Origin of the sequence: Shewanella sp. SACH (genome assembly GCF_001887095.2) — a bacterium.
GTDB classification, from domain to species: Bacteria; Pseudomonadota; Gammaproteobacteria; order Enterobacterales; family Shewanellaceae; genus Shewanella; species Shewanella baltica.
In genome coordinates this window covers 674188-731858 of sequence record NZ_MPDG02000002.1, presented here as the reverse complement: position 1 = coordinate 731858, position 57671 = coordinate 674188, and the positions used below count along the sequence as shown (strand labels likewise).

The following is a 57671-nucleotide window of genomic DNA, read 5'->3' as shown; positions in this document are numbered from 1 at the left end:
GTTGACTCTCCACCAATGTCTATCATCCCCGCGCCTTGAGCCACCATGTCATCGGCATGCTGACAGGCAAGTTCATAGGAAGAATATTGACCACCGTCGGAAAAGGAATCGGGAGTGACATTCAGAATGCCCATCACTATGGGCGAAGATAACGCGAGGCGTTTAGTGCCAGCAATCAGTTCAAACACGCATTTACTCCAATAATACGAACACTTACGATTTTACCTATAGGTATAACTAGCGTCATTAGTTTTAGCCTTCACTTTCTATCTGAGGTGACTGATGTCAGAGGCGAAATTTCAGTAATGGCAAAGTGGATAAATGACAGCGCAGTCAAATTGCTAACAAGATAAAACAAGAAAACCCCTTTACGGGGTTTTCTTTTATTTCACAACAAATTACTTAGCAGGTGATTCATCAGGCTCTTTCAAGTCTGGTTCAGCAGACGCTGTAGTCACAGTATCTTCAGCTTTCTCAGCTGGTTCACCATGACCGCTGCCTTTGTCGTTAGAACCATGGTCATCCACTTGCCAATCGGCGGGTTGACGCACTTCGCGACGCTTCATTAAATCGTCAATTTGAAGTGAATCAATGGTTTCATACTTCATTAGAGCTTCTTTCATCGAGTGCAGAATATCGAGGTTATCGGTCAATATCTGTCTCGCTCTCGCGTAGTTCTTGTCGATAAAGACTTTCACTTCCGCGTCGATGATAGTTGCAGTTTCATCGGACATGGCTTTGGCTTTACCCATGCTGCGGCCTAAGAACACTTCACCGTCTTCTTCGGCATACAGTAATGGACCTAGCTTGTCCGAGAAGCCCCACTGAGTCACCATGTTACGCGCAATAGAGGTCGCGTATTTGATGTCCTGTGATGCACCAGTCGACACTTTTTCAGTACCGTAGATAAGCTCTTCAGCTAAACGACCACCGTAAGCGACTGAAATTTGGCTTTCTAACTTACGACGGCTCTGACTCACTGAGTCCGCTTCGGGTAAGAAGAAAGTGACACCCAGCGCACGGCCGCGAGGAATGATAGTGACCTTATGCACAGGATCGTGCTCTGGTACTAAACAACCTACAATTGCATGGCCCGCTTCGTGGTATGCAGTCATTTCTTTTTCGGCTTCAGACATCACCATAGAACGGCGCTCAGCACCCATCATGATTTTATCTTTTGCACGCTCAAATTCTTCCATGCCCACTACTCGGCGATTTCCACGAGCCGCAAACAGGGCCGCTTCGTTCACTAAGTTAGCTAAGTCAGCACCAGAGAAACCTGGGGTACCACGGGCAATTACACTCGCCTTCACATCTTCAGAAAGCGGTACTTTACGCATATGCACTTTCAAAATCTGCTCACGACCACGCACGTCTGGTAAGCCAACGACCACTTGACGGTCAAAACGACCTGGACGCAGCAGTGCAGAATCGAGTACGTCTGGACGGTTAGTTGCCGCGATAACGATAACGCCTTCATTACCTTCGAAGCCGTCCATCTCAACCAGCATTTGGTTCAGTGTTTGCTCACGTTCATCATGACCACCACCTAAACCCGCGCCGCGTTGACGACCGACCGCATCGATTTCATCGATAAAGATGATACAGGGCGCAGACTTTTTCGCTTGTTCGAACATGTCACGCACACGGGATGCACCAACACCAACGAACATTTCAACGAAATCAGAACCCGAGATAGTGAAGAAAGGTACTTTAGATTCACCCGCAATGGCTTTGGCCAGCAAGGTTTTACCTGTACCTGGAGGACCCACCATCAGTACGCCCGTTGGAATACGGCCGCCCAATTTTTGGAATTTAGTTGGGTCACGCAGATAATCAACTAACTCTTTGACTTCTTCTTTTGCTTCGTCACAACCAGCAACATCGGCAAACGTCGTTTTAATCTGATCTTCGCTCATCAGCTTGGCTTTGCTCTTACCAAAGGACATAGCGCCTTTGCCACCGCCGCCTTGCATCTGGCGCATGAAGAAAATCCATACCCCGATAAGCAATAACATAGGGAACCAAGAGATGAAGATTTGGGTTAGGAACCCAGATTCTTCGGCTTCTTGGCCCTTCATGGTGATGCCTTTACGATCAAGATCATTAATTAAATCTTGGTCATATAACGGCATGATAGTCGTGAACTTTTCACCCGTTCGCTTAGCACCTTCAATAGTACGTTGGTCGCTTTTAACTTCAACAGTTGCGACCTGCCCATCACGGACATTATCTAAGAAGGTAGAATAATCCATCTTCTGCGATGACGAAGAAGAGGGGGAGTAACCCTGAAACACTGACATCAGCACAACGGCGATGACAACCCAGAGTATTAGATTTTTTGCCATGTCACTCAAATTACTAGACCTCATTAAGTCTTGCGATTATTAACGCTAGGTTACTACAACTTGTACCCAGTCGCCACAAGATAGACTTCACGGGAACGCGCTCGTGAAGAGTCTGGTTTACGTGTTTTAACGACTTTAAACACTGCTTTTACCGCTTTCATGTATTCGTCAAAGCCCTCCCCCTGAAAGACTTTTACCGCAAAACAGCCATTAGGAGCCAATACTTGATGGCACATATCTAACGCCAACTCCACTAAATACATGGCACGGGGTTGATCAACACTATCTGAACCACTCATGTTGGGCGCCATATCAGACAACACAACGTCAACCTTAGCATCACCGACGCGAGTAAGTAATGCTTGAAGGACTTTATCTTCACGAAAATCCCCTTGCAAAAAATCTACCCCGACGATGGGATCCATAGGCAAAATGTCACAGGCGATGACTTTACCTCTATCTCCCGCTAATTTAACTGCCACTTGAGACCAACCTCCTGGAGCAGCACCGAGATCAACCACAGTCATGCCTGGGCGAATCAGTTGATCCTTTTGCTGGATCTCCTCAAGCTTAAACGCAGCGCGAGATCGCAAGCCCATTTTTTGGGCGAGTTTGACATAGTGATCATCAAAGTGTTCTAGCATCCAGCGATTAGAACTGGCCGTACGTTTTATACCTGACATTTAAAATCCGCAACAATTGAGAGTTACACAAAGGCTATATAAGGGTAGAATAGCCGTTTTTCAACAGTAACTCAGCAAAAGTTGGTAGAAATGAACTTAACAACCAAACAAAAACAGCATTTAAAAGGTCTAGCGCATCCGCTAAAGCCAGTGGTGCTGCTTGGTGCCAATGGATTGACTGAAGGTGTACTCGCTGAAATTGAAAGCGCACTCGCTTATCATGAATTGATTAAAGTGAAAGTAGCCTCTGCCGACAGAGAGCTAAAAAATGCCATCGTTGATGCCATAGTACGTGAAACTCAATCCGCAAAAGTGCAACTTATTGGTCATATTCTGGTGATTTATCGTCAATCACCAGAAATGAAGATTGCTTTGCCAAAGGCAAAGTAATTTTTCTTGATTTTTATTGTGTTAACAAAGAGGCCACTCAATTGAGTGGCCTCTTTGTTTTTACTACAAATTAAAATAAAGCACTAAGGCGTATCAGAAATCACTTGTTCCTTATAATGCTCAGGCGTTAAACCTAATAATTCAGGCAATGAGGTGCCAACAGAAATCGATGAGAATGTCCCGGTTAAAATACCGATAAACATCGCTATCGAGAATCCTTCCAGCGGCCCACCACCCATGATCCACAGCGCACCGACCGTCATTAAGGTTGTCCCTGACGTCACCATAGTACGGGAGAATGTCGCCACAATCGCTTGGTTATTAATTTCTTGAATCGCAAGCTTTGGTTTAGCAATCAATAATTCACGGATACGGTCAGCAATGATAATCGAGTCATTTAACGAATAGCCTAAAATCGCCAGCACAGCCGCCAGTACCGTTAAATTAAACTCCATCTGCGTCAGCGCAAAAAACGCCAGTACGAAGACGACGTCGTGCACTAGCGCAAACAAAGCACCCGATGCGAGTCGCCACTCGAAGCGATAACTTAAATAGCCTAAAATACACAGCATAGCGACTAACAGCGCTAACCCGCCCTGCTCCGCCAGTTCTTGACCAATCTGCGGCCCAACAACGCTGCTGTTAAGGACTTGCACTTCAGAGTTAAGTGGCGCTAATGCCTGCTGAATATCGACATTGCTTTGCTCAGTATCAGCACTCTTTATATCACCATAGCGTAATACCCAACGGCCCGGCTCACTGGCCGAGATCACAGAGACCTCCTGCTGATAGGCAGCGTTAAGCAAAGGTTGTAACTCACTGCTGGTGATTTTTCTATCGAGCTGAACTTCAGTCACCACACCACCGGTAAAGTCTAATCCCCAGTTAAAACCCTTTACACCTATGATGGCTAATGACGTTATCATCAATAAAATTGAGATAGCACTGGAAACATAACGCCATTTTGTTAGATTGATATTTTTCATGGTTATACCCTCACATGACGACTAACATCACGTCCGTAAACTAAGTTAATCAAGGCTCTTGAAGCAAAGATACCGGTAAACATGCTGGTCAACAGACCTAGACCTAAGGTCAAGGCGAAACCTTGAATTGGGCCATTACCGATGGAATACAGCACGACAGCCGTGATCATAGTGGTGAAGTTAGCGTCGAAAATGGTCGAAAACGCACTATCAAACCCCGTATCAATTGCCAGCGCAAAACTGCGACCTTCTTTTAACTTGTCTTTTATTCGCTCAAAAATCAGCACGTTGGTATCGACGGCCATACCCACGGTTAACACTAGGCCAGCAATACCGGGTAAGGTCAGCACAGCACCAGGGATAAGCGCCAGTAGGCCAAACAAGATCACCATGTTAGAGATCAGCGCGATATTCGCCACCCAACCGAGACGACGATACCAAAGCGCCATAAACAACAAGGTAATCCCCATACCTAGACCAAGCGCAGCAAAACCGTTTTCAATGTTTTCAGCGCCTAACGTCGGGCCAATGGTACGCTCTTCCACAATCGTCACTGGCGCCGTCATAGAGCCAGCTCTCAGTAACAGGGCTAATTGCTGCGCTTCTTGATAGGTGCCAGCGCCAGTGATGCGGAAGCGGTCTCCAAGCTGGGATTGAATGGTCGCGACGCTGATAATCTCTTGAGTTTGCTTAGCCTTACCTTGTTCATCACGGCTGTATTCGCTGTAAGACGTCGCCATAGGTTTGCCAATATTGGTACGGGAAAACTCAGACATTTTCTGCCCGCCGACACGGTCGAGGTTAATGTTCACCTCGGCCATGCCCATCTCACCTAAACTCGCTCTGGCATCGACAATGTGATCGCCGCCCAGTACTGGCGTGCGGCCCACATAAATAGGCTTACCCGACTTGTCGTTAAGCACCATGGCATTCACAGAACCTGACTCTTTCACCTCAAAGAAAGCCAGACTCGCTGTAGCACCAATGACGTTTTTCGCGGCTGCAGGATCTTGCACGCCAGGCAACTCAATCCGAATTCGATGATCGCCTTGGCGCTGTACTAAGGCTTCTGTGATGCCAAGTTCTTCAATACGACTGCGCATAACTTGCAAGTTTTGCTGCACAGTCAAATTACGCAGTTTAGTTTGTTCCTCTTGACTCAACTTAATCTGTAAACCCGCGCCATCGGTATTGGATAATTGCCAATTTGGATAGGACTGTTTCATCATCTGACGCACGGCGGCGCGGGCGTCATTATCGGGCAGCGTCAGGTTTAACTGGTTAGTTTGGTCCAAATAGACGCTGGCACCACGGATCTTCTGCTCACGGATGAATTGACGTAGCGAATCAACTAACGCCTCACCCTGAGTTTGATACACAGGGTCAACATCCACATCGAGTAGAAACTGCACCCCACCACGTAAGTCGAGCCCTAGTTTAATCGGCTGAAAACCTAAGTTTTGCAACCAACTCGGCGCGGCACTGGCAAGGGATAAGGTCAACTCTTTGGGCTCTGTCACCATAGAAGAAACCAAGGTTTTGACTAAGGTTTGTTGGTTATCCGCATCGAGGACAATCAGGGTTTCGCCATTCTTTTGGTCGATGCGTTTTACCGTCACGCCTTCGGCTTGCAGCTTATCTCTAAGGGCTACGGGCGTGAGTGTTAACCCAGCCTTAGCGCCCACTTGCACCGCGGCATCCTCACCATAAAATGTCGGCAAGGCACTGAATAACATCACTATGATGGTGACGATAAGAACTATATATTTCCAAGCTGAATAGTGATTTAGCAGCCGTTTATTAGGTTTTCTTTCCATGGGATTAACTCGCTATTTATCACCTAACTTTTAAGTCAAAAGCTAAGCGAACATATTGATATCAGTCCAAAACCTATCATTGAGCACCAGCAAATCTAGCCAGTTAGACTCAAGTCATCACAGCGAATGTAGCCGCGATAGAGATGGTTTCGGTGAGAACAAAAATGCAATGGCATGCAAGTTCAACGGGAGCAGACTCCAGTAGATAGCACACCTAAATAAGTGGGGTTAAGCGGCTTGTTGGCTAAATCGATATTGAAGATTTGAGACTTTCCAACCCGAAATTCGAGCGGGGGAAGATACAGCTGAAAGGGTCCAATCTGATGCGATATCCAGATCGGTCGGTTCAACGACATTGAGTGTCGGTTCGGCGGTGAAGTCTAACGCGAGTACATATACCGGCTTCACCTCACGCACATCGTGCTGGGCAAGACTGATAAAGCGCGGCGAATTTATTGGGGCAAAATTTAAGTCGTCCGAATGACTCACGTAATCTGAGCTTGGACAAGGTATTGGCTGGGATGCTGAGTCTGAATTGATGCGATTGGCATCATGAGTATGTAATGAGCCGCAACTTTCAGCGGTTTGCGCATCAGACTGTATATTAGATTGGGCATTGAGCTGTGCATTGTCTTGGGTGATAGCTGCGGCATCGGGCAAGCTTTGAGGCTCAGCGCTTGGCATTGCATGGTGAGTCGAGCTATCAAGTCCCACAGTGTGCATCTGAACCGTTTGTTTCTGAGCCGTTTGCTTTAGAGCTGTGTGTTTCTGAACATAATGACGAGCGGTATCACTGCGTTGTACTGAGGTTTTTGGCGTATAGCTAGCCGAGTGCGCGATCAACATGATCGCCACGCAGACTAACATCAATCCTGTACGCCAATGTTTTACCAAAGCGTGCCCTCTTATAAAACGAAAGATAAACCCAGTCATACTTAGTTTTTGCTACATAACTGTGGGTTTATAAAGCGAAACTCGCGCTAAATCAATTACACAATACTGAGTTAATTCTGATAAAACTTTCTGATGAAGCTCTAGAGTTGCAGCTTAAGTAAAAGTGCACCAAGAGACAAATTAATCTTTATCCATCTTTCGAGTTCAACCCTGAAGCGCCTTCTCCATCCTTGGCTAAACCTTAAATTCGAAAGCAAAACACAAATCCTAAACACGTATACAAACTCAATTAGCAAATAACAAAAAACCGCCCTAGGGCGGTTTTAGAACGAGCGAGAATCACAGTCTCGGTACGATTTAGCAGACTCGATAGCTAAATCGATTCGCTGATTATAAATACTGTACTGAGATGATTTCGTAATCAGTCATGCCACCTGGCGTGGTAATCGACACTTCATCACCTTCATTTTTACCCACTAAGCCACGGGCTATCGGTGAGTTCACTGAAATCAGGTTTTCTTTAATATTCGCTTCATCATCGCCGACTATGCGATAAGTCACTTCAACGTCAGTATCGAGATTTAAAATAGTCACAGTGGCACCAAAAATAATACGACCGTTGTTCACCATCTTAGTGACGTCGATAATTTGCGCGTTAGATAACTTACCTTCAATATCACGGATACGTGCTTCACAAATACCTTGGTCTTCACGAGCCGCATGGTATTCCGCGTTTTCTTTCAGGTCGCCTAGCTCTCTCGCAGAGGCAATCGCTTCAGTGATCTTAGGGCGACGGTCAAACTTGAGAATATCTAACTCTTTACGCAGCTGTTCTGCACCGACAACTGTCATAGGAACCTTAGTCATAACTTCTTTCGTCTCCTTTAAAACAAAAGCAACCCGTGCCAACGCTAAGGTCAACACAGTCAAATGAGGGTGGAATTGCGCTATTCTAATCGTTATGCGCCTTTGATGCATCAAGAACAATGCATTGACGCAGCTTACCCAACCTTAAGCAGAGTTACCAGCAATGAAATCTAAATCCGCGAGCCAAATAGAATCATAGTGGCTGCATTGATTAATAGCCGTATAGATAAAGGGTTTTGAATATAAAAATGCCCACTCGCCGTAGAGGTTGTGGGCATTTAACGGTGAACGTTACGTCATTTATAACGCTAAATCATTTATAACGAGTCACTTATAACGCTTACTCACTTGAGCGGAAGACTGAATCCTATTCAAGTCCAGCTTCAAACGTAAGGAAAATTTCACTGACGGTTTTATCGGCAAGGGATGTGTCTGCATTCGGACGCTCAATAGATGCATGTAAAAGATAACGTCCCGCCGCAGGCAAGGTCATGGCCACTTTACCGTCTTTATCTGAGGTTAAAGCGATTTCTTCAGGCTTGTTTCGGTATAGGCTGCCGTCTTTCATAATCGCAACACTCACACCTGCAACGGGTTTGCCGTCATAAACAAACTGCAGTGTTGCAGGTTCGTTTTCAACGATATCCGCAGGATGGGTCACTGGGACTAGTTCCAAGTACTCGCCCTTAGGAGCCAAAACCTTATCCGTTGGCTTATTTCGGGTTACGTAGGTTTCCACCCGCGACACATTTAAAGAACCTTCTAATTCAGAGGCGCCCTTTGGCATGACAGCTGCGGTCACTTTTTTATCTAAACGACTGCGGACAAAGCCTTCTTTGCCTTTCACTTTATAGCGGGAGAAATAACGCGGCGTGACTTCTTTCTCGAACTTATAGGTGCCATCTTGCATTAACTGCACATCAAATACCGATTTACGGCCGCCGGTATAACTTGAGCTTGGAGAACTTAAGTCGCCATTAGGCAGTAACACACGTACGTCACTGGCGCTGAAAGGTTTATCCATCATAAACACTTGATTGCTGGCAGACACATCAGAGGTTATCCACACAGCTTCTTGGCTTTCGGCCGAAACGTTAAAGTGGCTAGGTAAAATCCATCTGTCATGGCTGCTTGCCAACGGACTAATACAAAGTGTGCTAAGTAATGCAATAAGACGTAATTTCATGCCTTTTCCTTAAGTTTAACGAGTAATGTACGGGCAATATATTCAGTAGCAGGCTCAGCGAGCCATGCCGCTTAAGCGTATGTCGATAACGCCAGTTTCAGTGGTGGCGGGTAACTGCACTGAGAAGTCCCCCGCAGCTAAATCGATGTTTTGTCGCACGAGATCGCGTCCCCCATGCTCACGCACCACTTCAATAAACACAGTGTAACGAGCAGGCTCGAGTGCTTTACCCGCTTCATCTTTTAAATCCCAATCGATTTTGTAATGACCCGCAGGACGTGTGGCAGATGCAATACCATCAACAAAACTCATATCGTCACGACCCGCTTTACGCCACCAACGACGGATGTCTTTAAGCCATTTATGGCCTTCATCCCAAACCCAAAGGCTTAAGGTTTTTACCGGTTGCCCTTGGGTATTTTCAACCCACACGGCCACATAGGGTCTGTGATATTGGCCTTCGGTAATTTCAGGTAAAGTTAAATCGACGGTCATTTGTGGCGCCGCAAATGCAGCAGAACTCACAAATAAAGCACTCACCGCAATGGAACGAATAAGATGACACATACTCGGTCTACACTCCTTATGGAACGAAATAAACATACACAAGTCCGCAACTACCGCTGACAAGTACCATGTATAACAATGACTTTTTGAGGCGCTTGGTTTGAGGCAATAATAAGTAAGCCCCAGTAAGCGAAAATAAAATAATCAGTACGGCGCTAAGATCGAGTATCCAAGCCCATGCAGTGCCTGTGTTGCGGCCCTTATGCAAATCATTCACTACGGCTACGACACCGTACTCTAAGGTTTCGACATAGGCTTGACCGTCGAGTAAGTCCAACGTCAGGCTGCGGTAAGTGCCGGGCCCTTTGCTGACTAAGCTAATTTCGTCTTCATCTATGTCGGCAGTGGCCATATCCATAGCCCATTCACTTTTCAGCCAATGGCCCGTTGCCAAGCGCCACTGGGCATCTTGTGTATCAACGGGTAATAAATAGGCAGGGATGGGCACTTGCTCCCGTTTAGGTTCCTGATCGGCTTGAGAAAACCAATTAGGGTGATTTAACGTTATGCCTGTCACCGCAAAAAACAGCATCAGCAGCAACAACGCCATAGACACATAAACATGGATAATTCGAGCAAAGGACAAAGACGACTTACTGACTCTTAATTTCAATGGTGCACTCTCAAAAGCAACCCGAAGAGAAATGCCTCCAGAATCGGCTTTCCCTATGCAGCCTAAGACTGAAATGAGCTGCATTAAACTAATTTAATGTGCGAGATTAAATGAGATCGATTATCAAATAGAACAAAGTTTACAAACTTTACATATTCAATACTGCAAAAGAAGCTGAAATATAGGATTGAAGAATAAGACTGAAAAATAAACCGCTTACAGACAAATCTGCATTTAACACTCAAAAGCCATTATCTTTGATTAAATTAGCAGCAAGTCATTTACGGTATCATCTGTAAATACTCATTGGATTCATAGGGATAAAATCCAACATTCACGCTAACTTTTTGGCATAAAATTTACTTTACGCCCCCACTCGTTTACCTCATGCCAATCGGCTACAATCCGCCGCCGGCGACTTGCTGGTACTCCCAAGGAAATATCATCTTGAGTACATCTCTGCTCAAAAAAATGCGCTGCCTGCATATTCTGTGGCTCGCGTTAATGCTCAACGCCTGTGTTGCTCCACTCTTATTAATGTCACCCCAAGGTCAACTAATGTGGGCCCTGCTCAAACCCCTGGTCGGTTTAGATCCAAATGATGTCGGCTTATTCGAACAGCCACTCATCAAAAACCGTATGCAGGAATTGCTGGGTAAAAATTACGATACCACTCTGTCGCTGCTCAAAACGGCCGATAAGATCCAGCAGGAAGGTCCACTTATCTATTTAGTGTCAACTTATACTCCAGTACCTGAGATGGCAGAAAAAGCGGGTCTAGTGTGGAACTCAGACACCAACCAAATGGCAGTCATGCTAATGAAAGGCGGTGCGCCCTTAGTGATCTCTGAGCAATTCAGTAATCAGACAGAAAAACGGGTGCCAAGTTGGCCGAAGGAATTAGCCGACTATACCGATCCACAGAAGTTACAACAAAAAGCCTTAGATGCGGGCACGAACCAAGTGCAGCAACAGTTAGCAATGCCTAATGCCGTCAAAGCGGTTGCAACGGGTGAGGTTAACGCGGTTCAAAGTGCTGTCACTGAGCATGCTGTATTGCCAGCAAGGATCACTGATGCGGCAACAAAAGTAGCCACACCAGCAATGCCAGCGGTTCCAGCGGTTCCAGCGGTTCCAGCGGAAATAAAATCGCTGCCTGTCGTGCCAGAAGTCAAAAAGCAATAACACAGCTCACCACAGTGCATAATCTACTGGCACTGTGGTATTCACTGTCGCTATATAGCAGTACAAACTCCCCTTCTTCGATATCCTGATTCAAGCCCTGCTTCTTATGCCTGCTATTATGCTGGTGCTTATGTTGACTCTTATACTCACTCATAGATTAGTTGTGCCTGCTAACTCTAAGCCTCACTCGACGCTCTGCATCCCAGAACTAAACGGATAAGGCTTATTCAGCTTGCTGACGACTTAAAATCCAATACATCATTATTGAGCCGCTCTATAAACGGCTAGATAAAAACAAACGACAGAAATTCAAGCCAGCTATAGCAAGGACATTGATAGAAAAGGGAAATGCTAAACGAAGAAAACGAAAGAAACCAAACTACGAATAATGCGAAAGCAGATAGAGAGTGAAAACGAATAGTAAGGATATAGTGAAAAGCTAGAAAGCAAAAAGCCTGTCCGAAGACAGGCTTTTTAACTTTTGGCTGGGGTACAAGGATTCGAACCTTGGAATGCTGAGATCAAAACCCAGTGCCTTACCACTTGGCGATACCCCAATAAACTTGTTTAATCTTCTATCGAAGATTGCATTTTGATGGTACGGGAAGAGAGACTTGAACTCTCACACCTCGCGGCACCAGAACCTAAATCTGGCGTGTCTACCAATTTCACCATTCCCGCATCAAAATGTACCAAAATTGCCTATTCAACAGCTTTGGATTTTTCTCTGATAAATCACTTTAACAGAGTTAAATATGGTAGCAATGGCGGGACTTGAACCTGCGACCCCAGCATTATGAGTGCTGTGCTCTAACCAGCTGAGCTACATTGCCATGGCTGGGGTACAAGGATTCGAACCTTGGAATGCCGAGATCAAAACCCGGTGCCTTACCACTTGGCGATACCCCAATCAACTTGGAAACTGAGAAAAAATGGCTGGGGTACAAGGATTCGAACCTTGGAATGCCGAGATCAAAACCCGGTGCCTTACCACTTGGCGATACCCCAACTAACTCTGTTTCAAACATCCGCTTATCGCAGATGCTTCTAAATTCATATATCAAACTTATATTTTAAATATAATGGTACGGGAAGAGAGACTTGAACTCTCACACCTTGCGGCACCAGAACCTAAATCTGGCGTGTCTACCAATTTCACCATTCCCGCACAGCTTCATGTTTACATCTTGAACAGATGCTAGCAATCAATGCTAGAGTAAAATCGACGTCTATTTTATATAAGAATATGCTTCTTAAATAAAATGGTAGCAATGGCGGGACTTGAACCTGCGACCCCAGCATTATGAGTGCTGTGCTCTAACCAGCTGAGCTACATTGCCACTTCGATATTACGCGCCCCTCTCAGCGAGGAACGGGGCGTATTATGCTTATTCGAGGTATCTAGGTCAACAGCTTTTTTTCGCTATTTCCCTTGGGCCAAGCTGTTCGGCTATTACTTCACCAAAGTGAGCAACAGATGTGCTAAATAACACACTATTGCTCGTACTTAGCTTAATTTATCGAGACTGACTACTTGGATAATCCTTGTTATACGTTAAACAAGAAATGCATCACATCGCCATCTTTAACGATATAGGTTTTACCTTCCACACGTAACTTACCGGCTTCTTTCGCGCCAGCTTCACCTTTGTGGGCAATAAAATCTTCATAGGACATGACTTGTGCACGAATAAAGCCGCGTTCAAAATCGGTATGGATAACACCCGCCGCTTGTGGAGCACTTGCACCTACTGGCACAGTCCAAGCACGCACTTCTTTCACGCCTGCGGTGAAATAAGTTTGCAGATTCAGTAATTGGTAACCAGCACGAATAACGCGATCTAAACCAGGCTCTTCGATACCCAGATCTGCCATAAACTCATCGCGATCGGAGATTTCCATCTCAGCCAGTTCAGATTCAATCGCGGCACACACAGCAACAACGATAGCGTTTTCTGTGGCTGCAATAGCGCGAACAGCGTCTAAGTGTGGGTTGTTCTCAAAACCATCTTCCGCCACGTTAGCAATATACATGGTCGGTTTTAAGGTTAAGAAGTTAAGGTAAGCAACGGCTTCCAGTTCTTCTTTAGATAATTCCATTGAACGCAGCATTTTCGCTTCGTCTAGAATTGGACGCATTTTCTCTAATACTTCCACTTCAAACTTAGCATCTTTATCGCCGCCTTTAGCACGTTTTTGCTGGCGTTGAACCGCGCGCTCTAAGCTGTCTAAGTCAGCTAAGGCTAATTCAGTGTTGATGACTTCGATATCGCCAGCAGGATCAACCTTGTTAGCAACGTGAACAATGTTGTCATCATCAAAACAACGCACTACGTGACCAATGGCATCGGTTTCACGGATGTTAGCTAAGAACTTGTTACCTAAACCTTCGCCTTTAGATGCGCCGGCTACAAGACCTGCGATATCTACGAATTCCATGGTGGTCGGTAACACACGTTGTGGATTCACAATCGCAGCTAACGCATCCAGACGTGGATCCGGCACAGGTACAACACCTGTGTTAGGTTCAATGGTACAAAACGGGAAGTTAGCCGCTTCGATGCCAGCCTTAGTTAACGCATTAAAAAGCGTTGATTTACCTACGTTAGGAAGACCAACAATGCCGCATTTAAAACCCATATGCTTACCTTTCTCTCGATTATTGGCTGACAAGTCACACTCATCAGCGAGGTTTAGTCGTCCTGCCCTATGGCAGCACATTACTGAATTAATTAGTTAATTAACTTGAGTCTCGCCAAAGGCAAAACCTACTCCGCTTTAAAGGAGTGTAATCTGTTCATGGCTTTCACCATGTCTTGCTTAAACAAAATCTCAGTAGAACGCACGGCTTCATCTATCGCCGCATCGATAAGCTCTTGCTCTTTAGCAGGTGCTTTTCCCAGTACGTAACCACTCACTTGGTTTTTATCACCGGGATGACCGATACCTAAGCGTAAACGGTAGAAGTTTTTATCGTTAGCCAGTTTAGCAATAATATCTTTCAAACCATTGTGGCCGCCATGGCCGCCACCGAGCTTGAACTTAGCCACGCCGGGCGGTAGATCGAGTTCATCATGAGCGACCAGAATCTCTTCCGGTGTGATACGAAAAAAGTTCGCCAAAGCTCCCACGGCTTTACCACTTAAATTCATATAAGTCGTCGGGATCAATAAGCGGACATCTTTTCCGTGCAATACAGCTCTAGCGGTCAAGCCAAAATACTTACTGTCGGCCACTAAAGTCACGCCGCAAATTCGAGCCAACTCTAGTACGTACCAAGCCCCCGCATTATGGCGAGTGTGCGCATATTCAGCACCAGGGTTTGCCAGACCAACTATTAATTTTATTTCGCTCATGACACTCAATATCGTTATTTCATCGATGGCAGCCGCGCAAAGCGCCAACTGAACTGACCATAGCTGCTAAAAACGCGGCATTTTAGCACTCAAAGCCCAAGTCAACAAATGCCACGTCATCGCACTGAGTCAGAACGCAGAACAACTCAGGATTAATTAAGCCCCATTGCATATTTAAGAACGGTCTTTTTGATCGGAGAATTGATGTTTGCCAACTTTAACGCGCCATTACGCAGCAGCTTTAACGGCAGGATATCGTTGCTAAAACCTGCATAAAACAAATCCATCGCCGTCATCATCAGTTGGTTATCGCGATAGCGTTTGCGCTGATATTGGGCAAGCACTTCATTCGACCACCAGATATTATCTTGGGCTAACGCATCCTTGATGACCGCCAAAAACGCTTCAACATCCTTAAACCCAAGGTTCACCCCTTGGCCAGCGAGCGGATTAATGGTGTGGGCGGCATCCCCTAAAATCACCACGTTCTGACTATAATAACGCTGTGCATGGCGACGAGTGAGGCCAAAACTGCCTTTATTCTCAACGGCGAAATCGGCATCTAAGCGTGCAGGGAAATGCAAACGTATCTGTTCGGCCAACTGTTTGTTGTTAAGCTGCATTAACTGTTTTATTCGGTTGGCGTCGTCGTACCACACCAGCGAAGCATTGTTGCCGGGCAGAGGTAATAATGAACGCGGTCCTTTTGGCGTAAACTGCTGCCAAGTGACATCTTGCTGGCCCTGTGCGGTGTTGATATTGATCAGCATCGCCGATTGAGCATAATCCCACCCTGAAATACCAATCCCAGCCCATTGGCGTACCTGCGAGTGTGCACCATCGGCACCGACCAATAGCTTAGCGTTAAGTTTACGATTCGATTGTAAGTGCACACTGACGCCATCACTATCACGGGCAAATGCCACCACTTTATCGGGGCAATATAAAGTAATGCCCGCCAATTGCGTCATTTGTTGCCACAGGGCAAGTTGGATTAAACGGTTTTCAACGATATGGCCTAAATGACTAGCGCCAATTTGCGAGCTGTGGAATTGGGTGATGCAGCCATCAAGCTCCCAAGTTTCTAAGCCAAGATAAGGCACATTGCGCATCTTCAGCAGTGAATCTAAGGCGCCAAGACGTTCAAGCAGCGTTTCAGAGGCCACACTGATGGCCGAGACTCGCACATCTAACGGCTGCTCGGCTTGATAAGCCTCTGGCGCAAATGATTCAATCACCGCCACTTGCAAGCCCTGCTGGGCTAATCCAATTGCCGTCGCCGCACCGACCATACCGCCGCCGACGAGAATGATATCGAACTCAGCGTCTTCAACATGAGTGCCTTTAACATGAGTGACGTCAGAATGAGTTGTATCGGATGTCATAGGTGCACTTGTTTCGTCAATTTGGCTCATCTTACTTACCACCTTAGTTACCACCTTTATTGCCTTGTTTGTTACTGCCCAAGCGACGTCTTTACACTATCTATGCGCCAGCTATTTTACACCGACTGCATTGGCTAAACCTGATGCACGAGAAAGCCACAAACTTTGTATCAAAAGTATGTCTCCTAGCACTCAAACGTGAGCAAATGTTGCTATCCGCCCGTCTGCTCACAGTTGCTTACAAAGACAAAATTTACCCGTTTCAACACTAACTAAACTCAAGTGGCACGGGCATCATAGCCAAAATCACTTAATCGAGATTTTGTGATTTGGCTGGCGTTATCCGTGCTGAACACTCTCACTTAACTAGCACCTAGCCCTAAGCCGTATTGGACGAGTTAATAAGTGAATCCACCGTATAAATTAGCGAGGATGTCATGAAAACACTGACTCTTTTACCCATAGCCAGTCGCTTATTAATTTGCAGCACAACACTAGGCGCAGCATTTACATTGGGCACTGCACTCACATTAGGCATTGCACCGCTAGGTCAAGCCATCGCCGCTGGCTCAGCGGCTAACTCAGTCGCGAGCCCAAACATTGAAACCATCACAGTGACCTATCGCGACCCGCTCGATTATGCCTTATATCTACATACCACGGAAATGTTGAGCGCATTTCGACTCGAAATTCGTGAAGACATAGGCATTCAAGCACACAATAGCTTGATGGAAATGGCCAAAGCTCAGCATGTTAACCGTCTTAACCTCACCCAAGTACAAGCCAGTAATAAAAACCTAGCATTTGTATGGGTATCGCCCTCGGCAAAAGCCAACAGGTAAAAGTGAGGACAAAGCTGGTCAGCAGCCATAACAGCAGGTAAAATGTCGCGCTATTTTTATTGGTCATCTTAGGGCGACACAACTGATGAGTAAGAAACTCCATATCAAGACTTGGGGCTGTCAAATGAATGAGTATGACTCATCCAAGATGGCTGATCTGTTAGGCGAATACCAAGGTTATACCTTGACTGAAGAAGCGTCTGAGGCAGACATTCTCCTGCTGAACACTTGTTCAATCCGTGAAAAAGCGCAGGAAAAAGTGTTCCATCAGCTAGGACGCTGGAAGACGCTTAAAGATAAAAATCCCAATTTGATTATTGGCGTGGGCGGCTGCGTTGCTTCACAAGAAGGCAAAGCGATTAAAGACAGAGCCCAATGTGTCGACATTATTTTTGGCCCACAAACGTTGCACCGTCTGCCCGAGATGATCGAGCAAGTGCGCCGTGGTGACAAAGCGGTTATCGATATCAGCTTCCCTGAAATCGAAAAATTCGACCGTCTGCCAGAACCCCGCGCCGAAGGCCCAACCGCGTTTGTGTCTATCATGGAAGGTTGCAGCAAATACTGCTCGTTCTGTGTTGTACCTTATACTCGCGGTGAAGAGGTCAGCCGTCCATCGGACGACATCATCCTTGAAATCGCCCAATTGGCTGAGCAAGGTGTGCGCGAAGTAAACCTGCTAGGTCAAAACGTGAATGCCTATCGCGGCGCAACTCACGATGGCGCTATCTGTACCTTTGCTGAGTTACTGCGCTTCGTGGCAGCCATCGACGGTATCGATCGTATTCGCTTCACGACCAGTCACCCGATTGAATTTACACAAGATATTATCGACGTTTACGAAGATACCCCAGAGCTAGTGAGCTTCTTACACTTGCCAGTACAATCGGGTTCTGACCGTATTCTAACGGCAATGAAGCGTGGCCACATGGCGATTGAATATAAGTCAATCATCCGCCGCCTGCGTAAAGCCCGTGAAGGCATTCAAATCAGCTCAGACTTTATCATTGGCTTCCCTGGCGAAACCAAAGAAGACTTTGCTGATACCATGAAGTTGATTGAAGACATAGGTTTCGACCACAGCTTCAGCTTTATCTATAGCGCACGTCCGGGCACGCCAGCGGCGGATTTACCCGATAACGTCGATATGGAAGAGAAAAAGCAACGTCTCGCGATTCTGCAAGACCGCATCACCCAGCAAGCCATGCGCTACAGCCGCCACATGATGGGCACAGTGCAACGAATTCTGGTTGAAGGTCCATCGGTGAAAAATCCAATGGAACTGCGCGGCCGTACTGAGAACAACCGAGTGGTGAACTTCGAAGGTCAACCAAAACACATTGGTACTTTCGTAGATGTCGAAATCGTCGACGTTTACACTAACTCACTGCGTGGTGTCTTTATCCGCGGCGAAGATGAAATGGATCTACGTCGTAGCCTGCGTCCGGCTGAAATTCTGGCCAAGCGCAAGCAAGATGATGAGCTAGGTGTGACTCAATTTAAGCCATAAGCTTTAAATCGGCTTAAACAGTACCTATATAGAAAAGGGCGACTTAGTCGCCCTTTTGCTTTCACGTACTTTTATTTAAGTCCACCGAGGCAATTGCTATTTTCCGTTAGCAATTATCGGCTATGGCTCGTAAACTGAACTTATCTTGCAACGGTTTAGCGTCATAAACCTTGCTTTCTTATTCGCTATTGGGAGTGCTATTTGTCCAGTAAATTAACTACAATGAATCTGTATCTCGAACCCGCAGAAACACGCCGTTTGGCTTCACTGTGCGGTCCATTCGATGACAATATCAAGCAGATAGAACGTCGCGTTGGCGTTGAAATCGTCCGCAAGAACAATCATTTCCAGATCACCGGACTGCCACGCAATTGTTTAAGCGCCAACAACTTACTCAAAGAACTCTATATCGAGACCCAAACGGTCAAAGGCAGCACGCCCGATCTTGAGCCTGAACAAGTCCATATCGCCATTCAAGAAGCCATCGCCCTAGAGCAAGAAGACGCGAGCGACGACAGCAGCATTAATATCAAAACTCGCCGCGGCGTCATTAAGCCACGCAATCCAAACCAGAGCTTATATGTGGCCAATATTGTGCGCCACGACATTACCTTTGGTATTGGCCCTGCGGGAACCGGCAAAACCTACCTTGCGGTAGCAGCGGCAGTGGATGCGTTAGAACGCCAAGAAGTGCGCCGTATTTTGCTGACTCGCCCAGCGGTAGAAGCGGGTGAAAAACTTGGTTTCTTACCAGGGGATTTAAGTCAAAAGGTCGATCCTTATTTACGTCCACTCTATGACGCATTATTCGAAATGCTCGGCTTTGAAAAAGTGGAACGCTTAATTGAGAAAAACGTCATCGAAGTGGCGCCGCTTGCCTATATGCGCGGTCGCACCTTGAACGATGCCTTTATTATTCTCGATGAAAGCCAAAACACCACAATCGAGCAAATGAAGATGTTCCTCACCCGTATCGGTTTTAATTCCCGCGCGGTGATCACAGGCGACATCACGCAAACCGACTTGCCTAAACATCAAAAGTCCGGCCTACGCCACGCGATTGAAGTGTTAAGCCAAGTAGAAGAAATCAGCTTTAACTTTTTCGTCTCCCAAGACGTCGTGCGCCATCCAGTGGTTGCTCGTATCGTCGAAGCCTATGAGGCCTTTGATTTAAAAGAGCAAACCTTAAAGGCCAAGAAAGAAAGCCAATACCAGAAACAACAGGAAGCCGCAGCACATGAGTCTTGATTTAGCCTTAGATATTCAACATGCCACCACCTGCGACTGGTTGCCAACGGACGAGCAATTCGCCATTTGGGTCACGACCGCGATTGGCAATAGCATGAATGAAGCTGAATTAACCATACGTATAGTCGATAGCCGCGAGAGTCAGATGCTCAATAGCACCTACCGCGGCAAAGACAAACCGACCAATGTGTTGTCATTTCCCTTTGAGGCACCGCCAGAAATTGAACTTCCTTTACTAGGAGATCTTGTCATTTGCGCGGCAGTCGTTGAAAATGAAGCCCGTGAGCAACAAAAAACCTTAGAAGCGCACTGGGCACACATGGTTGTACATGGTTGCTTGCATCTGCTAGGGTATGATCACATCGAAGATGAAGAAGCTGAAGAGATGGAGTCGTTAGAGACCCAACTCATTGAAGGCTTAGGCTTTACTGACCCATATAAGGAACAATAGTTAGCTAAGATAATCCCTATCAAAAGCTAATGAGAAAACTATGAGTGACGATATCCCCCCGAGTACGAACGCCCACAAGAAAGGTTGGTTTGATAGAGTAAGTCAGCTATTTCAGGGCGAACCTCAAAATCGCGAAGATTTAGTCGATGTGATTGATGGTGCAGAACAGCGCGATCTGATCACTCAAGACACCCGCGAGATGATAAAAGGTGTATTAGACGTTTCTGATATGCGTGTTCGGGATATCATGATCCCAAGAGCTCAAATTGTCGCCCTCCAGATAGACAACTCGGTCGAAGAATTACTCGCCACTGTGATTGGTTCGGGTCACTCGCGCTTCCCCGTCGTTAACGAAGATAAAGACCATATCGAAGGCATTTTGCTTGCTAAAGATTTGATCCCTTACGGTTTCTCCAACAGTGATGAGCCCTTCTCACTGGACCGCGTGATCCGTCCTGCTGTGGTTGTACCCGAAAGCAAACGCGTCGATGTATTGCTAAAAGAATTCCGCTCACAGCGCTACCATATGGCGATTGTGGTCGATGAATACGGCGGTGTGTCAGGTCTGGTGACTATCGAAGATATTTTGGAAGAAATTGTCGGTGAGATTGAAGACGAATTCGACCACGATAGCACGGAAGAAACCGAGATCCGCAAAGTCGGCAACACGGTTTATATGGTTAAGGCCTTGACGCCAATCGAAGATTTCAACGAAGAATTCAATACTGAATTCAGCGATGAAGAGTTTGATACCGTCGGTGGCTTAGTCTCACACGCCTTTGGCCATCTGCCAGAACGCAACGAGAGCATCATCATTGAAGGCATTGAATTTAAAGTTATCAATGCTGACACAAGGCGTTTAATCCAACTCAGAGTTAAACTCCCCGATCCTAATACTGGCGAAGACGTAGAATAATCACTCGTGCTAAAACAAATCCGGGCTTTTGCCCAACAAAAGTCCCGACCTAGTGCTTTGAGACTCGTACTGGCATTTGCCCTTGGCGCCAGTACGGCGCTTTCATTTGCGCCCTATTCCATTTGGATAATCTATCCGTTTGCCATGGCGATTGCCCTCTGGCATAGCCGAGCGCTTGGCGCTAAGGCAAGCTTTTACTATTGGTTAAGCTTTGGATTTGGCTGTTTTGCCGTAGGGATCAGCTGGGTACATGTGAGTATGGATACCTTTGGTGGTATGCCGCTCATCGCCTCCGTTGGCTTGATGGCCTTGTTGGCTTTGTACTTAGCCTTATATCCGGCACTAACAGGTTTAGCGCTGGCTTGGTTAACTAAAACGGTCAGTAAAAATGGCGAAACCACGTTTAGCCTTTGGCGTAATCTCGCCCTGTTCCCCGCCCTGTGGACCTTGACCGAATGGGCTCGTGGCTGGGTGATGACAGGTTTCCCCTGGTTATGGGCCGGTTACTCGCAAACCCAAGGGCCGCTAAAACCCCTTGCCAGTATTATAGGCGCACTCGGGTTAAGCTTTGTGCTGGCCATGCTCGCTGGTGCATTAGCCCTTTGTTTTACTAAGCGTTATAAGAGTTTACTGCTTTTACTGCCGCTCAGTATTCTGGCCGTTTGGGCTGCACCTAAAGTTTCCGACATTCATCCTACGGGTGAAAATGTTAAAGTGGCACTGGTGCAAGGCAATATTCCCCAAAGCATGAAGTGGGAACCCGACGCCCTGTGGCCGACCCTATTAAAATACATGGATTTATCCCGCGAACATTTTGATGCCGATATCATTATTTGGCCAGAAGCGGCAGTTCCCGCGCCAGAATCTATGGTGCAGGACTTTTTAGATAACGCCAATAAAGTCGCCAATCTAAACCATACGTCAATCATCACTGGCATTATTAGCCATCAAAATAATGAGTTTTATAATTCATTGATTGTGCTTGGTAATCATAATCAGAAACAACAAGCTGGCCCTGACTATGAGGGCGATGGCAGCAATCAATTTAAAAAACATCATCTGTTGCCGATTGGCGAGTTTGTGCCGTTTGAAGCGCTACTTCGCCCGATTGCGCCTTTCTTTAATTTGCCTATGTCCTCCTTTGCTAGAGGCGAATATCAACAGCCAAATCTAAGTGCCCTAGGCCATAAAATCGCGCCCGCGATTTGTTATGAAATTGCCTTCCCAGAGCAATTACGCGACAGCGTTAATCAAGGGACAGATATACTGTTAACTGTCTCTAACGATGCTTGGTTTGGTAGTTCAAACGGCCCATTACAACATATGGAAATCGCCCAAATGCGCGCAATTGAATTGGGCCGCCCTCTATTGCGGGCAACCAACAATGGCGTGACTGCGGTAGTCGATGAACATGGCAATATCACCGCATCCTTACCCCAGTTTGAAACAGGCGTGCTAGGCGCAACCATTCCCTTGGTAACAGGCCAAACTTGGTTCGCAAAATTAGGTCAAACACCCCTGCTACTGCTCTGTGGTTTACTGGTATTACTCGGCTTTGGCCGACGTGTAAAAGCGCAATAGGATCAAGACCATGTGTTACCCAATCAATAAACAAGATGCGGCTGGCTTTACCTTGATTGAACTGGTCGTGGTGATTATTGTACTTGGGATCTTGGCAGTGATTGCCGCGCCTAAATTTATCGGTTTGAGTAAAGAGGCTCGGGTACAAACCTTGAGCCAATTACAGGCCAGCGTAAAAACCGCCAACACACTGGCCTACTCTAAAACGCAAATGCCCAGCCTGCGAAGCCAAGCCGTTGCAGGCCGCGACGATATTATTGATATCGACCTCAATGGTGATGGCACGCCCGATACCAGATTGAAATGGGGTTACCTCGATAATACCGATGTGGAAAACTGGATCACCTCAGATGATAAGCTCATCATTCAATATCAAGGCGTTGATATCACTTACATAGGTTACGATCTTAACAACAATACCTTAGTAGATGACGATCAATGCTATTTCCGCTACACCCAAGCCAGCGATGCCAACACCCCGCCGCTATATGATATCAACACCCAAGGTTGTTAGGCTGACACTTAGTTAACCTGTGTTATCCCGCAATTGTCTGCGAATAGATTAGGCTGATTGCGCGTTCCACGTTAAGGTGAACGATTAGACGTGGCCTTATACCAATCATAGTTACTGTTCATAGTTACTGTGTCTGCATAGCCAATATGATTGGTACCATTACCTCGTTCCTTAACTAAGGTACACATCAAGGCAACTCTATGGCACTGCTTCGCGTGCGCTACCAAACCCACGAGTTTGGCGATCTCGATATTCATGTCAGAACCCTAAGAGACAATCAGGAATTTGACGACATCGATGGCGAAGCTGAAAAGCTCGGTATTTCCTCCGCAACTTGGCCGTTATTTGGCATAGTCTGGCCATCGAGCCAAGTGCTCTCGCACCACATGGCAGACTACAAAATTGGCAATAAACGTATTCTTGAAGTGGGCTGTGGTATTGGGCTCGCGAGTCTAGTGCTGAACCATAGGCACGCCGATATCACGGCAACAGACTATCACCCAGAATCAGGAAATTTCCTTAAGCAGAATGTCGATTTAAATCATGGTCGGGCGATCCCGTTTGTGCGCACTGGATGGGCAGATGCAGAAACGAATTTAGGCTTATTTGATCTGATCATTGGCAGCGATCTCTTGTACGAACAAGAACATGCCGATCTGTTGTCACAATTTATTGAGCAGCATGCTAAACCGGTTTGCGATGTGGTCTTGGTCGATCCCGGTCGTGGTAATCATGCCAAATTCAGTAAACGTATGGTCACCTTAGGTTACGAACACACACAACATAAACCCATTCACACTGAATTCTTATTGGCGCCTTTCGGTGGCCAAATCCTCAGTTACTGTCGTACGAACAGCTGATATTGTCTGATTAACCAAGATAGCGGTGATTTCGGTTTAATTGATCAAAAAAACGACGCAGATGCGTCGTTTTAACGAAATAAGATCGTTAACGCGACTAAGGCGTTAGCGGCTCGCGGGTAAATTCTTCGTGATCACACTCTGGGCAATCTGGGATGGGACTCGGAAATTCAATACTCATTTCATTGCCACAGTTAGTGCATACCATGATGCCCTGACTTACTATGTCGCCACTTTTGTAATAACCATTTTGCTTAAAATCTTGCGTTAATTCATGCCATTCCACTTGGCTACGATCGGTTATTTCACCCAACCAATGCCAAAGCGTATTCTCCAAAGTAATCACAGTTTGGCTGTGGCTCAGACTATCGGCGTTCTGCTCGCGAAGAAAACTGGTAATATCACGTTTTAAGAATTGTTCTACTAAAGCGAGCTCATCTTCTCCAGCCTGTTGTTTAAGACGTAAAAACTCCTTACCTTGAGTGACAGAGTTAAATAAGTTCTTTACAGTCAGCGTGTTATCTTCTGCAAATTGAGCTTTCACTTCGGTAATTAAGGCTTGATACAGTCCTAGTAACACGTTACTTCTATCATTCATAACCAATACTCCTTCATACGAACCTTTTTAATGCATCGCTTCTAGTTTATTCTATGCAGATCTTACTCGCGCTGATATGGCGTTAGATCAAATAATAGGCGGCACTGCCGGAAATAGAGTGATGCAAGAGCAATATAATCCCTCAGAAATTGAAGCCTTAGTGCAAAAGCACTGGCATGACAACAAAACCTTCGAAGTCACTGAAGACGCAAACAAAGAAAAGTTTTATTGCCTTTCGATGTTTCCGTACCCTTCTGGCAGACTCCACATGGGACACGTACGCAACTATACCATAGGTGACGTAGTTGCACGCTTTCAACGTCTTCAAGGCAAAAACGTGCTCCAGCCTATCGGTTGGGACTCATTTGGTCTGCCCGCCGAAAATGCCGCGATTAACAACAAGACTGCGCCTGCGCCATGGACCTATGAAAACATAGAGTACATGAAGAACCAGCTGAAACTGCTGGGTTTTGGTTACGATTGGAGCCGTGAAATCGCCACTTGTACCCCAGAATATTATCGCTGGGAACAATGGTTCTTCACTAAGTTGTACGAGAAAGGCCTAGTCTATAAAAAGACAGCTTCAGTCAACTGGTGTCCAAACGATGAAACCGTACTGGCGAACGAGCAAGTTCAAGACGGTTGCTGCTGGCGCTGTGATACCCCTGTGGAACAAAAAGAAATTCCACAGTGGTTCATTAAGATCACTGCCTATGCAGAAGAATTATTAAACGATATCGATACCTTAGATGGCTGGCCTGATCAGGTCAAAACCATGCAACGTAACTGGATTGGTCGCAGCGAAGGCGTAGAAATGACCTTCGGCGTCGCAGGCCACGATAAAAGCTTCGATATCTATACCACGCGTCCTGATACCTTAATGGGCGTGACTTATGTGGCGATTGCTGCAGGTCATCCATTGGCTGAAATCGCCGCGCACACCAATCCTGAGCTTGCCGCCTTTATCGATGAGTGCAAAAACAGCACAACATCAGAAGCCGAACTCGCGACCATGGAAAAACGCGGTGTCGCTACAGGGCTTTTCGCCATTCATCCTATCACTGGTAAGCAAGTGCCGATTTGGGCAGCTAACTTTGTGTTGATGAACTATGGCACCGGCGCTGTGATGTCAGTTCCAGGCCACGATCAACGTGACTTCGAATTTGCGAAAAAATACGGCCTGGCGATTGAAGCTGTGATCAAGCCAGTTGATGGCGACGTTGATATCAGCGAAGCCGCTTATACCGAAAAAGGCGTACTGTTTAACTCGGGAGAGTTCGACGGTTTAGACTTTGAAGCGGGCTTTAATGCCATCGCCAACAAGTTAGTCGCCGAAGGTAAAGGCAAGCGCCAAGTCAACTATCGCCTGCGCGATTGGGGTGTTTCACGTCAGCGTTACTGGGGCGCACCAATCCCTATGGTGACCTTAGCCGACGGCACTGTGATCCCAACGCCAGCAGATCAACTGCCAGTATTACTGCCAGAAGATGTGGTGATGGACGGGATTCAAAGCCCAATCAAGGCCGATAAAGAATGGGCGAAAACCCAAGTCAACGGTCAAGATGCGCTGCGCGAAACCGATACCTTCGATACCTTTATGGAATCGTCTTGGTATTACGCTCGTTACTGCAGCCCGCATGCGGACGAAATGTTAGATCCTGCTAAAGCCAACTACTGGCTACCTGTGGATCAATACATTGGCGGTATCGAACACGCGTGTATGCATTTGTTATATTTCCGCTTCTTCCACAAGTTGCTGCGTGATGCAGGTCTGGTTAACTCTAACGAGCCAGCCAAACAACTGCTGACCCAAGGTATGGTGTTGGCCGATGCTTTCTACTACATCAATGAAAAAGGCGCCCGTGTGTGGGTTTCTCCTTTAGATGTAGCGACCACAGAAAAAGACGACAAGGGCCGCATTACTAAGGCTATCGACAAAGACGGCAACGAACTGGTTTATACCGGCATGAGCAAGATGTCTAAGTCGAAAAACAACGGTATCGATCCTCAAGTCATGGTCGAAAAATACGGCGCCGACACGGTTCGTCTATTTATGATGTTCGCCTCACCACCAGAATTAACTCTGGAATGGCAAGAGTCTGGCGTTGAAGGCGCACACCGCTTCATTAAACGTCTGTGGAAACTGGCAAACGAGCATGTGAACCAAGCTAACAGCGAAGCCTTAGATGTCAGCACGTTAACAAGTGACCAAAAAGCGCTGCGCCGTGAAGTCCACAAGACGATTGCTAAAGTGACCGACGATATCGGCCGCCGTCAGATGTTCAACACTGCGGTTGCCGCCGTGATGGAACTGATGAACCATCTGCAAAAAGCGCCACAAACCACAGGTCAAGACAACGCCATTATCGGCGAAGCCTTATCAGCCATAGTGCGTTTGCTGTACCCTATCATTCCGCATGTGAGCTTTAACCTGTGGAACGAGTTAGGCAATGCAAGCAACATCGAAGACAGCCAATGGCCAGTCGTTGATGAAGCTGCGCTAGTTGAAGACAGCAAGCTCATCGTTGTGCAAGTTAACGGTAAAGTTCGCGCAAAAATCACAGTGGCTGCCGATGCTGATAAAGAATCAGTAGAAGCCTTAGGCATGAGTGATGAGCACGTGATCAAATACCTAGACGGCCTGACTGTACGTAAAGTGATCTATGTGCCGGGCAAACTGCTTAGCATAGTGGCCAATTAACCGCTGCTAATAACTAGCTATACCCTAAGTTATTGAAGTGGCAGCAAGGCGGCAATTAACAACAGCCCATGAGCTTAAGTTTTCTAAGTGATTGGGTTACTTGAAAGCCGCCAACAAAGCTGCCGCTTCAAGCCAGCAGGTATACAACGAATAGGAAACCGCGAAATCTATGCTAATCAAACGCATATGCTTCGCAATCATGGCGCTAGTGATGATGACCAGCGCCGGTTGCGGTTTTAAGCTTCAACGCAGTTATCAGATCCCCGATGTTCTCAATCATTTGAGTTTGAGCAGCGCGGATGAATACAGCGAACTCACCCGTTTGGTGCGTGAACGCCTGCGCTTGAACAATATCCAAGTTGTCGACGCCGCCGATGACGTTCCAGTATTAAGGTTAATCACCGACTCCCTAGAACGCTCGACCTTATCTTTGTACCCCACAGGTAACGTCGCCGAGTATGAGCTGATTTATTTAGTCGAATTTGCTGTGGCACTGCCGGGCAAAGAAGCGCAGCCTTTCAAGGTTGAAATTCGCCGCGATTACTTAGACGATCCACGTACCGCATTGGCAAAGAGTCGTGAAATGGAATTGCTGACGAAAGAAATGCGTATCCAAGCTGCGGATCGTATTCTGCAAGCGATGGCCAGTACTGAGGTGAATTAATGCGGGTCATCAATTAAATGCGGATAATCTACTAAATGAGAGTCTATCCCGATCAACTCTCCCGCCACCTTAACCAGTTATTTCCTTGTTATCTGATTTTTGGGGATGATCCTTGGTTGATTGAAACCACCAAAGATCAGATCCGCCAATTCGCCAAGCGTCAGGGTTTCGATGAAAAAGTCCAACTCATTCAAGAGACGGGCTTTAATTGGAACGACTTGACTCAGGAATGGCAGGCCATGAGCCTGTTTTCCAGTAAGCGTCTAATTGAGTTAACCCTTCCACAATCTAAGCCCGGTGCCGAAGGCTCAAGCACACTGCAGGCCCTATTGCAGACGCCCAATCCCGATATGCTGTTGATTATCGAAGGGCCAAAGCTCGCCAACGAGCAAACCAACAGCAAATGGTTTAAGACCTTAGATGCCCATGGCATGTATCTGCCCTGCGCTACGCCAGAGGGCGATCAGTTTATGCGCTGGCTCGATGGCCGCATCAAGCACTTTAAGCTCAATCTGCAGCCGGATGCCCGCGCTATGTTGCATTCGCTTTATGAAGGCAATTTACTGGCTGCCGATCAAGCCATGCAGTTGCTGCAACTCCTGAGTCCAACAAATCCCGTCAGTGCCGATGAACTGAGCCACTATTTTGAGGATCAGTCGCGCTTCACCGTATTCCAACTCACGGATGCATTACTGAATAATAAACAGGATAGCGCGCAGCACATGCTGGCCCAGCTCAATGGCGAAGGCACAGCCTTACCTATCCTGCTGTGGGCCTTGTTTAAAGAGCTCGGCTTATTATTCAATTTGAAATGCGAGCAAGCCCAAGGCGTCGCGCTGAGTGCGCTCTGGAGTAAACATAGAATTTGGGATAAACGTAAGCCTCTGTATCAAGCGGCGCTGCAACGGCTCAGCCTCGAACAGCTCGAACACATGCTCGCCCTTGCCTCGAAACTTGAGCTCAACTTAAAGCAGCAGGGTAAAGAGGATTGGACTGGGCTGAGCCACCTGTGTCTGTTATTTGATCCTCGAGCCCATCGGCATCTGGCACATATAGCCATAGACTAATCATAGGTTAACCAAAGAGTTGATATGCGCATTGGTATTTTAGGCGGCACCTTCGACCCGATACACTATGGTCATATCCGTCCGGCGATTGAAGTGAAACACGCATTAGCCTTGGATAAAATCCTGCTGATGCCGAACCATATTCCGCCCCATAAACATCAGCCTAACTTAACCACAGCGCAGCGGCTTAATATGGTTGCCGATGTCTGCTCGCAGCTTGATGGCTTTGAGCTGTGCGATATCGAAGCTAAACGCGACACGCCTTCCTACACAGTGGTCACCCTTGAGCAACTGAAAAGCTTACATCCTGAACATGAGCTGTTTTTTATCATGGGGATGGACTCTTTCCTCCAATTAAAAAGCTGGTATGAGTGGCAACGCCTATTCGACTTTGCCCACCTCGTTGTCTGCCAGCGCCCCGGTTGGCAGCTCGATGCTGCGCATCCTATGCAGCAGATATTGACGGCCCGCAGTCAAGCGCCCCAAGAAACACACGAAGAGCATGCTAAAAGTACCCATAAAAACAGTGGGCAGATTTTCCCTGTGACAATTACGCCACAGGATATTTCCTCGACTCAAATCCGCGAACAACTGGCAAAAGGCGAAATTCCCGTCGATTTACTCATGCCCGTCACGCTAGATTACATCCAAAATCAACAACTTTACTTACCTTAGCTCGAACCGTAAGCAGATATCGCCAACTCAACTGCCAATGGCAATGTATTCCCAGCTGCAACACTGGTATACTACCGCGCTATTTAAAATTAATGAGGTACGCCAGCGTGCAGAGCGCGGAATTAAAACAGTTTGTTGTCGACAAGATCGACGACTTGAAAGCCAGAGACGTTGTTGTTCTGGATGTCAGCAAGCAATCTAACATCACTGACTACATGGTCATATGTTCAGGTACATCAAAGACTCACGTTAAAGCTATCGCTGAAAACCTTGTGGTTGAAGCGAAAAAAGCCGGTATTCCACCTTTAGGTGTTGAAGGCCGCGAAAGCAGCGAATGGGTTCTTGTGGACATGGGCGATGTGATCCTGCACGTTATGCAAGATCAAACCCGTGATTTCTACCAGCTTGAAAAGCTCTGGTCAGAAAAGCAAGACTGATGAAGTTACAGCTCATCGCAGTAGGAACACGGATGCCCGATTGGGTTACCCGTGGTTTCGAAGAATACCAGCGCCGTTTTCCCCGTGATATGGCGCTGGAGCTCATCGAAATACCCGCTGGAAAGCGGGGGAAAAATGCCGACATTGTCCGGATCCTTCAAAAGGAAGGCGAACAAATGTTGGCGGCTATTCCCAAAGGCAATCATATTGTTAGCTTAGATCTCCCCGGCAAAAACTGGACGACCCCCGAGCTAGCAACCGCGTTGACTAAATGGCAACTGGATGGTCGCGATGTCAGTTTACTGATTGGTGGACCGGAAGGATTAGCGCCAGCTTGCAAAGAAGCGGCAAACCAAAGTTGGTGCCTGTCGGCATTAACCTTACCTCATCCCCTAGTACGGGTTGTGGTCGCCGAAAGTTTGTACCGCGCGTGGAGCGTGAACACGAATCACCCCTACCATAGAGAATAGCGGGATCTTGATGTTAACGAGTGTCAACCACCCGTCATGGGATCAGCCGGAGATAGCATAAGTGTCGCCAAAAAAGCGGATAACAATGCATGATCACGCCGCCGAGGCGTCTCTTTTTAAGCGCCGAGCGCTATTCACCTTTTTTTGCGTTTTCGCCCTATTAAGTGTGTTAGTTACCAACCTTTATCATTTACAGGTTGAATCCTATAAGGATTATGAAACTCGCTCGAATGATAACCGTATCCGCGTTGTCCCAATAGCTCCTAGCCGTGGTCTCATTTACGATCGTAACGGCGTACTATTAGCTGAAAACTTACCCTTCTATTCACTCGATCTAGTTCCCGAAAAAATCAGCAACATGTCAGAGACCCTAGATGAGCTCGGCAAGTTAATTGAGATCAGTGAGGATGAGCGCGAAACCTTTACCGAAGCGCTGAAATTTCATCGCCGCTTCAAGCCACTGACGCTGAAAAACCAGCTCACCGAAGAGCAAGTGGCGATTTTCAGTGTTAACCAACATAAATTTCCAGGCATTTCAGTCGAAGCGGGTCTGAAGCGTAACTACCCCTACGGCGCGCAAATCACCCATGTACTGGGTTATGTCGGCAAGATTAACACCCGAGATCGCGCCCAGTTAGAGCGCAGCGATCTGTGGAAAAACTATGCTGCTACCAAGGACATTGGTAAGCAAGGCATTGAAAAATTTTATGAATCCCTACTGCATGGCAAACCGGGTCACTTAGAAGAAGAAGTGAACAACCGCGGCCGCGCGATTCGCACCTTAAAAATTGTGCCGCCAGAGCCGGGGCAAGATATTTACCTGACATTAGATCTCAAACTGCAGCAAAAAGCAGTTGAGCTACTCACAGGTCTGCGCGGTTCTATTGTTGCAATCGATCCCCGTGACGGTGGCGTTTTAGCTATGGTGTCGAGCCCAAGCTATGATCCAAACCAATTTGTACAAGGGATTAATAACAAAGATTACAGCGCCTTACTCAACGATAAATCACGCCCCTTGATCAACCGCGCAACCCAAGGTCAATATGCGCCCGCATCAACCATCAAGCCCCATCTCGCACTCTTAGGTTTAGATGAAAAAGTCATTACCGAGAGCACCCGTGTGTGGGACCCAGGTTTTTGGCAAATTCCCGGTGTCGAACGTAAGTACCGTGACTGGAGACGCTGGGGACACGGCTGGGTTAACGTTTACAGTGCCATTACTGAATCCTGCGATACCTTCTTCTACGAACTCGCCTACAAAGTTGGGGTAGACCATATTGCCCGCTTTATGGAGCAATTTGGCTTTGGTCAAAATACCGGAATCGATATCTTTGAAGAATCCTCCGGCAACATGCCATCCAAAGAATGGAAACGCTTAAAGTACAATCAAGCTTGGTACATAGGCGATACCATTTCCGTCGGTATTGGCCAAGGTTATTGGACTGCAACCCCATTACAACTGGCGAATGCCGTTGGGATCATGGCTAACAAAGGCCGTCGTTTTCCACCGCATCTGCTGAAGTCCATTAAAGACAATACGGCCAAGATTGACTCACCGATTAATGAGTTACCGCCGATTGAGCTTAATAGTCCCCGTAACTGGAATATCATCAACGAAGCGATGCGCCAGACGGCGAATAAATCACGCTTCACCGATGCCACTTACACCGCCGCGATGAAAACCGGTACGGCGCAGGTTATTGGCGTAGCAGAAAATACCAAATACGATGCGAGTAAAATTGCCGAACATTTCCGCGATAATGCCTTAGTTGTGGCCTATGCGCCCTTCGAAGATCCTAAAATCGTCCTCGCAGTCGTGATGGAAAACGCAGGTTGGGGCGGCGCAAATGCTGGCCCCGTCGCTCGCGCCATGCTCGATGAATATATGCTTAGAGATACTTGGAAACCGCAACCATGAGTACCCATAGCCAATATCAAAACATCTGGCAACGCTTGCACATAGACTTGCCATTATTGCTCGGCCTATTGGCTGTGATGGGCTTTGGCCTGTTCGTCATCTATTCTGCCAGCGGCGAAGATTTAGAGATGATGGAGCGGCAGCTGTTCCGTATGGTGTTGTCGCTCGGCATCATGTTCACTATGGCGCAAATCAATCCTGAAGCGCTTAAGCGTTGGGCCTTACCCATTTATCTGGCGGGGATTGTCTTGCTGCTTGGGGTGCACTTTTTCGGTGAAATCAACAAAGGCGCGCAGCGCTGGTTGAACTTAGGCTTTATGGAGTTTCAACCCTCAGAGCTGATTAAACTCGCCTTCCCCATCACTATGGCTTGGTATATCAGTAAGTTCCCTCTGCCGCCGAAGAAACGCTATCTTGCGGGTGCGGCGGTGATCTTGCTGGTGCCGACTCTACTTATCGCTAAACAACCCGACCTCGGCACATCGATTTTAGTGGCCGCATCGGGCATTTTCGTGTTGTTTTTATCCGGCATGAGCTGGCTCATTGTTGGTGGCTTTATCGCCGCAGTGCTCGCCTTCCTGCCTATCCTTTGGTATTTCTTGATGCACGATTACCAAAGAACACGGGTATTGACCCTGCTCGATCCTGAGCAAGATCCCCTCGGCGCGGGTTACCACATTATTCAGTCGAAAATCGCTATCGGCTCCGGCGGACTCTGGGGCAAAGGTTGGCTCGACGGCACTCAGTCACAGCTTGAATTTATCCCTGAACGTCATACCGATTTTATCTTTGCGGTGATCGGTGAAGAATTTGGCTTAATTGGCAGTATCTTACTGTTAATTATGTACCTCTATATTATTGGCCGCGGCTTAGTCATTGCTTCGCGCGCCCAAACCAGCTTCGCTCGACTACTGGCCGGTAGTATCACGCTAACTTTTTTCGTTTATGTTTTTGTGAATATTGGCATGGTTTCAGGTATCCTGCCCGTGGTAGGTGTACCACTGCCCCTTGTCAGTTATGGTGGAACCTCCATGCTGACATTGATGACAGGGTTTGGCATTCTTATGAGCATTCATACCCATAGACGTTTCGTAGATAGATAATTTTTAGGGACTTTTCATGCCTACTCTCCGAGCTTTTTTAGCTCCACTCGGTTTACTGTGTTTTAGTTCATTGTTAGTCGCCTGTACCACGGCGAACGAACCGACACCCGCGCAGGCACCCGTTCCAAGCACGCCAGTGGCTCCGGCCGCTGAAGTCGCGCCCACAATTCCCGCTGAACTCAAAGAAGAGTTTATCCAAGCTCAAGTAAAACAAGGTTTTACTCGTACAGAAGTGCTCGCTTTTCTCGACAAGGCAAAATACAACCAAGGGGTTATCGATGCGATGACCCGTCCATGGGAAGCAAAACCTTGGCATGTGTATTATCCCATCTTCTTAACCGAGAAACGCCTCGACGCTGGTCTCGCCTTTTGGAAAAAACACGAGAAAACCATCGCAAAAGCCGCGGCTAAGTACAAAGTTGACCCACAGATTATTGTCGCCATTATCGGCATTGAAACCTTCTACGGCCAATACACGGGCAATTATCCTGTGATTGATGCCCTCTATACCCTAGGTTTTCACTATCCGCCGCGCGCCACCTTTTTCCGTAAGGAATTTGGCGAGTTAATGAAGTTAGTAAAAGAAGAACATTTAGATATCGATACCCTCAAGGGCTCCTACGCGGGTGCTATGGGTTATGGCCAGTTTATCCCATCAAGTTACCGCCATTACGCGGTTGATTTCGATGGCAGCGGCAACCGCGATTTATTACAAAGTCCTGAGGATGCCATCGGCAGTGTGGCCAATTATTTCCACGAACACGGTTGGCAAGCCAATGCGCCGGTCGCTTTACCGTTAGTGAACAACAGCAAAACTGCACCTAAAGCGAAAGTGTGGGCAGGTGAAAAGCTGAACTATAAAGTTGCAGATATTTTAACGCCGACCTTAGCCTTAGCCGATGCGCGGGACTTAGATGTTTCGCAAAAAGCCTTACTGATTGAGCTTGAACAAGCGGATCACAGTGACTACTGGCTTGGCTTAAATAACTTTTATGTGATCACTCGCTATAATCGTAGCCCTTTGTATTCAATGGCCGTTTATCAATTTAGCCAACAATTAAAAGAACAGCATGCCTCTAAAAAATAATCTTTTACAGCTTGCCGCCTTGGTTATGTGCTTCGCCCTTGCGGCGTGTTCTTCAAGCCCAAACAACGCCAGCAAGAAAAACATGGACCCGAACAAGGGCCGTTATTCGCTGAAGAATGACAAGCTGCCGCTGAATCCACCGAATGTGGATAATGTGCCGAACGCGACGCCTAAGTACGAACCCTATAGCCGCCGTGGTAACAAACCCTATACGGTTTACGGTGAGTCTTATACTGTGATGAACACGGGCCAAGGCTTTAGTGAAACTGGCCGCGCCTCTTGGTATGGAGAGAAATTCCATGGCTACGAGACTTCTAATGGCGAGCCCTATGACATGTATTCCATGTCGGGTGCCCATAAGACACTGCCACTGCCAAGTTACGCTCGGATCACTAACTTAGATAACAATAAGCAAGTGATCATTCGCATCAACGACCGTGGACCATTCCACTCAGATCGTATTCTCGATGTCTCCTATGCCGCCGCCTATAAACTCGGTATGCTCGGCAAAGGCACAGCGCGGATCAAACTGGATGTGGTTTATGTTGGCAGTGTTGCAGCCACTAATTCTGGCGTAGTCAGCGCGCAAGATACGGGCAACCATTACATTCAGTTAGTGGCCTCCAAAGATAGGGCCAAACTCAATGCCATGGCGAAAGAGCTTGAACAGAAATATCAGGTCAAGACCCGTGTACAAGCGGCAAACAATATGTTTAGACTACAGCTCGGCCCCATAGGTCAGCCAGAGTTAGCCGACAAGCTACTCAATAACGTCAAGCAAAATGGTTTTCCTGAGGGCTATATCGTCCATGAATAATGACCGTTTGCTCTGATCAGAATTGATTTAAAAATAGAGATGAAGGAACCTTCACTAAAACCCACTGTCGGAAAGTGGTACACTGTTGAAGATCTTCTCGAATCCTTTCCATTTCATACAACTAAAAGACGTGCCAAGTTAATGATGAATTTTGTAAAAAGTCCCATTAAAACATTGCTGCTAATTTCCAGTGCCTCTCTCCCCGTTTATGCTGCGCAGCCTATTATTACACCTGATGCACCTTCAGTAGCCGCCAAGGCGTTCGTATTGATGGATTATAATTCGGGTCAGATTATCGCTGAAAGTAACGCTTACGAAAGCCTTAACCCAGCCAGTTTGACTAAGATGATGACCAGTTACGTGATCGGTCAAGAAATCAAAGCGGGCAATGTCTCCGTTGATGATGATGTGACTATCAGTAAAAATGCTTGGTCTAAAAACTTCTCAGACTCTTCTAAGATGTTCATTGAAGTGGGCACCACGGTTAAAGTGGGCGATCTAAACCGCGGTATCATCATTCAATCGGGTAACGATGCGTGTGTGGCGATGGCTGAGCACATTGCCGGTACTGAAGGCGCCTTCGTTGACATGATGAACTCATGGGCGAAGCAACTGGGGATGCGTGATAGCTACTTCGAAAACGCCCACGGTTTAGATGCAGAAAACCACAAATCAACCGCCTATGATATGGCATTACTGGGCGCAGCGTTAATCCGCGACGTGCCAGATGAATACCACATCTATAGCGAAAAATTCTATACATTCAATGGTATCAAACAATACAACCGTAATGGTTTATTGTGGGATAACAGCATGAACGTGGACGGTATCAAAACCGGTCACACCTCAGGTGCGGGCTACAACTTAGTGGCATCGGCAACCAAAGACGGCATGCGTTTAATTTCAGTGGTGATGGGCACTCAAAGTGAATCTGCCCGTAAAGCTGAAAGTAAGAAATTACTGACCTATGGCTTCCGTTTCTTCGAAACCGTAACACCATACAAGGCGGGCGATAGCTTTATCACTCAGCAAATTTGGTACGGCGACAAGAGCACGGTTGATTTAGGCGTGGCAACTGACACACCTATCACCATCAGCCGTGGCCGTGGTAAAGACTTGAAAGCTAACTTCGAGCTGACTAAGCCATTAGATGCACCGTTGAAGAAAGGTGAGACTGTTGGCCGTCTATTCTTCCAACTTGATGGTAAAGACATCGCCCAGTTCCCACTGGTGACGTTGCAAGAAGTCAACGAAGGCAGCTGGTTTAGTAAATTAGTAGATTACTTTAAACAGATGTTTTCTGGATGGTTTAGCTAAGCTAAGTCACATAAATAAAGCCACCTTCGGGTGGCTTTATTTTTTTGGGGAGTGCATCGCCCTTGAATCGGGTATAATCGTCACCATATATATCCCAATATAGCCGCTAAGAGTACTGAGTATGTTAGACACTAAATTTGATGAACTGATGGATTTCCCCTGCGCATTTCCTTTTAAGGTCGTCGGTGAAGCCCATGAAACGTTAACTGACAAAGTTGTGGCTGTGGTACAGAAACATGCACCAGGTGATTACTCTCCGTCGACCAAAACGTCGAGCAAAGGCAGCTATCACTCCATCACGATTCGCGTAACAGTCACCAGCAAAGATCATATCGAGATTTTGTACACTGAACTTGCCGCCATTGAAGGTGTACGCCGCGTACTATAAATATTCCTCAAGGCCATGAAATGTGATCTGTCTTACATTTATGGCCAATAAGCGTATAATAGCCCACTCATTTCTAAGGGGAGAGGTTGCCCTTGCAAGACACGACTTTGCACATTCGACATCTTGGAAAACAAGATTACGAATCAGTGTGGCATGCGATGCAGCATTACACTGATACGCGCGACAGCGAAAGCCATGATGAACTGTGGATTGTCGAGCATCCGCCCGTGTTTACCCAAGGCCAAGCCGGCAAAAGCGAGCATATTTTAAATGCTGGCGATATTCCGGTTATCCAAGTGGACCGTGGCGGTCAAGTCACTTACCACGGCCCAGGCCAACTAGTGGTATATCCTCTTCTCGATATAAAACGTAGTAAAGTCGGCGTACGTCAACTCGTCACCCATATAGAGCAAAGCATTGTCGATATGCTCGCCAAGTACGACATTAACGCTTATGCCAAGGCCGATGCGCCGGGCGTATATGTGGATGAACGCAAAATCGCCTCCCTAGGATTACGCATTCGTAAAGGCTGTTCATTCCATGGATTAGCCCTTAATGTCGACATGGATCTGGCGCCATTTCGCCGCATCAACCCTTGTGGTTATGCCGGTCTTGAAATGGTGCAATGCAAAGCGCTTGGCGGACCACAAACCGTGATTGAAGCGGGCGAGCAACTCACCATTACTTTTAGCCAATTACTGGGCTATCAACACCTAGTTCATCATCAAGGATTAGCAGCGTCATGAATAGGCCTGAACGTTTACAACCCGGAGTAAAATTAAGAGATGCCGATAAAGTGTCTCGTATTCCGGTCAAAATCGTCCCCTCAGAGCGCGACACTATGTTGCGTAAACCCGATTGGTTACGGGTTAAACTGCCGGCATCGAATCAACGCATTTTAGAGATCAAGCAAGCGCTGCGTAAAAATGGCCTGCACTCGGTCTGTGAAGAGGCATCTTGCCCTAACCTCGCAGAATGCTTTAACCACGGCACTGCTACCTTTATGATTTTGGGTGCGATTTGTACCCGTCGTTGCCCATTCTGCGACGTAGCCCATGGTCGTCCGCTTAAGCCTGACGTAGAAGAGCCGGTTAAATTGGCGCAAACAATCCGCGATATGAAGCTGAAATACGTGGTCATTACCTCGGTAGATCGTGACGATTTACGTGATGGTGGCGCCCAGCATTTTGCCGATTGTATCCGCGAAATTCGTAAACTGAATCCAGATATCAAGATCGAAACCTTAGTGCCTGATTTCCGTGGTCGTATCGATGCTGCCTTAGATATTTTGTCAACTGAGCCGCCTGATGTGTTCAACCACAACTTAGAAACGGCGCCAATGCATTATCGTAAAGCGCGCCCAGGTGCGAATTACCAATGGTCGCTCGATCTGCTCAAACGCTTTAAAGAGCGTCATCCAAATGTGCCAACTAAGTCAGGCCTGATGATGGGACTGGGTGAGACCAACGAAGAAATCGCTCAAGTATTACGTGACTTGCGCGCCCACAACGTTGAAATGCTGACCTTAGGCCAATACCTACAGCCGTCTAAGTTCCACTTGCCGGTTGAACGTTATGTGCCACCAGCAGAGTTTGACGAGCTTAAAGCCTTAGCCGATGAGCTAGGTTTTACCCATGCAGCCTGTGGCCCATTAGTGCGCTCAAGCTACCATGCAGACTTGCAGGCCCAAGGTAAAGAAGTAAAATAACCTTCTTACTTAGATGCGGATAACCTTGATGCAAACTTCAGGTGATGCTGAGTTTAAGTGAGATAGAGTTAGGGTTATCCAAATAAAAAAACAGCGCTTAAGCGCTGTTTTTTTATGGCAGTGTTTTGTGATGCGACTTATCACAATCGTTCGCGTTGCTATCGTTTTACGACATGAATGCTAATGCTCAGCTTATTCTTGGGTTATCGCTAAATCCATCAAGATAGCGTCTTCTTTACCGCCTGCTATTGGGTAGTAACCTTTGCGGCGTCCTGATTCAATAAAGCCGGCCTTTTGATATAAAGCGCGAGCGGCAAGATTGGATTCTCGCACTTCTAGCATAAGCACCACGGCGGCTGATGCCTTGGCCGAAGCCACCACAGCATTCAGTAATAACTTGCCGTAGCCTTTACCCTGCTGGCTTGGTAATAGGCAAATATCCAATAAAGTCACTTCATCGACAATTTGCTGCACTATTGCAAAGCCTAAAAGTCCATCGACAGAATCCGGATCTGAAGCCGCGTTAGTATTAGCATCTGATCCTGCACTCAGCTTTAAACCTAAAACACGGTACAAACGCCCGAAACAATCGGCAAGGTTCCCCTCACTCATGGGGTGGCTATGGGCCATAGATTCAAGCTGCGCCATTTGCGGAACATAGGTTGGTGTCAGCGCGACCAGTTCCACAGGCAAACCTAAGGTGAGTTGTGTGGCAAGCAGCGCTGCGAATGGGCTATCGACTGAAGGGGTGTTCAAAGCATGTATTCCAAAATATTCGTTATTAAACTGTTCAGTGTTCGGGAGACTTATTTAAGACTGACTTCAATATGCTTTATAAGGTATGAGCTATGACTTAACCACAGCTTGGCCGCTAACTTGCTCGCGCCATTGGTAAATCTGCTGCCAGAGCGCGCTTTTCGCCTGCCAACCTACTAATAAATCGGCTAAGGGTTCAGACACTAACCATGCGGTGCGTGGCCTCACTTTATGGCGGCGCAAATCCCAGACAATCTGTTTACCCGTATGGGGCTCACAATCAAAATCACATTCTTCGCGTTTGACGTCGATAAGCTTTAGCACAGCGTCGATAAGCGGTTCAGCCTCGGGTAACTCACCGTTTTCATCCCAAATCACTAAATAAGGTTTCACCTTAGTGTCGCGCACTCGCCAAGTTGTCACATTCATGGCGGTTAAATAGGCTGATTTATGCATTAGGGTCAGTTTTATTCAATTCAAGTATCGACTCACAATATGCCGCTAGGATAGCAGTTCTGCCTAGGCATTGTTACTGCCACGCGGCTAATGGAGCTGATATCAAGCCGATTAATGACAGCACCATTACGGCGTTTAATGCAGGAAAGTTCAATCGAATTTATAGATGTATAAAATCTAATTTACTCATTTTACATTTAATATCAGAAGATTAGACTGAACACACTCAGTAAGGCAATAGTAGGAGAACGCCATGATAAACATAGGTATCAATCAAGCCAACAGAGAAGAAATCGCCGCTGGCCTCAACCAACTCTTGGCCGACAGCTACAGCCTGTATCTTAAAACCCACAGCTTTCACTGGAATGTTACCGGCCCCATGTTCACTAGCCTGCATTTGCTATTTGAACAGCAGTATACCGAGCTTGCCCTTGCGGTTGACCTTATCGCTGAACGAGTACGTGCATTAGGCGCCAGAGCGCTAGGGTCCTATTCGGCCTATGCCGCGCTGACCGAGATTAAAGAAGATCAGGGCGTCACCAAAGCCGAAACCATGATCCGCGAACTGTTAAACGATCAAGAGTTAGTGATCCGTAACGCCAGAGCCCTATATCCACTGGTGAATCAAGCCAATGACGAAGCGACTGCGGATCTGCTTACCCAACGTATCCAGCTGCATGAAAAAAATGCCTGGATGCTACGCAGCTTATTAACGGAATAATTCGCTAGCCGTATTATTTCGCTAACCAAAACAAAAAAGTCGCCAAGCGGTTACGCTTGGCGACTTTTCCTTTAAAGCGATATCACTCAAGTTTAGAAGTGCTTAGGCTTAGAGATACTTAATCCAAGCCTGAGTGCTGTGTTTTTTATACTCGCTAAATCGCTTAACGGGATAATACAGCGCGATAGCTAACACGCCCGCGATGAACCAAATCCATCCCATACTATTCACCCCAAAGTACTCACCGTGGTTAGCGCCAAAAATGAATTTCGCTAAGCTATAAAGCATTAATAACACGTACAAATGTAGGATATAGAAGAACATAGGGACTGAGCCAAACACAGATAACCCATGGCCGACTCGCGCTAATCTCCCCTCTACTTTCCCACTTGATGCAAAATACCGCTCAAAGGCCACTAAGCAAAAGAACATGCCGCCTAAGGTCACCAGTAAAAAGCTTAATGATGGTGGATATTTAGTTAAATTAAATACCGACATCAAGGTTTCACCCAAATGCCCCCCCGCCTGCCAAGGCAAGGTTTCGCCATAGATGTTAAACCCGCGTAGCAATGCAAAAAATACCCAACAGCTTATCCCTAATCTCAGCAGTGTTTGCTGGCGCTGCGAGGCTTCAAGTGAGTTAGCATTCGGTTTCTGACTGAAAATAGGCCCAGCGACATACCCCAGTAAAATCACGCCCATCCAAGGCAGCGCGGGATAACTCACTTTGATCTTTAATGCACCTTCGCTAATCAGATATCCACGGTCGTGCAATATGGTCCACAAACCGTAAGCCCATTCACTCGGCTGAAAATGAATTGGCGTCAACAGATTATGACCAAAGACAATCGCTAACCCTAAAACAGCCATCCAAGGTCTAGGCAGATTTATCAGTGCCGCCAGCGTTAACATGCTCAGGCCGATCACCCAAATGACCTGCAACCAAAGCGTGTGGTAGTTGCCCATCCAAGAGATGTTGATCACTAAGATTTCGAGCGCGATTAAAAATAAGCCACGTTTAATCAAAAACGCCCGCGCTGAACGCGGCTGTCCATGACTGCGATTAGCATAAAGCCATGCAGAAACCCCTGTTAAAAACACAAACACTGGCGCACAAAAATGCGCGGCAAAGCGGCTTAGAAACAGTCCCCAAGAGGTCGAACTCAAATCCATAGGATCGCTCACCTGCATATGCAGGAAAAACCTTTCCCGCACATGGTCGAGCAGCATGATAAGCATCACCAGGCCGCGCATCATATCGATACTATTGATACGGCTACGGCCAATAGAACGACTCAGTTCTTGCTCGGCAAAACCTGACGGTAATTCAGGACTTGTGTTTATATTCGAGCAGATATTAGAACTGATATTAGAACTGCTAATGTTAGAACTCATAGCTGACACTCACTTTAATGCTACGTGGCTCACCGGGTACCGCCCAAAGTGCCGAATAACTGCTGGCGATATAGTGCTCATCCAATAAGTTGTCCAGATTGACGCCAAGGATAAAGTTGTCGCTCAAGTGCGTATTCATAAACACTCCAAGCAACTGATACGACGGTAATTGGAAACTCGGATCGGCAGAATCACCCAGACGAGAATCCACATATCGCCAACTCATGCCTAAATGTCCATCGATAGAAAATGCATTCAAATCCCGCTTCAGCATCACACTTGCGGTATGTTTTGGCACATTCACCAGAGGACTTCCCGCAGGAATAAGCACGCCCCAGTCGGGATTCAAGCTGTCGTTGGCAGTGCGGGTATTCAAATAGGCGTAGGATAATTTTGCCTGCAAATCCTCCGTCAGCTCGGCAACTAAATCGAGTTCAACACCACTGCTTTTTGCTTTACCTAAAGTGGCAGAAAATCCGACATTGACTGGATCTGAGGTCAAAATATTGCTCTTTTGTGCATCAAACACCGCCAAGCTGCCACTGACTGCTATGCCATTCTCAGCTAAGCCATTAAACCAATTACCATTAAACTTCATCCCTAGCTCAACTGACTTGCTCTCTTCGGCTTCGAAGGGCTGACCTGCAAAGTCGGTTCCAGAAAGCGGTAAAAAGCCTTCAGAATAAGAACTATAGAAACTTAAGGCATCGGACCATAAATACACCAGACCGACTTTAGGGCTAACCCTACTATCGGTTTGCTCTGATAGGGTATTTTTCGCGACTTCACTGATGTCTTGCTGATAGCTATCGAACCTTAACCCAAGGTGCAACTTCCACTTTTCAGTAAGATCCATTTGATCTTGCAGGTATGTGCCCCACGCCTTTTGGGTTTCGTTATTCTCATACAACAAACTCACCTCTGGCTGAGGTCCGCCATATTGCGGCTCATAAATATCAATGGCATATTCGCCCTTTTGGCCGCGATAGCGATACAATCCCGTCTTTAAACTGTAGTGATAGGCATCGGCGCCGAGCAGCAAATTGTGGCGAATAAAACCCGTATCCACATGGCCACTTAACTCTAGACGCAGTGAATTATCCTCGGAGGCATAATCTCGGTATCTGTGCTGTCGGGTAAGCGTGCGACCATCATCAAATAGCGATTGTCGACCCTTTGCCAACTCGGCATCGGACGAATAGCCCTTCAAGCTAGAATCGCGATAGTTATAGCCCGCGGTGAGTGACCAATCATCATTTAATTCATAGTCATAGGTCAGCTGGTGCCCAGTGGCATTGACCACAGTTGCGCCATCATTAGGCTCACCTAAATAACGTGAGCGTGGCACTGTATTGATATCATTGTTGAGCACAATAATGCCGCGATCGAATAACTGTTCTTGCTTGAGGTATTCCATTTCATAAAGTAACGAGGCTTTATCAGAAATCTGCCAACGCACAGACGGCGTGACGATTTTTTTATCGCTGAACACATAATCGCGAAAACTATCGTGTTCCTGCCACGCTCCGTTAATCCGAAATGCCAAGTTATCGGTTAAGCCGGAAGTCACATCCCCCTCTAATCGATATTGATCGAAACTTCCTGCCGATGCTTTTAAATAACCGCTGGTTTGATACTGAGGTTTCTTAGTCACAATATTGACTGTACCGCCGGGCTCTGAGCGACCATAAAGCGCCGAACCTGGGCCTTTTAAGATCTCCACGTAGGCCACATTCGATAAATCTCGATGACCACTAAAACCTCGACCACCATTAAAGCCATTGATTAAATAGCCCGATGGCATGTTTTCATTACCCGGAAAGCCGCGCAGAGAAAAGCTATCCCATAAACCGCCGCCATTGTTTTGCCGCGCCACACTGGCGGAATAATCCAGCACATCTTGAAACCGCGTTAGCCCCGCATCTTTGATCAATTGCTCATCTAACACACTGATCGCTTGAGGAAGTTCAGTTGCAGACACATTGCCACGGTAAGCTTGACGATAGTGGATACTTAAACGCTCAATGTCAGTCTCTAAAATAGCATTACCAGATTGAGCATCCTCCGCAGCCAACAACATTGAAATAGGATTGAGTACAAACAAGGCGCCCAGCAACAGCGCAGCGCGCTTGGGAATATAAAAAGAGGTCATTTTCACTCCGAACATAAACAGCATCGGCGCCTTAGCTAAGCCAAGGCGCTCAAAGTTAATTAAGATAAACTGAATGAACAGTAACTTATGCTGTTAAGGGCGGAGCACGACTATTGAAGAAACGACTAAAAGGTCGCTTAAAGGAAATGGCTTGGAACTCAACCGAAATATAACTCTGCTGAGCCAATTGAAAATGAAAGGGCGTACTGGTTATCGCATGTTGCAACTGGTGCTGATGTAAGCACAGCGAACAATGGGACTTAGGGTCTTCATTGGCATGGGAAATACTGTGAACAGCAATGGCCACAGACAATAGCACCAACATGGCAGCAAGCCATATCGCTAGGGTGCGTCTTGTTTGCATCACACTATTCAAACCATACTTCCTCAAATAATTTGGCAGGCGATTGTATGTTAAGCACAACTAAAGTTGCAAACCGATTTACCTAAGCCGCAGGGCTTAAATGTTACAAGAGGTATACGATAGTTTGTTGAAGGAGTTCGTTGAAAGGCTTTGTTGGAGCGAAATCACTCTAAGCACCTCATCACGGCATCATAGAGTCAGGTCGCTTCGCCTTATGAGGGAGAATTCGAGCCTGACTCCGCCATCAAAAAAAATAGCGAGGGCGTGTTTAAACTAAGGCCGCAACCGAGTCTCGCTCGACTAAGTTGGATAAAAATAGGTGAGTATTGCGTGATTCCGCCGTGGCATTTGAGGCTAACTTAATGGCTAAATCTGTAGCGTAATTGGCCATTTCCTCAATCGGGTAATGCATGGTCGTCAATCGAGGACGGCAAGCACGGGCAATGGATAAGTCATCAAAACCAATCACAGAGACATCTTCTGGCACCCTAATTCCCGCCGCGAATAAGGCATGAATCGCACCAATCGCCATTAAGTCGTTATAAGCTAAGATGGCCGTGAATGGTGTGCCTCTTGCGAGTAAGGCTTGTACTGCGGCTTCGCCACCTTCCATATTGGCGGTGGACTCTTCGATAGCATCCAATGGCAACTTCATATCCCGCAACAACAGAGCTTGGCGTACCCCCAATATGCGTGAAGCAGGATCGCGGTTTTGGTAAATACTGGTGATCACAGCGAAATCTTTATGGCCGCGGTCGAGTAAGTAATTAGTCGCCTCTTGGGCACTGGTCACGTTGTCGAGCCAAACGCAGCGATCGGCAATTTTAGGGATAAAGCGGTTGATGATCACAAGGCCGGGGATTTGCTCAGTGAGGCCGATTAAGGTCGACTCATCCGAATACTCACTGTGGAGAATAATAGCGTCACAGTTTTGATCGCGCAGGGATTCAATCGCATCGATTTCAGACTGAGTCTCATAAAGCGAGTTACGCATAATCAAGCCATAACCACGCTCACGGGCAGCACGTTCCGCACCGCAGGCTAAGCTGCTAAAAAACGACATAGATAAATTCGGCGTGACGATACCAATCGTATTAGTACTCCGTTTAACAAGCGCTTTGGCGTTCGAGTTTGGGCGATAGTTAAGTTGTTCTATCACCTTCTGCACCCGTGTGCGGCACTGGGCGCCAACCTTGCCCTGACCGTTAACAACCCGTGATACAGTTGCAATTGAGACACCCGCCACTCTCGCGACATCTTTTATGGTAGCCAATTTATCCCCTTTAACCGGAAATCGTACTATGAATGAATTAACCTATCGGCCTTGTATCGAGACAAGATCATTAGGGCACAAAGGGTAAAAATAAAACTGCCGAAAGACAATAATAAACGCATAGCAAACAAGGTACTATCCGTTTGATTGCCCGCTAAACTGGCATCAAAACCAACTAAATTAAGTAGCTCACCAGACCCTAGCATTGCCAATACTAAACTCATGCTGATGACGGTATGGTGGCGACTGACTAAATAAGGACTGATATCTTGCCCAGTATCGCGACCCAATTCGGTGAGCATATTGGGGATAATACTGGTCATCGCCGTCCAAATAGCGGCACCAATCACAGCATCTATCCACAATGCCCAATAACCATACGGCGTATACACATACCATTTGAGCAAACTGCCTAAAACCGTAAATACGAGTACTTTTTGTAATGTCGCCACCGCTCCCCACTGCTTAACACCACGGGCGAGCAAGGGTAAATACAAGGCTCCCGCTATCGCATAGCCACTCGATAACGCGCCCTTGAGCGTTGAGCCTTCGGTCACGTCACCTGCAGCCACAAAATACACCAGTAGGTAATAATCAAAACTGATGCAAATCCCCACGGCGCCAAATTGCAATGCCGAGATCCACAGTAATCGGTTGACCTGCCTTTGAGTATGCGCGCTCAAGGTTGGCGCCATCTCTGTTGCGATTTTCATCCGGCTATCGCCTAATCGCACCCGCTCAGGGGCGAATTGCCAAGCGACTAAAGTACATAAACTGCCGATTAAGCCTAAGCCCACCAGCCAACCTATTATTCGTACACCGCTCGTTGCATCAGTAAAAAAGGCCAGCTGAGTTAATGGGAATAACCAAAAGTACAAAACGGCGGCAATCTTCTCGAACAAGGTAATGTGGCTAAACACTCCTTGCCCATCGCCGCTCATCAAAGCCAAACGAAAGGCTAATAGCTTTAAGGTGAGGATCAGCACTGTCATTGAAAGGCTGTAGCACAAACAAAACGCCACTAACACAGACCACTGCCAAGCCATAGGCCAATCTGCTGGGACCATCCACAAGAAGCCAAATAACACGGCGGTTACCCAACCACAGGTTAATATTATCCGCCGTTCGGTCCACAATTGTCGCTGCAACAACGACATAATTCGCCCCGAAAGCGTGGCACCACAGACGATAGGTAAACTCAGCAAAGCGCCTAAGAGTAAGGGATCTAAGCCACGCAGCATTTGATAATAGGGTAAGGCTAACGCGACTAACCCTTGCTGGGCGATAAATGCCGCGAAAAAGCCTGCACCAAGCACCCATTGCAGGTGCTTTTTAGGCGCTAAATCTAGGCTATGACTTACGGCATCACTCGCAGAGTTATCTTCTCGCGGAGCCCTGTTAGCCTTATTCGCGTGGCTTATCGATATAGCCCTTACCTCTTAATTAAATTTATTTCAGATAAGACGAGATTATGGCCTTTATCCCTCGCCTTGATTTCATAATCCTTTGCCACAAACCCCAACTGCACGCCCTGTAATTTGCTCAGCGCCTCAGCGTCGAACGTATAGGGTTCAGAATGAGGATAATTCATCGGCATAAACATAGGATAAGCCTTTGTTAATACAGTCGGCATGGGTGATAAATCGGCTACAGGCATGGTAATGGATTGCCATCCAGCCTGCAATGTCACAACCGTGCCATAGGCGAGCCCATGCTCATTTAACAGTGCGACAGACACATGCTCATTAGCTTGGTCGGCATAGATACGTAGTTGCACGGCATCGTATCCCTTAAGGTTGCGTTGTGACAGCGCATTATCCTTAGCGGGTGAGATACGCACGAGCACATTGTCCGCCTCTGAACCTGTAGCAGATGTCACTAGACTTGGGATATAAAGTTGCAACCCAAGCCCTTGATCTCGCACACCACTTTGGAAACGCCATTCACTACGGGCATTTTGTGGGTAGATTAAATTGTCCCTATCGAGCGAAGCATTAAACAAGCTCACCGGAGTGCCTTTCGCGCGCCACTCAAATTGATAAAAAGCTGCACCGCTACTCTTCACAAAATCCCACTCATTCGGATTTCCCTCGGCATTACCGGGGAGGCTTGTTTGACCAGAGGCTTGTTGAGTCACTACAAAGGCATACTCAATCGCCCCTGTTCGCTGCCAGTTTTTGACATCAGTGAGGGTTTGACGATAGACACTGCCATGGGCCTCCATCGGATAAACCTTAAACTCACTATCACCAAGATAGCGAACATAAAGCTCAACTTTATCTATGGCTTTGGCATCCATCACGCTAGCGCTAAAGGTGAGTGCATCACCTTGATTCAGCGCCTGCAGATTTTGGTGCACTAAGGCTAAGGTTTGATGCGGCATAGGCGGCAGATAATAATGGTCATCAATCTTGGACTGAGTTGAAGCAAGTAAGGATTTATTTTTAGCGACTAAATACTTGCCCGGCGTTAACTGCACTGTGCCTTTGCTGGCTTGTAGCGAAGCGCGATTACCTTGATTGACACCTTGCAGCCAATATTGTTGGCCTAAATCCGACAGAGCCAGATTAAAATGCCGCGAAGCTTGATACAAACGCACAGCTTCACGCTTTAAACTCGAGTTCTGATGTGGATCGGTTAGGGCTAAGGCATCGGGATACACTTCTAATTGCCATAACCCATCGCTGAGCTTATCTAAAAAGTAGCTACCATTGCCGTCATAATTAACGATCGCAGAACTGCCAACGCCAGCGATATGCTCAAGTTTTGTAGGCGCTTGTGGCTTTTCATCTGTGCTATTACTGTAATAAAAACGCGCTGGCTGATTTAATACACTGACATCGTGGCCATAATCTAAAGTCACATCAGCAAAATGGTTACTTTGCGGATAAGCACCGCCCTCAAAACCGCGGGGAACTTGCCTGAATACCTCACCTGCAATCAAAAAACTGATGGCTTTGGATGGGGTATACAGCAGATTGAGAAAATGGGTGTTGTACTCAGCATTACTGTTAGCAATCACAGCTGAATCGTAGGCAAACTGGGTCGCCCATTGGAAACCTGCCTCACGGAAACTGCGTGCCATTGCCGGATACATGACACTGCCCGTGACATCTGCAGCATCAAACTCATAAATCATTTTCGCCTTCGTCTTACAAGCTTCAATATCGGCGAAAGGATTAGTGTAATGGGCAACATTGACCAGAGTATTACTGTTAATCCGGCTCATTTTTACCAGCCCAGTCGGATACCACTGATAGGCAATTCCATCGATATTAGAATCGCATACCGCTTTTGCAAAGGCTGGGTTGTCGCCCTGCTCGCTAATGTTATAAAACAGCGGTTTCGTTACGCCACTCTCATGGCTCACCTTAATTAAGCCATTGATATAGTTTTGACTCTGATAAACATCGCCATGGTGACTCGGCTCGTTAAACAATTCAAAGGCAATAATGTTGGCATCCTGACCATAGGTCACACCGCTATAACGGTTCTTATGGGCAAAGAATTGTTTCAGATAAGTATGCGTCGCCGCAATAGCCTTAGGCTCAGTATTCATCTGCGCTTTAGTAAAGCCATTAGCAAATCCTTGAGTCTCTGTATCCGGCGCTGGATAACCATTACCCCACCACGCAATCGGGGTAATAATGGCGCGAATACCATTAGCGGCAAGCTTATTCAGTAAATAATCCAGCAGTTCTAGATGAACATTATCGACTAAGTTCCCTTTTGCATCGGAAACTTCTCTGTCAAAAACGTGCACGCGATAGCCCGTCACACCAAGACGCTTAAGATGCGCCACATCCATATCGATAGCGGCGTGCATATCAACACCGCTTTTAACCATTGCACGGTAGGTAAAGGCAAAGGGCGCAGAGTAATTCACGCCAAAGTTACGCACTTCACTGCCATCGTCTAGGTACAACACTCCGTCTTCAACCTTCGCATCAGCCGCAAACACACTCGCGCTCAATAACGGTAACAAAGGTGATAACGCAAGTACTGCTGCTAATTTGGTGAGTAATTTCATGCACAATTCCTTTTATTCTTCACTGTAGCCCGAAGGATTTTGACTTTGCCAACGCCAAGTATCCTGCATCATCTGGGTGAGATTGCGTTTAGCTTGCCAACCTAGCACAGTGCTGGCTTTATCGGCATTGGCCCAAAATGCAGCGAGATCGCCCGCGCGACGTGGCGCTATCTCATAGGGAACAGGCACACCACTCGCCTGTTCAAAGGCAGCGATAATGTCCAGCACTGACACACCTTGACCCGTTCCTAAGTTGAACGCTTCAATGCCACGCTGCTGTGGATGGTCTGCCAACCAATTAAGCGCCGCCGTATGGCCTTCGGCTAAATCCATCACATGCAGATAATCCCGTAAACAGGTGCCATCTTGCGTTGGATAATCACCACCAAAGACACTTAAATGGGCGCGACGACCCACTGCGACTTGGGCTAAATAAGGTAATAAATTATTCGGGATCCCCTTAGGATCTTCGCCTAAGTTACCGCTTTCGTGAGCACCGATAGGATTGAAATAACGTAGGGATACGCCCCTGAATTCAGGGTTAGCGGCCGCATAATCGGCCATAATGCGCTCGACCATCACCTTAGTCGCACCGTAGGGACTCGAAGGAGACCCTAGCGGCATTGACTCAAGATAAGGCACGCTTGCCTGCTCACCATAGACAGTTGCCGATGAACTAAAAATAAAATCAGTGACTTGATGGCGCTGCATGGCCTCAAGCAAACACACACTGCCGTGTACATTGGTTTGATAATAGGCCAGCGGTTTTTGTGTCGATTCGCCAACCGCTTTGAGCGCGGCGAAATGGATCACAGCATCAAATTGATGCGCCCCGAACACGGCATCTAATGCCGCGACATCACGAATATCACCACGGAAAAACTCGATGTGTTTACCCGTCATCGCTTCGATTCGTGCTAACGGCACCTCACTGGCATTACACAAATTATCAAACACCACGACTTGGTGGTCCTGTTGTAATAATGCCAACACGGTATGCGAACCTATGTAGCCTGCGCCACCCGTCACTAATACTTTCATTGTGTTACCACCAAGTTGTGTACAGTGCGATTAAGATAATCGCGATAATCGCAGTATGCAGATTAAAGGATGGCGTGGTCGCAAAAGACACTTGGCTTAAATCCACCGTCTTGCTTGGCTGCGTTCTTGGGCGCAGTAAAGACACCAACACACCGAGTCCTAAACACAAAAGGAACACCACGCTCATGCGATCCATAAAAGGCAATGTCGGCCAAGTAAACTTAAGCACAAATGAACCCACGGCAGATCCCAAAGCCGCCGCAATGGCGCCCGCAGGTGAAGCTTTACGCCAGAACATGCCCAGTAAGAAAATCACCACAATACCCGGCGTAAATACACCAGTAAACTCCTGAATATATTGGAAAGCTTGGTCAAATTTACCCAGTAGCGGCTCAGCCATGATCATCGCAATCACTAGGCTAACTAAGGTAGCCGCGCGGCCCACAAACACATAGTGAGTTTGTGATTTAGCTGGTTTGAGGTGACGATAGATATCCATAGTGAAAATGGTTGAAATACTGTTGGTCATCGAGGCTAATGACGAAACAATTGCCGCCACTAGCGCCGCAAACACTAATCCCTTAATCCCAACGGGCATCAGCTCTATCATCGACGGATAAGCTTGATCCGGCGCTGAAAGATTAGGATATAACACAACAGCGGCGATACCAGGCAACACCACAATAACCGGTACCAGTAGTTTTAAATAAGCCGCAAACGCCATGCCTTTTTGGGCTTCGCGGATATCTTTCGCCGCCAATGCGCGTTGAATAATATATTGGTTAAAGCCCCAATAGCTTAAGTTCATGATCCACATGCCGCCCACCAGCACAGAAATGCCGGGTAAGCTCATGTAAGCTGGATTATCACTGCTTAAGATCATGTCGAAATGTTCAGGTAACTTCTCGGTCAGCACACCAAAACCGGCTATCACACCCGCACCATCGGACACCGCATCTAAAGCCAAATAACTTAAGATTAATCCACCAAATACCAATAACACCACTTGGATGATATCTGTGTAGGCAACGGCTTTTAAGCCACCATAAAGCGAGTATGCCGTTGAAAAGATGGCCAGCATCATCATGCCCGTAAACCAATCGATTCCCGTGACCGTTTGAATCGCCAAACCACCGAGCCACAGCACAGCGGTTAAGTTTACAAACACATACACGGCAAGCCAGAATAGTGCGAGCACTGTCTTCACTCGGCTATCGAAGCACTGCTCTAAGTACTGCGGCATAGTGAAAATCTTGTTTTTCAAAAAGATAGGCAACATATACTTGCCGACCAATAGCAAGGTAATCGCCGCCATCCATTCATAGGAGGCAATGGCCAAACCTATGGCATAACCTGAACCTGACATGCCGATGATCTGCTCGGCCGAGATGTTTGAAGCAATTAACGAGGCACCAATCGCCCACCAAGGTAAGGCTTTACTGGCGAGGAAGTAATCTTCCGTATTACGTTCGTGATTTTTCTCCGAGCGTGAAATCCATAACGCGACCAACAACAGACCAATGGCGTAAATGGCTATGATGGCTATATCGAGTGTGGCGAGCTTCATATTCTGTACTCTTATTATTGTTTTATCTTATGTTGATACGCTAAACGGCAACGAAGGCCCCATCGACCGCATGACATAAATAGATATCGGCCTTAAGCCCTGTCGCCGCGTGATAGTCCTCGGCTAATGTGGCAAGCACCTTATCCACATGGCTACGCTCAGTCAGCGCGACCACACAACCACCGAAACCACCACCTGTCATGCGAGCACCGCCATGTTCGCCGAGCTTGTCGGCCAACAAGGACACTAGAATGTCTAACTGTGAGGTTGTGACTTCGAAATCATTTTTGAGTGAACGATGGGACTGCGCCATCAGCGTACTGATCTCTGCCATGTCGTGGCGATTCAGTGCGGCTAACATGTCGCAAGTACGAATACTTTCACTGATCACATGGTGGGCGCGGCGATAAAGCACAGGTTCAAGTTCGGCTTTAGCGGCATTAAGCTCAGCCAAAGTCACATCACGCAGTGAGGCTTTTCCTAAAAAGGCCGCCGCTTGTTCACATTGACCACGGCGCGTGTTGTATTCGCTATCGACTAAACCGCGCTTCACATTGGAGTTAACTATGATGATGGCGAGATCTGCAGGCATGCGGGCGTATTGGATTTCGAGGCTGCGACAATCAAGTAACATAGCGTTGTGCTGTTTACCCATGGCAGAAATCATTTGGTCCATAATGCCGCAGTTACACCCCACAAACTCATTCTCTGCTTGTTGACCCATCAGTGCTGCTTGCACGCCGGACAAGGGCAAGTCGTAAAGTGCTGCCATGGTCTTTAAGATCACCACTTCAAATGAGGCCGATGAGCTTAATCCCGCACCGCGAGGCACATTACCCTTCACTACTAAATCAGCGCCGCCAAAGTCAGGCAAGGCTTTGACTAATGCGATTAAGCTGCCGCGGACATAGTTGCTCCACGGCGAAACCTCATCAAAGCTGATGTCATCGAGGGAAAAGCTGACGCGCTCGCCAGCACAATCCAACGCCACCACATTGATAATGCGGTCGTTTCGAGTATGACCCGCCACCCAAGTGCCAAAATTGATCGCAGCGGGTAATACAAAACCGCCGTTGTAATCAGTATGGTCACCTATCAAATTGACTCGACCTGGCGCATGGCAAACTTGCTGAGCCGCATAGCCAAAGTGTTGTACAAACGCCTGCTCAAGCTGGGCGAGAATATCTGACTGAGTCACGGCTTGGCTCATAGCATGGATATTAATATCGTTAGTGCTATGTTGAGTAAGGTTCAACGTATCTTGATTCATGTTTAGGGCTTCATTTTATAGTGAACGGGTGACAACTGACGTAGGCGCTCGGCGGCCTGCTCAGGGGTGAGATCGCGCTGGGTTTCGGCGAGCATTTCGTAGCCCACCATAAACTTACGTACTGAAGCGCTGCGCAGCAGTGGTGGGAAGAAACTGGCATGTAATTGCCATTCATCGTGTGGTTCGCCATCAAAGGGCGCGCCGTGCCACCCCATGGAATAAGGGAATGAACACTGGAATAAATTGTCATAACGAATAGTGATTTGGCTGAGAATATCGGCCAAACTCGCCTGCTGGCTGGCGGTCAATTCCGTCATACGTTGAATCGCAAAGCGCGGCAATAACAGGGTTTCGAATGGCCAAGCGGCCCAATAAGGCACAACCACAGCCCAATCTTCATTGCTCACCACTAAACGATCACCGCTAGCGACCTCTTGCTCAACATAATCGGCAAGCAAAGCTTTACCCTGTTGTTTGAAGTACTCGCTCTGGCTCTGTTGTTTACGCGCAACCAGCGTGGGTAATTGGGTTTGTGCCCAAATTTGACCATGGGGATGCGGATTAGAACAGCCCATAACGGCACCTTTATTTTCAAACACTTGCACCCAAATGTAACGCTGAGATAAATCCGCGCACTGACGCTGCCATGTGCCAATCACCTTAATGATTGAATCGACTGATAGCTCAGGCAAGGTTTTCGCATGGTCGGGCGAAAAACAAATGACACGACTCTCACCTTGTTCAGTACGCATACGAAACAGCGGAGAATCCTGCTGCGCTTTAGGTGTATCCGCTTTTAATGCCGCAAAATCATTGGTAAATACAAACGTATCTGCGTAGTTCGGATTCACCTCACCATTAATACGCGTATTACCTGCACATAAAAAACAGTTTGGATCATGACTCGGTTTTGGCGCGTCATCGACCATTTCCACTTGGCCTTGCCAAGGACGTTTTGCCCTGTGGGGCGACACTAAAACCCATTCCCCGAGCAGCGGATTAAAGCGGCGATGAGGATGTTCAGTCGGATCAAATTCAGTGTTCATGATATTACTCAACTCATTCATGGAAATTAGAATTTCAGCTCAGCAGTTAACGGCACAGCTGTGTTTTCTGCCGCAAAAGAGGCTTTTAAGTGCGCGCCTTTTGCACCGTTATGCACTCGCACCAATGCGCTGGCGACGCCCTTTTCTGTCACTATCGCATCCGGATTGAGTACTTGAATCGCGCCATTGACTTCAAAACTCACCACCTTGTCATTCACTGGAACTGTGGTGCCATTGGCATCAACCAATCTGACATTCACAAACAGCACATCGCTGCCGGCGGAATTAATCGGCACACCTGTAGTATCGAGTGAAATCTCAAGCTCATGAATCGCTTGGGGAGTACGAACGCTGTGCGTCGCGACTAACTGATTGCCAATAAAGGCTTTAGCACTTAGCTCTCCCGCCTCAAAACTGGGCAGATGGAAAGTAAAAGGTGGATGGGGCAACTTGTCGGTATTCGCGCCGTTATCGGGTATTTGACGGGCAATTAATTTACCGTTTAGCCATAACTCGACGGCATCCGCGTTACTGAACACCCGAACATTTGGCGAAGAGTCCGCTTGCCAATCTGAGGCGATATACACCATAGGTCCGGCATTGTATTGGGTTGACGTTAGCGCGGGATCGCGCTGACTTTGGAACAGGTAATAGCTGAACTTAGGTTGACGATAGATGCTCATAATGCCCGAGGACTCTAAGTCATTCGCATAGCCACGGTTATAGTCAAACATCACCCAATAACCGTCGGCAAACGCGGGCGTGTGCAAATTATCGTTATGGGCTTCCTGTAGGTTCATTGCCTGTTGTAGTAAACGCTTTTCACCGGCACCGAGTAACTGGCGACTGGTGCGTTCATCATCCTTAAGATCGGCCCACGCCTGTTGGTTTAGGCCAGCATTTTGGGCGTAGTATTCCCAATCGCCGTATTCAGACACATTGTATGGCTGAGTCGGTGTTTGATAATGCTGCATTCTATGTTGACGAGCTTGCAGATAGATATCGTATTGCGTTTGCCAACCTGCAGACATTGCACCAGGAAGTTCCGCCTGAATGATGGCTTTCAGGTTGTCGATAAAGGCCACTGGCATTGGAGTTTCATTGAGCGAGCATTCCCACGCTAACACGCTGGCGTGGTTACGATCGCGGCGCAGTAGATCTCTGCAAGACTGATACACATGCTCAGCAAACTCAGGCTCAGGTGAGAAATACTGCCAACCTAATACGGCATCAATCAGCACTAGCCCAACTTCATCGGCGGCGTCCATAAAGGCGGGCGAATGGGGATAGTGAGATAAGCGGACATAATCAAATCCGGCTTCTTTGATCTTGATGGCATCACGGTAATCGGCTTGTTTTGAGGTGGCATAACCGACATGGGGATAATCTTGATGACGATTTATACCGCGCAGGAAATAGGGTTCGCCGTTAATCAACAATTCATGCTTGGCATTAAAGGCAAATTCACGGATACCGACCTTATTACTGCTTCGCTCGAGCAAGGTGTTGCCTTGCCAGAGTTCAGTCTGCAATTGATAAAGATTCGGATGGGTTGGATGCCATAACTTTGGCTGTTTTACCGTTAAGTTCTGGCTGAAAACTTGCTGGCTATTAGCTGCCAAAGTGTAGCTTTGCGCTATTGTTGCAACCACTTTACCGTCGAACTCAAGCACCTGTTTTAAGGTGAACTGAGCCGCTTTACTGCCTTGATTACGGATATCGGCCTGAACGGCCACACTCGCCTTAGCCTTATCGTCGATCTTGCTCGAAATCACTAAACCACCACGGTTCGGTAAATTCGTCAGCATCTCATCGCTGATGTGCAGCGGTGCTTTAATGAATAAATTAACGTCGCGGTACAAACCACCATAGGTATTAAAGTCGAGTAAATGTAGTGGTTTAGGACCGGTAATTGGATTGTCGTTATTGTCTAACGCCACCCGTAACTGGTTGTCCGCACCGTAATTAACCGCAGCTGAAATATCGATGCTGAAAGGAAGGTATCCGCCTAAATGTTCACCCACAGGTTTATCGTTTAACCAGACTTTAGTGTGGTTCATTGCACCTTCAAAACGCAGGTAAAGCCGCTGTCCTTGCCAAGATTTAGGAGCATTAAATTGCTTTTGATACAGGGCAATACCCTGCCATTGGTCATTGACCAGTAGGGGTTCAAGCTTTGGTGTATGGGGTAAGCTCACTTTTTCCCATGCTTTAGCCTCAGGCTGAAACGCGGTAGCGTGGGCGGGTGACTTTTGGAATTGCCAATCTTCGTTGAACGACAATTTGATGGCAGTCTGCGCCTGTGGCGAAGCCTGCACTTGCACGCTGGAGATACACAGCAATGCTATTGCAAACAACAACTTGAAATACATACCAAGGTACCTTATTGACGGAATAACCAGAAATCCCGTAAGGGAAACAATATGAAATAAGGCGCCCGCCTCGGCGGGC

The 57671-nt window shown here is 47.1% G+C and carries 52 protein-coding genes and 7 tRNA genes (1 of these 59 running past the window's edge); 25 read left to right on the top strand and 34 right to left on the bottom strand.

Going from position 1 to position 57671, the window contains the following annotated elements:
* The 3 genes from folP to rlmE all read right to left on the bottom strand — a co-directional run.
* Positions 1 to 188 carry the beginning of a dihydropteroate synthase gene (gene folP / locus BM607_RS11125; protein WP_071938405.1) on the bottom strand. 646 nt of this gene lie to the left of the window's left edge, so 188 of the gene's 834 nt are visible here — the first part of the coding sequence; its start codon is at positions 186 to 188; the stop codon falls past the left edge of the window.
* 210 nt (positions 189 to 398) lie between these two features.
* On the bottom strand, positions 399 to 2372 hold the full coding sequence (ftsH, locus tag BM607_RS11120; protein WP_011847519.1) for an ATP-dependent zinc metalloprotease FtsH: 1974 nt from the start codon (positions 2370 to 2372) through the stop codon (positions 399 to 401).
* A 29-nt stretch (positions 2373 to 2401) separates the two neighbouring features.
* The gene (gene rlmE, locus BM607_RS11115; protein ID WP_006082724.1) at positions 2402 to 3031 is read right to left on the bottom strand and encodes a 23S rRNA (uridine(2552)-2'-O)-methyltransferase RlmE; all 630 of its coding nucleotides are present in this window, start codon (positions 3029 to 3031) and stop codon (positions 2402 to 2404) included.
* Positions 3032 to 3121: 90 nt separating this feature from the next.
* Here rlmE and yhbY point away from each other — a divergent pair, with 90 nt between their 5' ends.
* Positions 3122 to 3421 carry a ribosome assembly RNA-binding protein YhbY gene (gene yhbY / locus BM607_RS11110; protein ID WP_006082725.1) on the top strand — a complete coding sequence of 100 codons (300 nt, stop codon included), beginning with the start codon at positions 3122 to 3124 and terminating at the stop codon, positions 3419 to 3421.
* A gap of 83 nt (positions 3422 to 3504) precedes the next feature.
* Here yhbY and secF read toward each other — a convergent pair whose 3' ends face one another.
* The 7 genes from secF to BM607_RS11075 form a co-directional block, all read right to left on the bottom strand.
* Complete coding sequence (gene secF, locus BM607_RS11105) at positions 3505 to 4407, bottom strand: protein translocase subunit SecF (RefSeq protein ID WP_006082726.1); 903 nt, start codon at positions 4405 to 4407, stop codon at positions 3505 to 3507.
* Positions 4408 to 4409: 2 nt separating this feature from the next.
* Positions 4410 to 6224 carry a protein translocase subunit SecD gene (gene secD / locus BM607_RS11100; RefSeq protein ID WP_071938406.1) on the bottom strand — a complete coding sequence of 605 codons (1815 nt, stop codon included), beginning with the start codon at positions 6222 to 6224 and terminating at the stop codon, positions 4410 to 4412.
* A 228-nt stretch (positions 6225 to 6452) separates the two neighbouring features.
* On the bottom strand, positions 6453 to 7091 hold the full coding sequence (locus BM607_RS11095; protein WP_071938407.1) for a hypothetical protein: 639 nt from the start codon (positions 7089 to 7091) through the stop codon (positions 6453 to 6455).
* A gap of 417 nt (positions 7092 to 7508) precedes the next feature.
* Positions 7509 to 7985, bottom strand: a complete 477-nt coding sequence (gene greA, locus BM607_RS11090; RefSeq protein WP_006082729.1) for a transcription elongation factor GreA — start codon at positions 7983 to 7985, stop codon at positions 7509 to 7511.
* A gap of 367 nt (positions 7986 to 8352) precedes the next feature.
* Entirely contained in the window at positions 8353 to 9171 is an 819-nt protein-coding gene (locus BM607_RS11085) for a DUF4198 domain-containing protein (RefSeq protein ID WP_071938408.1), read from the bottom strand.
* A 54-nt stretch (positions 9172 to 9225) separates the two neighbouring features.
* Positions 9226 to 9738, bottom strand: a complete 513-nt coding sequence (locus BM607_RS11080; RefSeq protein WP_071938409.1) for a DUF2271 domain-containing protein — start codon at positions 9736 to 9738, stop codon at positions 9226 to 9228.
* Positions 9739 to 9754: 16 nt separating this feature from the next.
* The gene (locus BM607_RS11075) at positions 9755 to 10351 is read right to left on the bottom strand and encodes a PepSY-associated TM helix domain-containing protein (RefSeq protein WP_006086949.1); all 597 of its coding nucleotides are present in this window, start codon (positions 10349 to 10351) and stop codon (positions 9755 to 9757) included.
* A 471-nt stretch (positions 10352 to 10822) separates the two neighbouring features.
* On the opposite strand from BM607_RS11075, the gene BM607_RS11070 reads away from it, so the two are divergent.
* On the top strand, positions 10823 to 11536 hold the full coding sequence (locus BM607_RS11070; protein WP_071938410.1) for a hypothetical protein: 714 nt from the start codon (positions 10823 to 10825) through the stop codon (positions 11534 to 11536).
* 482 nt (positions 11537 to 12018) lie between these two features.
* Here BM607_RS11070 and BM607_RS11065 read toward each other — a convergent pair.
* The 10 genes from BM607_RS11065 to BM607_RS11020 form a co-directional block, all read right to left on the bottom strand.
* A tRNA-Gln gene (locus BM607_RS11065) sits at positions 12019 to 12093 on the bottom strand.
* Between the two features lie 39 nt (positions 12094 to 12132).
* Positions 12133 to 12217: transfer RNA gene (locus tag BM607_RS11060), tRNA-Leu, on the bottom strand.
* A 75-nt stretch (positions 12218 to 12292) separates the two neighbouring features.
* Positions 12293 to 12369: transfer RNA gene (locus BM607_RS11055), tRNA-Met, on the bottom strand.
* A gap of 1 nt (position 12370) precedes the next feature.
* Positions 12371 to 12445, bottom strand: a tRNA-Gln gene (locus BM607_RS11050).
* Positions 12446 to 12469: 24 nt separating this feature from the next.
* Positions 12470 to 12544 (bottom strand) — tRNA-Gln (locus BM607_RS11045).
* A 75-nt stretch (positions 12545 to 12619) separates the two neighbouring features.
* A tRNA-Leu gene (locus BM607_RS11040) sits at positions 12620 to 12704 on the bottom strand.
* Between the two features lie 95 nt (positions 12705 to 12799).
* Positions 12800 to 12876 (bottom strand) — tRNA-Met (locus tag BM607_RS11035).
* A gap of 208 nt (positions 12877 to 13084) precedes the next feature.
* Positions 13085 to 14176: a redox-regulated ATPase YchF gene (gene ychF, locus BM607_RS11030; protein ID WP_006082735.1), complete on the bottom strand. Its 1092-nt coding sequence runs from the start codon at positions 14174 to 14176 to the stop codon at positions 13085 to 13087.
* Positions 14177 to 14304: 128 nt separating this feature from the next.
* Entirely contained in the window at positions 14305 to 14892 is a 588-nt protein-coding gene (gene pth, locus BM607_RS11025) for an aminoacyl-tRNA hydrolase (RefSeq protein ID WP_006082736.1), read from the bottom strand.
* Positions 14893 to 15044: 152 nt separating this feature from the next.
* Positions 15045 to 16307 (bottom strand): FAD-dependent monooxygenase, encoded by a 1263-nt coding sequence (locus BM607_RS11020; protein ID WP_071938411.1) that lies wholly within the window; start codon positions 16305 to 16307, stop codon positions 15045 to 15047.
* Positions 16308 to 16714: 407 nt separating this feature from the next.
* Here BM607_RS11020 and BM607_RS11015 point away from each other — a divergent pair, with 407 nt between their 5' ends.
* The 8 genes from BM607_RS11015 (at position 16715) to BM607_RS10980 (ending at position 24199) form a co-directional block, all read left to right on the top strand.
* Entirely contained in the window at positions 16715 to 17119 is a 405-nt protein-coding gene (locus BM607_RS11015) for a hypothetical protein (RefSeq protein ID WP_071938412.1), read from the top strand.
* 85 nt (positions 17120 to 17204) lie between these two features.
* Complete coding sequence (gene miaB, locus BM607_RS11010) at positions 17205 to 18629, top strand: tRNA (N6-isopentenyl adenosine(37)-C2)-methylthiotransferase MiaB (protein ID WP_006082739.1); 1425 nt, start codon at positions 17205 to 17207, stop codon at positions 18627 to 18629.
* 201 nt (positions 18630 to 18830) lie between these two features.
* Positions 18831 to 19877, top strand: coding sequence for a PhoH family protein (locus BM607_RS11005; RefSeq protein ID WP_006082740.1), 1047 nt, complete (start codon positions 18831 to 18833; stop codon positions 19875 to 19877).
* Complete coding sequence (gene ybeY, locus BM607_RS11000; protein ID WP_071938413.1) at positions 19867 to 20328, top strand: rRNA maturation RNase YbeY; 462 nt, start codon at positions 19867 to 19869, stop codon at positions 20326 to 20328. Before BM607_RS11005 ends, ybeY begins: the two co-directional genes overlap by 11 nt.
* 40 nt (positions 20329 to 20368) lie before the next feature.
* Positions 20369 to 21244: a CNNM family magnesium/cobalt transport protein CorC gene (gene corC / locus BM607_RS10995; RefSeq protein WP_006082742.1), complete on the top strand. Its 876-nt coding sequence runs from the start codon at positions 20369 to 20371 to the stop codon at positions 21242 to 21244.
* Positions 21245 to 21250: 6 nt separating this feature from the next.
* Positions 21251 to 22825 carry an apolipoprotein N-acyltransferase gene (gene lnt / locus BM607_RS10990; RefSeq protein ID WP_071938414.1) on the top strand — a complete coding sequence of 525 codons (1575 nt, stop codon included), beginning with the start codon at positions 21251 to 21253 and terminating at the stop codon, positions 22823 to 22825.
* Between the two features lie 10 nt (positions 22826 to 22835).
* Positions 22836 to 23339, top strand: coding sequence for a prepilin-type N-terminal cleavage/methylation domain-containing protein (locus BM607_RS10985; protein ID WP_071938415.1), 504 nt, complete (start codon positions 22836 to 22838; stop codon positions 23337 to 23339).
* 200 nt (positions 23340 to 23539) lie between these two features.
* Entirely contained in the window at positions 23540 to 24199 is a 660-nt protein-coding gene (locus BM607_RS10980; protein ID WP_006082745.1) for a methyltransferase domain-containing protein, read from the top strand.
* Between the two features lie 97 nt (positions 24200 to 24296).
* Here BM607_RS10980 and BM607_RS10975 read toward each other — a convergent pair whose 3' ends face one another.
* Positions 24297 to 24797, bottom strand: coding sequence for a zinc ribbon-containing protein (locus BM607_RS10975; protein ID WP_006082746.1), 501 nt, complete (start codon positions 24795 to 24797; stop codon positions 24297 to 24299).
* 121 nt (positions 24798 to 24918) lie between these two features.
* Between BM607_RS10975 and leuS the strand changes: the two genes are divergently transcribed.
* From leuS to lipA, 14 genes are all read left to right on the top strand, one after another.
* On the top strand, positions 24919 to 27498 hold the full coding sequence (gene leuS, locus BM607_RS10970; RefSeq protein ID WP_071938416.1) for a leucine--tRNA ligase: 2580 nt from the start codon (positions 24919 to 24921) through the stop codon (positions 27496 to 27498).
* A gap of 169 nt (positions 27499 to 27667) precedes the next feature.
* Entirely contained in the window at positions 27668 to 28162 is a 495-nt protein-coding gene (lptE, locus tag BM607_RS10965; protein WP_006082748.1) for an LPS assembly lipoprotein LptE, read from the top strand.
* Between the two features lie 35 nt (positions 28163 to 28197).
* Positions 28198 to 29229, top strand: coding sequence for a DNA polymerase III subunit delta (holA, locus tag BM607_RS10960; RefSeq protein WP_012587018.1), 1032 nt, complete (start codon positions 28198 to 28200; stop codon positions 29227 to 29229).
* Positions 29230 to 29253: 24 nt separating this feature from the next.
* Entirely contained in the window at positions 29254 to 29904 is a 651-nt protein-coding gene (gene nadD, locus BM607_RS10955; protein ID WP_071938417.1) for a nicotinate-nucleotide adenylyltransferase, read from the top strand.
* A 107-nt stretch (positions 29905 to 30011) separates the two neighbouring features.
* Positions 30012 to 30341, top strand: a complete 330-nt coding sequence (gene rsfS / locus BM607_RS10950; RefSeq protein WP_006082751.1) for a ribosome silencing factor — start codon at positions 30012 to 30014, stop codon at positions 30339 to 30341.
* Positions 30341 to 30811, top strand: a complete 471-nt coding sequence (gene rlmH, locus BM607_RS10945; RefSeq protein ID WP_006082752.1) for a 23S rRNA (pseudouridine(1915)-N(3))-methyltransferase RlmH — start codon at positions 30341 to 30343, stop codon at positions 30809 to 30811. The genes rsfS and rlmH overlap by 1 nt, the downstream gene beginning before the upstream one ends.
* A gap of 61 nt (positions 30812 to 30872) precedes the next feature.
* Positions 30873 to 32729, top strand: a complete 1857-nt coding sequence (mrdA, locus tag BM607_RS10940) for a penicillin-binding protein 2 (protein ID WP_006082753.1) — start codon at positions 30873 to 30875, stop codon at positions 32727 to 32729.
* Entirely contained in the window at positions 32726 to 33832 is a 1107-nt protein-coding gene (gene rodA, locus BM607_RS10935; protein ID WP_006082754.1) for a rod shape-determining protein RodA, read from the top strand. Before mrdA ends, rodA begins: the two co-directional genes overlap by 4 nt.
* A 16-nt stretch (positions 33833 to 33848) precedes the next feature.
* On the top strand, positions 33849 to 34919 hold the full coding sequence (gene mltB / locus BM607_RS10930) for a lytic murein transglycosylase B (RefSeq protein ID WP_071938418.1): 1071 nt from the start codon (positions 33849 to 33851) through the stop codon (positions 34917 to 34919).
* The gene (locus BM607_RS10925; RefSeq protein WP_012089943.1) at positions 34903 to 35736 is read left to right on the top strand and encodes a septal ring lytic transglycosylase RlpA family protein; all 834 of its coding nucleotides are present in this window, start codon (positions 34903 to 34905) and stop codon (positions 35734 to 35736) included. The genes mltB and BM607_RS10925 overlap by 17 nt, the downstream gene beginning before the upstream one ends.
* Positions 35737 to 35877: 141 nt before the next feature.
* The gene (locus BM607_RS10920; protein ID WP_012089944.1) at positions 35878 to 37053 is read left to right on the top strand and encodes a serine hydrolase; all 1176 of its coding nucleotides are present in this window, start codon (positions 35878 to 35880) and stop codon (positions 37051 to 37053) included.
* Between the two features lie 121 nt (positions 37054 to 37174).
* Positions 37175 to 37441, top strand: coding sequence for a DUF493 family protein YbeD (gene ybeD, locus BM607_RS10915; RefSeq protein ID WP_006082758.1), 267 nt, complete (start codon positions 37175 to 37177; stop codon positions 37439 to 37441).
* A gap of 92 nt (positions 37442 to 37533) precedes the next feature.
* A complete protein-coding gene (gene lipB, locus BM607_RS10910; RefSeq protein ID WP_006082759.1) occupies positions 37534 to 38187 on the top strand; it encodes a lipoyl(octanoyl) transferase LipB in 654 nt (217 codons plus the stop codon).
* Complete coding sequence (gene lipA / locus BM607_RS10905) at positions 38184 to 39149, top strand: lipoyl synthase (RefSeq protein ID WP_071938419.1); 966 nt, start codon at positions 38184 to 38186, stop codon at positions 39147 to 39149. The genes lipB and lipA overlap by 4 nt, the downstream gene beginning before the upstream one ends.
* A gap of 192 nt (positions 39150 to 39341) precedes the next feature.
* Here the strand turns inward: lipA and BM607_RS10900 are convergent, their stop codons facing one another.
* Together BM607_RS10900 and BM607_RS10895 are read right to left on the bottom strand one after the other, a co-directional pair.
* A complete protein-coding gene (locus BM607_RS10900) occupies positions 39342 to 39905 on the bottom strand; it encodes a GNAT family N-acetyltransferase (RefSeq protein WP_071938420.1) in 564 nt (187 codons plus the stop codon).
* 90 nt (positions 39906 to 39995) lie between these two features.
* Positions 39996 to 40361, bottom strand: coding sequence for a hypothetical protein (locus BM607_RS10895; protein WP_071938421.1), 366 nt, complete (start codon positions 40359 to 40361; stop codon positions 39996 to 39998).
* Between the two features lie 253 nt (positions 40362 to 40614).
* Between BM607_RS10895 and dpsA the strand changes: the two genes are divergently transcribed.
* A complete protein-coding gene (dpsA, locus tag BM607_RS10890; RefSeq protein ID WP_006086968.1) occupies positions 40615 to 41082 on the top strand; it encodes a DNA starvation/stationary phase protection protein DpsA in 468 nt (155 codons plus the stop codon).
* 108 nt (positions 41083 to 41190) lie between these two features.
* Here dpsA and BM607_RS10885 read toward each other — a convergent pair whose 3' ends face one another.
* The 11 genes from BM607_RS10885 to BM607_RS10835 form a co-directional block, all read right to left on the bottom strand.
* A complete protein-coding gene (locus BM607_RS10885) occupies positions 41191 to 42477 on the bottom strand; it encodes a DUF1624 domain-containing protein (protein WP_071938422.1) in 1287 nt (428 codons plus the stop codon).
* Positions 42467 to 44629: a TonB-dependent siderophore receptor gene (locus BM607_RS10880; RefSeq protein WP_071938765.1), complete on the bottom strand. Its 2163-nt coding sequence runs from the start codon at positions 44627 to 44629 to the stop codon at positions 42467 to 42469. The genes BM607_RS10885 and BM607_RS10880 overlap by 11 nt, the downstream gene beginning before the upstream one ends.
* Before the next feature lie 85 nt (positions 44630 to 44714).
* Complete coding sequence (locus BM607_RS10875) at positions 44715 to 45005, bottom strand: DUF2607 family protein (RefSeq protein ID WP_071938423.1); 291 nt, start codon at positions 45003 to 45005, stop codon at positions 44715 to 44717.
* A gap of 256 nt (positions 45006 to 45261) precedes the next feature.
* A complete protein-coding gene (locus BM607_RS10870; RefSeq protein ID WP_012089951.1) occupies positions 45262 to 46266 on the bottom strand; it encodes a LacI family DNA-binding transcriptional regulator in 1005 nt (334 codons plus the stop codon).
* 26 nt (positions 46267 to 46292) lie between these two features.
* Positions 46293 to 47582 (bottom strand): MFS transporter, encoded by a 1290-nt coding sequence (locus tag BM607_RS10865; protein WP_087486521.1) that lies wholly within the window; start codon positions 47580 to 47582, stop codon positions 46293 to 46295.
* A 116-nt stretch (positions 47583 to 47698) separates the two neighbouring features.
* Positions 47699 to 50296, bottom strand: a complete 2598-nt coding sequence (locus BM607_RS10860) for a hypothetical protein (RefSeq protein WP_071938424.1) — start codon at positions 50294 to 50296, stop codon at positions 47699 to 47701.
* A gap of 12 nt (positions 50297 to 50308) precedes the next feature.
* Positions 50309 to 51337: a UDP-glucose 4-epimerase GalE gene (gene galE / locus BM607_RS10855; RefSeq protein ID WP_071938425.1), complete on the bottom strand. Its 1029-nt coding sequence runs from the start codon at positions 51335 to 51337 to the stop codon at positions 50309 to 50311.
* A gap of 4 nt (positions 51338 to 51341) precedes the next feature.
* Entirely contained in the window at positions 51342 to 52904 is a 1563-nt protein-coding gene (locus tag BM607_RS10850) for a sodium/sugar symporter (protein WP_012587005.1), read from the bottom strand.
* A 40-nt stretch (positions 52905 to 52944) separates the two neighbouring features.
* Positions 52945 to 54174, bottom strand: a complete 1230-nt coding sequence (gene galK, locus BM607_RS10845; protein ID WP_083548567.1) for a galactokinase — start codon at positions 54172 to 54174, stop codon at positions 52945 to 52947.
* 2 nt (positions 54175 to 54176) lie between these two features.
* On the bottom strand, positions 54177 to 55220 hold the full coding sequence (locus BM607_RS10840; RefSeq protein WP_170927465.1) for a UDP-glucose--hexose-1-phosphate uridylyltransferase: 1044 nt from the start codon (positions 55218 to 55220) through the stop codon (positions 54177 to 54179).
* 26 nt (positions 55221 to 55246) lie between these two features.
* Complete coding sequence (locus tag BM607_RS10835) at positions 55247 to 57592, bottom strand: glycoside hydrolase family 2 TIM barrel-domain containing protein (protein ID WP_071938427.1); 2346 nt, start codon at positions 57590 to 57592, stop codon at positions 55247 to 55249.
* Positions 57593 to 57671: the final 79 nt, after the last annotated feature.

Coding starts and splice junctions, on each gene's coding strand:
- ftsH (WP_011847519.1), bottom strand. CDS start 2,372: ATGAGGTCTAGTAATTTGAGTGACATGGCAAAAAATCTAATACTCTGG.
- rlmE (WP_006082724.1), bottom strand. CDS start 3,031: ATGTCAGGTATAAAACGTACGGCCAGTTCTAATCGCTGGATGCTAGAA.
- yhbY (WP_006082725.1), top strand. CDS start 3,122: ATGAACTTAACAACCAAACAAAAACAGCATTTAAAAGGTCTAGCGCAT.
- secF (WP_006082726.1), bottom strand. CDS start 4,407: ATGAAAAATATCAATCTAACAAAATGGCGTTATGTTTCCAGTGCTATC.
- secD (WP_071938406.1), bottom strand. CDS start 6,224: ATGGAAAGAAAACCTAATAAACGGCTGCTAAATCACTATTCAGCTTGG.
- BM607_RS11095 (WP_071938407.1), bottom strand. CDS start 7,091: ATGTTAGTCTGCGTGGCGATCATGTTGATCGCGCACTCGGCTAGCTAT.
- greA (WP_006082729.1), bottom strand. CDS start 7,985: ATGACTAAGGTTCCTATGACAGTTGTCGGTGCAGAACAGCTGCGTAAA.
- BM607_RS11085 (WP_071938408.1), bottom strand. CDS start 9,171: ATGAAATTACGTCTTATTGCATTACTTAGCACACTTTGTATTAGTCCG.
- BM607_RS11080 (WP_071938409.1), bottom strand. CDS start 9,738: ATGTGTCATCTTATTCGTTCCATTGCGGTGAGTGCTTTATTTGTGAGT.
- BM607_RS11070 (WP_071938410.1), top strand. CDS start 10,823: ATGCGCTGCCTGCATATTCTGTGGCTCGCGTTAATGCTCAACGCCTGT.
- ychF (WP_006082735.1), bottom strand. CDS start 14,176: ATGGGTTTTAAATGCGGCATTGTTGGTCTTCCTAACGTAGGTAAATCA.
- pth (WP_006082736.1), bottom strand. CDS start 14,892: ATGAGCGAAATAAAATTAATAGTTGGTCTGGCAAACCCTGGTGCTGAA.
- BM607_RS11020 (WP_071938411.1), bottom strand. CDS start 16,307: ATGAGCCAAATTGACGAAACAAGTGCACCTATGACATCCGATACAACT.
- BM607_RS11015 (WP_071938412.1), top strand. CDS start 16,715: ATGAAAACACTGACTCTTTTACCCATAGCCAGTCGCTTATTAATTTGC.
- miaB (WP_006082739.1), top strand. CDS start 17,205: ATGAGTAAGAAACTCCATATCAAGACTTGGGGCTGTCAAATGAATGAG.
- ybeY (WP_071938413.1), top strand. CDS start 19,867: ATGAGTCTTGATTTAGCCTTAGATATTCAACATGCCACCACCTGCGAC.
- corC (WP_006082742.1), top strand. CDS start 20,369: ATGAGTGACGATATCCCCCCGAGTACGAACGCCCACAAGAAAGGTTGG.
- BM607_RS10985 (WP_071938415.1), top strand. CDS start 22,836: ATGTGTTACCCAATCAATAAACAAGATGCGGCTGGCTTTACCTTGATT.
- BM607_RS10980 (WP_006082745.1), top strand. CDS start 23,540: ATGGCACTGCTTCGCGTGCGCTACCAAACCCACGAGTTTGGCGATCTC.
- BM607_RS10975 (WP_006082746.1), bottom strand. CDS start 24,797: ATGAATGATAGAAGTAACGTGTTACTAGGACTGTATCAAGCCTTAATT.
- leuS (WP_071938416.1), top strand. CDS start 24,919: ATGCAAGAGCAATATAATCCCTCAGAAATTGAAGCCTTAGTGCAAAAG.
- lptE (WP_006082748.1), top strand. CDS start 27,668: ATGCTAATCAAACGCATATGCTTCGCAATCATGGCGCTAGTGATGATG.
- holA (WP_012587018.1), top strand. CDS start 28,198: ATGAGAGTCTATCCCGATCAACTCTCCCGCCACCTTAACCAGTTATTT.
- nadD (WP_071938417.1), top strand. CDS start 29,254: ATGCGCATTGGTATTTTAGGCGGCACCTTCGACCCGATACACTATGGT.
- rlmH (WP_006082752.1), top strand. CDS start 30,341: ATGAAGTTACAGCTCATCGCAGTAGGAACACGGATGCCCGATTGGGTT.
- rodA (WP_006082754.1), top strand. CDS start 32,726: ATGAGTACCCATAGCCAATATCAAAACATCTGGCAACGCTTGCACATA.
- mltB (WP_071938418.1), top strand. CDS start 33,849: ATGCCTACTCTCCGAGCTTTTTTAGCTCCACTCGGTTTACTGTGTTTT.
- BM607_RS10925 (WP_012089943.1), top strand. CDS start 34,903: ATGCCTCTAAAAAATAATCTTTTACAGCTTGCCGCCTTGGTTATGTGC.
- BM607_RS10920 (WP_012089944.1), top strand. CDS start 35,878: ATGATGAATTTTGTAAAAAGTCCCATTAAAACATTGCTGCTAATTTCC.
- ybeD (WP_006082758.1), top strand. CDS start 37,175: ATGTTAGACACTAAATTTGATGAACTGATGGATTTCCCCTGCGCATTT.
- lipA (WP_071938419.1), top strand. CDS start 38,184: ATGAATAGGCCTGAACGTTTACAACCCGGAGTAAAATTAAGAGATGCC.
- BM607_RS10895 (WP_071938421.1), bottom strand. CDS start 40,361: ATGCATAAATCAGCCTATTTAACCGCCATGAATGTGACAACTTGGCGA.
- dpsA (WP_006086968.1), top strand. CDS start 40,615: ATGATAAACATAGGTATCAATCAAGCCAACAGAGAAGAAATCGCCGCT.
- BM607_RS10885 (WP_071938422.1), bottom strand. CDS start 42,477: ATGAGTTCTAACATTAGCAGTTCTAATATCAGTTCTAATATCTGCTCG.
- BM607_RS10880 (WP_071938765.1), bottom strand. CDS start 44,629: ATGACCTCTTTTTATATTCCCAAGCGCGCTGCGCTGTTGCTGGGCGCC.
- BM607_RS10860 (WP_071938424.1), bottom strand. CDS start 50,296: ATGAAATTACTCACCAAATTAGCAGCAGTACTTGCGTTATCACCTTTG.
- galE (WP_071938425.1), bottom strand. CDS start 51,337: ATGAAAGTATTAGTGACGGGTGGCGCAGGCTACATAGGTTCGCATACC.
- BM607_RS10850 (WP_012587005.1), bottom strand. CDS start 52,904: ATGAAGCTCGCCACACTCGATATAGCCATCATAGCCATTTACGCCATT.
- galK (WP_083548567.1), bottom strand. CDS start 54,174: ATGAATCAAGATACGTTGAACCTTACTCAACATAGCACTAACGATATT.
- BM607_RS10840 (WP_170927465.1), bottom strand. CDS start 55,220: ATGAACACTGAATTTGATCCGACTGAACATCCTCATCGCCGCTTTAAT.
- BM607_RS10835 (WP_071938427.1), bottom strand. CDS start 57,592: ATGTATTTCAAGTTGTTGTTTGCAATAGCATTGCTGTGTATCTCCAGC.